Source organism: Streptomyces sp. UC4497 (genome assembly GCF_054871485.1).
Genome location: NZ_JBTYHB010000028.1, coordinates 55,567 through 113,237, shown reverse-complemented (window position 1 = coordinate 113,237; position 57,671 = coordinate 55,567). Strand labels below are relative to the sequence as shown.

45 protein-coding genes and 2 pseudogenes (2 of these 47 only partly in view) are annotated in these 57,671 nt (G+C 71.1%); 17 read left to right on the top strand and 30 right to left on the bottom strand.

The features are described 5' to 3' along the window. From ACYSUO_RS30765 to ACYSUO_RS30670, 20 genes are all read right to left on the bottom strand, one after another. A protein-coding gene (locus ACYSUO_RS30765) for an alkaline phosphatase family protein (RefSeq protein ID WP_461779481.1) crosses the window boundary here: on the bottom strand, positions 1-88 show its start. The gene continues 1,364 nt to the left of window position 1, outside the view; only the first 88 of its 1,452 coding nucleotides appear in the window; the start codon lies at positions 86-88; its stop codon lies beyond the left edge, outside the window. After that, positions 85-1,263, bottom strand: coding sequence for a metabolite traffic protein EboE (gene eboE / locus ACYSUO_RS30760; protein WP_461779480.1), 1,179 nt, complete (start codon positions 1,261-1,263; stop codon positions 85-87). The genes ACYSUO_RS30765 and eboE overlap by 4 nt, the downstream gene beginning before the upstream one ends. A 3-nt stretch (positions 1,264-1,266) precedes the next feature. Beyond that, on the bottom strand, positions 1,267-2,118 hold the full coding sequence (locus ACYSUO_RS30755; protein ID WP_461779479.1) for a TatD family hydrolase: 852 nt from the start codon (positions 2,116-2,118) through the stop codon (positions 1,267-1,269). Beyond that, positions 2,118-2,819 (bottom strand): EboA domain-containing protein, encoded by a 702-nt coding sequence (locus ACYSUO_RS30750; protein WP_461779478.1) that lies wholly within the window; start codon positions 2,817-2,819, stop codon positions 2,118-2,120. Before ACYSUO_RS30750 ends, ACYSUO_RS30755 begins: the two co-directional genes overlap by 1 nt. Then, positions 2,816-3,703 (bottom strand): sugar phosphate isomerase/epimerase family protein, encoded by an 888-nt coding sequence (locus ACYSUO_RS30745; protein ID WP_461779477.1) that lies wholly within the window; start codon positions 3,701-3,703, stop codon positions 2,816-2,818. The genes ACYSUO_RS30750 and ACYSUO_RS30745 overlap by 4 nt, the downstream gene beginning before the upstream one ends. After that, entirely contained in the window at positions 3,700-4,680 is a 981-nt protein-coding gene (locus ACYSUO_RS30740) for an SCO3242 family prenyltransferase (protein WP_461779486.1), read from the bottom strand. The genes ACYSUO_RS30745 and ACYSUO_RS30740 overlap by 4 nt, the downstream gene beginning before the upstream one ends. 26 nt (positions 4,681-4,706) lie before the next feature. Then, positions 4,707-5,858 (bottom strand): inositol-3-phosphate synthase, encoded by a 1,152-nt coding sequence (locus tag ACYSUO_RS30735; RefSeq protein WP_461779476.1) that lies wholly within the window; start codon positions 5,856-5,858, stop codon positions 4,707-4,709. Between the two features lie 187 nt (positions 5,859-6,045). Then, positions 6,046-7,422: a ThuA domain-containing protein gene (locus tag ACYSUO_RS30730; protein WP_461779475.1), complete on the bottom strand. Its 1,377-nt coding sequence runs from the start codon at positions 7,420-7,422 to the stop codon at positions 6,046-6,048. Between the two features lie 15 nt (positions 7,423-7,437). After that, a complete protein-coding gene (locus ACYSUO_RS30725; RefSeq protein WP_461779474.1) occupies positions 7,438-9,891 on the bottom strand; it encodes a PQQ-dependent sugar dehydrogenase in 2,454 nt (817 codons plus the stop codon). 255 nt (positions 9,892-10,146) lie between these two features. Further along, a complete protein-coding gene (locus ACYSUO_RS30720) occupies positions 10,147-11,145 on the bottom strand; it encodes a sugar phosphate isomerase/epimerase family protein (RefSeq protein ID WP_461779473.1) in 999 nt (332 codons plus the stop codon). 27 nt (positions 11,146-11,172) lie between these two features. After that, entirely contained in the window at positions 11,173-12,378 is a 1,206-nt protein-coding gene (locus tag ACYSUO_RS30715; RefSeq protein ID WP_461779472.1) for a Gfo/Idh/MocA family protein, read from the bottom strand. A 55-nt stretch (positions 12,379-12,433) separates the two neighbouring features. Continuing rightward, a complete protein-coding gene (locus ACYSUO_RS30710) occupies positions 12,434-13,483 on the bottom strand; it encodes a substrate-binding domain-containing protein (protein ID WP_461779471.1) in 1,050 nt (349 codons plus the stop codon). A gap of 20 nt (positions 13,484-13,503) precedes the next feature. Then, positions 13,504-14,514, bottom strand: a complete 1,011-nt coding sequence (locus tag ACYSUO_RS30705) for an ABC transporter permease (RefSeq protein WP_461779470.1) — start codon at positions 14,512-14,514, stop codon at positions 13,504-13,506. Positions 14,515-14,579: 65 nt separating this feature from the next. Next, positions 14,580-16,064, bottom strand: coding sequence for a sugar ABC transporter ATP-binding protein (locus ACYSUO_RS30700; RefSeq protein ID WP_461779485.1), 1,485 nt, complete (start codon positions 16,062-16,064; stop codon positions 14,580-14,582). A 176-nt stretch (positions 16,065-16,240) separates the two neighbouring features. Then, on the bottom strand, positions 16,241-17,422 hold the full coding sequence (locus ACYSUO_RS30695; RefSeq protein WP_461779469.1) for an ROK family transcriptional regulator: 1,182 nt from the start codon (positions 17,420-17,422) through the stop codon (positions 16,241-16,243). A 201-nt stretch (positions 17,423-17,623) separates the two neighbouring features. Then, a complete protein-coding gene (locus ACYSUO_RS30690; RefSeq protein ID WP_461779468.1) occupies positions 17,624-19,357 on the bottom strand; it encodes a serine/threonine-protein kinase in 1,734 nt (577 codons plus the stop codon). A gap of 158 nt (positions 19,358-19,515) precedes the next feature. Further along, entirely contained in the window at positions 19,516-20,193 is a 678-nt protein-coding gene (locus tag ACYSUO_RS30685; protein ID WP_461779467.1) for a GntR family transcriptional regulator, read from the bottom strand. A 149-nt stretch (positions 20,194-20,342) separates the two neighbouring features. Continuing rightward, the gene (locus ACYSUO_RS30680; RefSeq protein WP_461779466.1) at positions 20,343-21,290 is read right to left on the bottom strand and encodes a beta-ketoacyl-ACP synthase III; all 948 of its coding nucleotides are present in this window, start codon (positions 21,288-21,290) and stop codon (positions 20,343-20,345) included. A 153-nt stretch (positions 21,291-21,443) separates the two neighbouring features. Next, complete coding sequence (locus ACYSUO_RS30675) at positions 21,444-21,590, bottom strand: MFS transporter small subunit (RefSeq protein WP_327660694.1); 147 nt, start codon at positions 21,588-21,590, stop codon at positions 21,444-21,446. Then, positions 21,547-22,899, bottom strand: a complete 1,353-nt coding sequence (locus ACYSUO_RS30670) for an OFA family MFS transporter (protein ID WP_461779465.1) — start codon at positions 22,897-22,899, stop codon at positions 21,547-21,549. Before ACYSUO_RS30670 ends, ACYSUO_RS30675 begins: the two co-directional genes overlap by 44 nt. Positions 22,900-23,070: 171 nt before the next feature. On the opposite strand from ACYSUO_RS30670, the gene fdhD reads away from it, so the two are divergent. The 3 genes and pseudogenes from fdhD to ACYSUO_RS30655 all read left to right on the top strand — a co-directional run bounded on the left by fdhD (position 23,071) and on the right by ACYSUO_RS30655 (position 26,279). Continuing rightward, on the top strand, positions 23,071-23,919 hold the full coding sequence (gene fdhD, locus ACYSUO_RS30665) for a formate dehydrogenase accessory sulfurtransferase FdhD (protein ID WP_461779464.1): 849 nt from the start codon (positions 23,071-23,073) through the stop codon (positions 23,917-23,919). Between the two features lie 115 nt (positions 23,920-24,034). After that, positions 24,035-24,334 (top strand): annotated as a pseudogene (locus tag ACYSUO_RS30660) (zinc-binding dehydrogenase); the annotation flags it as partial. Between the two features lie 122 nt (positions 24,335-24,456). Then, a pseudogene (locus ACYSUO_RS30655) lies at positions 24,457-26,279 on the top strand (exo-alpha-sialidase). A 2-nt stretch (positions 26,280-26,281) separates the two neighbouring features. On the opposite strand, the gene ACYSUO_RS30650 reads toward ACYSUO_RS30655, so the two are convergent. Next, positions 26,282-27,202 (bottom strand): LysR family transcriptional regulator, encoded by a 921-nt coding sequence (locus ACYSUO_RS30650; RefSeq protein ID WP_426899089.1) that lies wholly within the window; start codon positions 27,200-27,202, stop codon positions 26,282-26,284. 84 nt (positions 27,203-27,286) lie between these two features. Between ACYSUO_RS30650 and ACYSUO_RS30645 the strand changes: the two genes are divergently transcribed. The 3 genes from ACYSUO_RS30645 to ACYSUO_RS30635 all read left to right on the top strand — a co-directional run bounded on the left by ACYSUO_RS30645 (position 27,287) and on the right by ACYSUO_RS30635 (position 31,686). After that, entirely contained in the window at positions 27,287-28,774 is a 1,488-nt protein-coding gene (locus ACYSUO_RS30645; protein WP_461779463.1) for an aminotransferase class I/II-fold pyridoxal phosphate-dependent enzyme, read from the top strand. Between the two features lie 44 nt (positions 28,775-28,818). Then, complete coding sequence (locus ACYSUO_RS30640) at positions 28,819-30,306, top strand: APC family permease (protein ID WP_461779462.1); 1,488 nt, start codon at positions 28,819-28,821, stop codon at positions 30,304-30,306. 186 nt (positions 30,307-30,492) lie between these two features. Next, the gene (locus ACYSUO_RS30635; protein WP_461779461.1) at positions 30,493-31,686 is read left to right on the top strand and encodes a DUF4185 domain-containing protein; all 1,194 of its coding nucleotides are present in this window, start codon (positions 30,493-30,495) and stop codon (positions 31,684-31,686) included. Here ACYSUO_RS30635 and ACYSUO_RS30630 read toward each other — a convergent pair. Continuing rightward, positions 31,619-32,680 (bottom strand): bile acid:sodium symporter family protein, encoded by a 1,062-nt coding sequence (locus tag ACYSUO_RS30630; protein WP_461779460.1) that lies wholly within the window; start codon positions 32,678-32,680, stop codon positions 31,619-31,621. The genes ACYSUO_RS30635 and ACYSUO_RS30630 overlap by 68 nt on opposite strands. Before the next feature lie 125 nt (positions 32,681-32,805). Here ACYSUO_RS30630 and ACYSUO_RS30625 point away from each other — a divergent pair, with 125 nt between their 5' ends. From ACYSUO_RS30625 to ACYSUO_RS30600, 6 genes are all read left to right on the top strand, one after another. Then, the gene (locus tag ACYSUO_RS30625; RefSeq protein WP_461779459.1) at positions 32,806-33,669 is read left to right on the top strand and encodes a LysR substrate-binding domain-containing protein; all 864 of its coding nucleotides are present in this window, start codon (positions 32,806-32,808) and stop codon (positions 33,667-33,669) included. Positions 33,670-33,962: 293 nt separating this feature from the next. Next, on the top strand, positions 33,963-35,792 hold the full coding sequence (locus ACYSUO_RS30620) for an AMP-dependent synthetase/ligase (protein WP_461779458.1): 1,830 nt from the start codon (positions 33,963-33,965) through the stop codon (positions 35,790-35,792). A gap of 161 nt (positions 35,793-35,953) precedes the next feature. Next, positions 35,954-37,216: an ABC transporter substrate-binding protein gene (locus tag ACYSUO_RS30615; RefSeq protein WP_461779457.1), complete on the top strand. Its 1,263-nt coding sequence runs from the start codon at positions 35,954-35,956 to the stop codon at positions 37,214-37,216. 41 nt (positions 37,217-37,257) lie between these two features. After that, positions 37,258-39,927, top strand: coding sequence for an ABC transporter permease subunit (locus ACYSUO_RS30610; RefSeq protein WP_461779456.1), 2,670 nt, complete (start codon positions 37,258-37,260; stop codon positions 39,925-39,927). Further along, on the top strand, positions 39,924-40,679 hold the full coding sequence (locus ACYSUO_RS30605; protein WP_461779455.1) for an ABC transporter ATP-binding protein: 756 nt from the start codon (positions 39,924-39,926) through the stop codon (positions 40,677-40,679). The genes ACYSUO_RS30610 and ACYSUO_RS30605 overlap by 4 nt, the downstream gene beginning before the upstream one ends. A 154-nt stretch (positions 40,680-40,833) precedes the next feature. After that, positions 40,834-41,625, top strand: a complete 792-nt coding sequence (locus ACYSUO_RS30600; protein WP_461779484.1) for an aldo/keto reductase — start codon at positions 40,834-40,836, stop codon at positions 41,623-41,625. Positions 41,626-41,679: 54 nt separating this feature from the next. On the opposite strand, the gene ACYSUO_RS30595 is transcribed toward ACYSUO_RS30600, so the two are convergent. From ACYSUO_RS30595 to ACYSUO_RS30585, 3 genes are all read right to left on the bottom strand, one after another. Continuing rightward, on the bottom strand, positions 41,680-42,609 hold the full coding sequence (locus ACYSUO_RS30595) for a class I SAM-dependent methyltransferase (RefSeq protein ID WP_461779454.1): 930 nt from the start codon (positions 42,607-42,609) through the stop codon (positions 41,680-41,682). Positions 42,610-42,728: 119 nt separating this feature from the next. Further along, on the bottom strand, positions 42,729-44,471 hold the full coding sequence (locus ACYSUO_RS30590; RefSeq protein WP_461779453.1) for a glycoside hydrolase family 6 protein: 1,743 nt from the start codon (positions 44,469-44,471) through the stop codon (positions 42,729-42,731). A 17-nt stretch (positions 44,472-44,488) separates the two neighbouring features. Continuing rightward, entirely contained in the window at positions 44,489-45,967 is a 1,479-nt protein-coding gene (locus ACYSUO_RS30585; protein WP_461779452.1) for a cellulose binding domain-containing protein, read from the bottom strand. A gap of 273 nt (positions 45,968-46,240) precedes the next feature. Between ACYSUO_RS30585 and ACYSUO_RS30580 the strand changes: the two genes are divergently transcribed. The 3 genes from ACYSUO_RS30580 (at position 46,241) to ACYSUO_RS30570 (ending at position 52,255) form a co-directional block, all read left to right on the top strand. Next, positions 46,241-49,153, top strand: a complete 2,913-nt coding sequence (locus ACYSUO_RS30580) for a glycoside hydrolase family 48 protein (protein ID WP_461779451.1) — start codon at positions 46,241-46,243, stop codon at positions 49,151-49,153. Between the two features lie 107 nt (positions 49,154-49,260). Further along, the gene (locus ACYSUO_RS30575) at positions 49,261-51,900 is read left to right on the top strand and encodes a cellulose binding domain-containing protein (RefSeq protein WP_461779450.1); all 2,640 of its coding nucleotides are present in this window, start codon (positions 49,261-49,263) and stop codon (positions 51,898-51,900) included. Between the two features lie 184 nt (positions 51,901-52,084). After that, positions 52,085-52,255: a DUF2568 domain-containing protein gene (locus tag ACYSUO_RS30570; protein ID WP_461779449.1), complete on the top strand. Its 171-nt coding sequence runs from the start codon at positions 52,085-52,087 to the stop codon at positions 52,253-52,255. A gap of 31 nt (positions 52,256-52,286) precedes the next feature. Here the strand turns inward: ACYSUO_RS30570 and ACYSUO_RS30565 are convergent, their stop codons facing one another. The 4 genes from ACYSUO_RS30565 to ACYSUO_RS30550 form a co-directional block, all read right to left on the bottom strand. Then, positions 52,287-54,161, bottom strand: a complete 1,875-nt coding sequence (locus tag ACYSUO_RS30565; RefSeq protein WP_461779448.1) for a rhamnogalacturonan lyase — start codon at positions 54,159-54,161, stop codon at positions 52,287-52,289. Between the two features lie 78 nt (positions 54,162-54,239). Then, positions 54,240-54,779 carry a hypothetical protein gene (locus ACYSUO_RS30560; protein WP_461779447.1) on the bottom strand — a complete coding sequence of 180 codons (540 nt, stop codon included), beginning with the start codon at positions 54,777-54,779 and terminating at the stop codon, positions 54,240-54,242. Between the two features lie 137 nt (positions 54,780-54,916). After that, positions 54,917-55,627 carry a class I SAM-dependent methyltransferase gene (locus tag ACYSUO_RS30555; protein WP_461779446.1) on the bottom strand — a complete coding sequence of 237 codons (711 nt, stop codon included), beginning with the start codon at positions 55,625-55,627 and terminating at the stop codon, positions 54,917-54,919. A 116-nt stretch (positions 55,628-55,743) separates the two neighbouring features. Then, entirely contained in the window at positions 55,744-56,043 is a 300-nt protein-coding gene (locus ACYSUO_RS30550; protein WP_461779445.1) for a 4a-hydroxytetrahydrobiopterin dehydratase, read from the bottom strand. Between the two features lie 38 nt (positions 56,044-56,081). On the opposite strand from ACYSUO_RS30550, the gene ACYSUO_RS30545 reads away from it, so the two are divergent. Further along, positions 56,082-56,894 carry a helix-turn-helix domain-containing protein gene (locus ACYSUO_RS30545; RefSeq protein WP_461779444.1) on the top strand — a complete coding sequence of 271 codons (813 nt, stop codon included), beginning with the start codon at positions 56,082-56,084 and terminating at the stop codon, positions 56,892-56,894. Here ACYSUO_RS30545 and ACYSUO_RS30540 read toward each other — a convergent pair. Beyond that, complete coding sequence (locus tag ACYSUO_RS30540; protein WP_461779443.1) at positions 56,876-57,295, bottom strand: hypothetical protein; 420 nt, start codon at positions 57,293-57,295, stop codon at positions 56,876-56,878. The two genes, ACYSUO_RS30545 and ACYSUO_RS30540, sit on opposite strands and share 19 nt — an antisense overlap. A gap of 181 nt (positions 57,296-57,476) precedes the next feature. Between ACYSUO_RS30540 and ACYSUO_RS30535 the strand changes: the two genes are divergently transcribed. Further along, positions 57,477-57,671, top strand: partial view of a nitrate reductase subunit alpha gene (locus ACYSUO_RS30535; protein WP_461779442.1) — the beginning only. Its footprint extends 3,492 nt past the window's final position; 195 of the gene's 3,687 nt are visible here — the first part of the coding sequence; the start codon lies at positions 57,477-57,479; its stop codon lies off the right edge, out of view.

Genomic DNA, 57,671 nt, shown 5'->3' with positions numbered 1-57,671 from the left:
GCGGCATGTGGTCGAGCAGGCGGGGGGTGAGGCCGACGATGTCGAGGACGAGGAGGGGGGTGGGGCCGGTGGTGGGCGTGCCGGTCATGGCAGCTCCTTGAGGCCGAGGTCGGTCAGCAGGTCGCGTGCCAGGGCCAGTTCAGCGGCGATCCCGTCGGCGAGCTGCTGGCGCCCGCGCGGTCGCAGGGCCGGCGGCAGTGCCTGCCACGTGTAGGTCTCGACCTCCAGGTGGCGGGTGAGCGGACGCGCGCCGCCGACGAGACGGGTCAGCGTGTCCTTGAGGACATCGAGCGTGGAGGTGAGGGGCGCGGCGGGGGCCGCGTGCAGCGGGACGTGGAAGTGGGCACGCCAGGGCACACCCTGCGGCAGCCCCTGGCCGTCGGCCGCCAGCGCTTCGCCGAGGTCGTCGACGCCGTGCAGGGCGCCGTCGGCGCGGGCGCGGGTCTGGTGCAGGAAGCGGGGTTCGTCGAACGCGGCGAGCGCGGCCCGGACTTCGGGCAGATGGGGGTGTTCGGCATGGAGGGCGGCGGAGAGCTGTGCCTTCACGACGGGGATGCGGGCGGCGGCGAGGGCGTCGAGCGCGGCGTCGGGCGGTTCGAAGGAGGTGGCGAGGTGGCAGGTGTCCAGGCACAGGCCGATGCGGTCGGTGCGGGCGACGTCGGTGAGCGGGCCGATGGCGTCGCCGGTGGTCTCGACGATGCACCCGGGTTCGGGTTCCAGGCCGATGCGGATGGAGCGGCCGGTGAGTTCCTCGATGGTGTCGAGGCGGTCGGCGAGGGTGCGCAGGGCGGCGCGGGCCTGTTCGGCGCGCTGCGGGTCGTGGGCGGTGCGCCAGGCCAGCGGCAGGGTGGAGACGGTGCCCTCGACGGCGTCGGCCGGCAGCAGGGTGCCGAGCAGCCGGGCCAGGTCGACGGTGTGGGTGAGGCGCTCCTCGTCTGCCCAGTCCGGTTTGTAGACGCGGTACTTGACCTCCGCGGCGCCGAAGCCCTCGTAGGGGAAGCCGTTGAGGGTGACGACCTCCAGGCCGCGCCGGTCGAGTTCGGTGCGCAGCCCGCGCAGCGCGACGGGGTCGGTGATCAGGGCGCGGGCGGCGTCCTTCGCGAGCCACAGGCCGATGCCGAGGCGGTCCCTGCCGAGGCGTTTGCGTACGGGTTCGCAGTGGTCGCGCAGTTGGGCGAGGACGCCGTCGAGGGTTTCGGCGGGGTGCACGTTGGTGCAGTACGCGAGGTGGACGGTGGAGCCGTCGGGGTGCCGGAAGCGCATGGGTCACTCACCGCCGCGCAGGATCGAGTTGCCTTCGTGGGTGGCGGGTTCCGTCGCCGGGACGTCGAGTCGCAGGCGGTCGCTGAGTCCGTAGAAGGCGACCGGGTTGCGCCACAGCACACGGTCGACGTCGTCGTCGGAGAAGCCGGCGGCGAGCATGGCGTCGGCGACCTTGCGGGTCTTGAGCGGGTCGCTGTTGCCCCAGTCGGCCGCGGAGTTGACGAGGACCTTCTCCGGCCCGTGGACGCGCAGGATCTCCACCATCCGCTCCTCGTCCATCTTGGTGTCCGGGTAGACGGAGAAGCCGAGCCAGGCGCCGGAGTCCTTGGCCTCCTTGACGGTGGTCTCGTTGAGGTGGTCGATCAGGACGCGCTCGACGGGCAGCGCGGACTCGCGGACGACGTCGAGGGTGCGGCGCAGACCGGCGAGCTTGTCGCGGTGCGGGGTGTGCACGAGGGCGGGCAGGCCGTGGTCGGCGGCGAGTTGCAGCTGGGCGGCGAGCGCGGTGTCCTCGGCCGGAGTCATGGAGTCGTAGCCGATCTCGCCGACGGCGACGACGTTGTCCTTCACGAGGTAGCGGGGCAGCGCGTCGAGGACGGGGGTGCAGCGCGGGTCGTTCGCCTCCTTGGGGTTGAGGGCGATCGTGCAGTGGTGCGCGATCCCGTACTGGGCGGCGCGGAAGGGTTCCCAGCCCAGGAGGGAGTCGAAGTAGTCGTAGAAGGAGGCGGGCGAGGTTCGGGGCTGGCCGAGCCAGAAGGCGGGCTCCACCAGGGCCCGCACCCCGGCGGCGTGCATCGCCTTGTAGTCGTCGGTGGTGCGCGAGGTCATGTGGATGTGGGGGTCGAAGAGGCGCATCAGGACTCCTTGCCGTGGGGATCGGCCCGGCCGTTCGTCGGGGGCTCGGGCGCGGTGAGGGCCAGGACGCGGTGCAGGTCGTCGGGGACGGGGCGCCCCGCGGCGGTGCGTTCGTCGGCGAAGTCGCCGAGCATGCGGGCGAGTTCGCCGTCGCCGCGGGCGCGGTCGGCCAGGTGCGCCACGGCGTCCACCGGCACCCCGGTGAACAGGCACTTGAGGACGGCGTGCCGCCAGGCGTGGGCGGGCAGGTGGGCGGCGGCGTACGGCCCGACGGCGGCTGCCACCAGGCGGGTGTCGTTGGCGCGCAGGGCATCCTCGATCAGGGGGAGGGCGTCCGGGCCTTCCACCAGGTGGGGCAGGGCGAGCAGTACGGCGCGGCGTTCGGCGGCGGTGCCTTGGCTGTACAGCGCGGTGAGGGTGGGGGTGTCGGCGCGGGCGGCGTGCAGCAGGAGGAGCCGGGCGGTGTCGGCGTGCTCGTCTCCGGTGCGGCGGCCGACTTCGGCGAACCTCAACTGCCATGCAGCCAGGCCGTGTTCGGGTATGTCGGGGGCGGCGGGGCGCGCGGCGGCGTCGGCGTCGGCGAGCGCTGCGTGCAGCCAGGCGCGGGCGGTGACGTCCAGCGCGGCGTCCAGCCGCTCGCGGATGGTGTCGGGGGCGGGGAGGGTTCCGGCGCCTGCGCCAGTGCCAGTGCCGTGCGTCATGGTGTGCCTCCTCGCGGCGCTTTCGGGGCCACGGCTCGGAGGAAGTCGATTGAGCGGGCAGCCAGTTGGGGGCCCGCGTGGGAGTGGCGGGGCAGTTCGACGACGGTCAGGCCCCGGTAGCCGGTGGCGGCGAGGGCGTCGAGCACGGGCGGGAAGTCGATCTCCCCTTCCCCGAACGGCAGATGTTCGTGGACGCCTCGGCGCATGTCCTCGATCTGCATGTGCCGCAGCCAGGGCGCCGCCGCGCGGACGCAGTCGGCGGGAGGCAGCGGTTCCAGGCACTGGCAGTGCCCGATGTCGAGGGTCAGGCCGAGCCCTTCGGGGCTGCCCAGGTCGCGGCGCAGCCGGTGGAAGTCGGCGAGCGTGGCGAGGAGATGACCGGGCTCGGGCTCGATGGCAAGCGGGACACCGGCGGCATCGGCGGCCTCCAGTACGGGGGTGAGCGCCGCGGCGAGTCGCTTCCACGCGGCGTCCGGGTCGGTGCCGTCGGGGGTGACGCCGCTGAAGCAGTGCACCGCGTGGGCGCCCAGGTCGGCGGCGACCTGGACGGCACGGATGAGCAGGCGGATACGTGCGTCCCGGGCGTCGGGGTCCCGGTCGAGGAGGGAGGGGCCGTGTTTGCGGCGTGGGTCGAGAACGTAGCGGGCGCCGGTCTCCACGGTGACCGTGAGCCGGTGCCGGTCGAGGGCCCGGGCCACCTCGCGGGTGCGCGCGGTCAGGTCCGGGGCGAGGGGGTCGAGGTGCATGTGGTCGAGGGTGAGCCCGACACCGTCGTAGCCGAGGTCGGCGAGCAGCCCGAGGGCGTCGTCGAGGCGAAGGTCGGTGAGGCCGTTGGTGCCGTATCCCCAGCGGGGTGGAGCCGGTTCGATTCCGCTCGCGGTCATGTGACGCTCACCTTCTTCGCGAAGTGGCGGGCGAGCGGGGCGAGGGCGAGGGTGGCGCCGGCGGTCACCGGGGCGCCGGAGCGGGCGGACAGCGCGGACTGGAGGGGGACGAGTGCGCGGATGCCGGCGCCGACGGCGCGTTGGGTGAGCGGGGGTGAGGGGTTGAGGGCGGCGTGGAAGAGGGGGCGGAGGGCGGTGGTGGCATACGCGGTGGCCGGAAGGGTGGTGAAGGTCGGGGCGCGGCCGCGTGTGGTGACGAGCGCCGCCGCGATGGCCGCTCCCGTGGCCAGGGCCGTCAAGGGGCCGGTGACGGAGCCTCCCTGGGTTTCGTTGCGGGAGACGGTGGTGACCGCGGTCGTGTGGGCGGCCAGGGTGGCGGCCGCGGTGAGTGCCTGGGGCAGGGTTCCGGGCACCGCCGTCGGGCGCGTCGCCGCCGCACCCATCAGCAGGTCCAGGCCGCGGGCCGCGCCCATTGCCGCCGGGCCCGCCGCGGTGCCCTTCAGGCGCAGGTCGTACGCCCACACCGTGGCCGCGAGTGCCGTGGCCACCGCGCCGGTCGTCCGGCCCGCCCGGCAGGCCAGGGTGAGGCCGGTCCCGGTCAACGCGCCCGCCGCCACCAGGGCGTGGGCCGGGCGGATGCGGCCGGAGGGGAGTGGGCGGTGGGGGCGGTCGCGGGCGTCCTCGTCCCGGTCGGCCCAGTCGTTGAGCGCCATGCCCGCCGCGTACAGGCTGACGGAGGCGCCGACGGCGAGGAGCGTGCCGCGGGTGGGGCGGGAGCACGTCACCGCCGCCCCGGCCAGCGCGTCACCGGGCACGGTGAACAGGGCGGGGAGCCGCAGGAGTTCGACCCAGGCACGGACTCGGACACGTGCACGCGAGGGCCGGGCCCCGTCTTGGCCCCGCCTCCCCGTTCCCGTACCCGATCCCGTTCCCGGCGCGACGTCCTGCTCCCCCGCCACCGACCGTCCCACCACCACCGGCCCGGCGCCGGCAGCCGCCCCGCTCACGCCGCACCGCCGCGCAGGCGGTCCGCGAAGGCGAGGAGGGAGTCGTACTGGTGGTCCAGGTCGGAGGAGGCTCCGGGGTCGGGGTCCTTGAAGTAGAAGCCCAACTCCGGGCGGGGGCCGGTCAGTCCGGACTCATCGGCGCGCAGCAGCAGGCGTGCGAGGTCGAGGACGAGGGGTGCGGCGAGGGCCGAGTCGCAGCCTTGCCACGTGGTCTGCAGGGTCATCCGCGCGCCGAGGAAGCCGTCGAAGGCGATGTGGTCCCAGGCCGTCTTCCAGTCGCCGAGCGCCGGGACGTCGTCGATGTGGACCTCGCCCTGCGGGACGGCGCCGAGGGTGTCGGCGAGGACACGTTCCTTGCCGGCGTTCTTCGCGGCGGCCGCGGCCGGGTCGGCGAGGGCCGCGCCGTCACCGCCGCCGAGGAGGTTGGTGCCGGACCAGGCGCGCACGTCGAGGGCGCGCCTGCGGAACATCGGGCCGAGCACGGACCGCAGCAGGGTCTGCCCGGTCTTGCCGTCGCGGCCCGCGAAGGGGACGACCGCGGTGTGGGTCGCGTGCTGAAGAGAGGGGTGGTGGAGTCCCGTGGAGGGGGTGAAGTTGATGTACGGACAGCCGGCGCGCAGGGCCGCCGCCGCGTACAGGGAGCTGGCCGGGAGCTCGTCGCCGGTCGGTGGCGCCTCGGTGGAGGCGACGTTCACGACGACGGCCCCTGCCAGGGCGTGGCGTCGTACGAAGGACTGGATGTCGGCGGTGAAGGCGGCGATCAGCTCGTCCTGGGTGCGGCCGTCGCCGGGAAGCGGTCCGCCGGGCCTGATCTCCCGGTCGGCGGCGGCCAGTTCGCCGTGCACCGCGCCGGGCAGGCCGTGCGGCAGCACTCCCCCGGCGGCGAGCTGTTCGGCGCGTTTGGGCAGCGGGCAGTCGAGGGTGTCGTGGCCGCCGAAGACGAGCGAGGTGAGGGGCGCCAGGCCCGCCGCGGTGAACGGCTCGGTCTCCGTGACCATCCCGGAGGGCGGATGCAGCCCGGCGCCGATGGCGGCGCAGCCCGCGACCGCCGTGGTGGCGACGGAGCCGCGCGCCCCGATCAGCCACACACCGAATCGTCGGTTCGAGGAGGACGGAGAGGACGGAGCGGGGAAGGATCCGGCGGACATGGGAAACCTCCTGGTCGAACGTGACGTCACACGCAATGCCGAAGCCGTGTCCGGCGCCGATCGCGGCCTCGCGCGCCGAGCCGACGGGCCCGGGCCCCGCGTCGGGCACGGCCCCGACGCACACCCCGCCGCTCCCGGCAGGGCAAGGCGGCGGGCGGGGGTCCGGCGTCCCTCGCCCGCCGCCGTCCTAGTCGCCCGTGCCGGGCAGTGCGCCCGCGTCGGACGTGGGGTTGAGCTCCTTCAGGCGGATCTTGCGGAAGGACACGTGGTCGGAGTCGCCGTGGTTCTGCAGACCGATGTAGCCGTCGGTCAGGCTCCGCTCGGGGTCCTTGTTGGTGAAGTCGTTGACCTCGACTCCGTTGAGGAACACCTGGAGGCGCTCGCCGCGCACCTTGATCTCGTACGAGTTCCACTGCCCCGGCGGCTTCAGGGCCTTGTCGCGGGCCGCGAGGTCGGCGGACTGGAAGGAGTAGATCGCGCCGGTGGTGCGGTCGGGTGCGTCGGTGGCGTCGATCTGGATCTCGTAGCCCTTGTTCACGGCGGACCAGGGGTCGTCGGAGGCCGGGAAGCCCACGAAGACACCGGAGTTGTCGTCGCCGGTCATCTTCCAGTCGAGCTTCAGCGAGTACGACTTCAGCTGCTTGGCCTGGTACCAGAGCAGGCCCATGCCGCCTTGGGAGTCGAGGGTCCCGTCGGAGGGATTCACGGTGAAGCCGCCGGGCCCCGCCTGTTTCCAGCCGTCGAGCGTCTCGCCGTTGAAGATGTTCCGGTAGCCGGTGTTCGGGCGGCAGTTGGCCGCGACCTTCCCGGTGGCGTACTGCAGGCCGCCGCGCAGATGGTCGCGGAACGCGGGGTCGGCGTAGGACTCCTTGGTGTGTCCGCCGCCGGTGTAGAAGGCGCGGCCGCCGCCGTAGTTCTGGCACCAGGCGATCGGATGGTCGCCCTTCATGGTGCCGCCGGAGTACGTCGTCTCGTCGAGCGAGGCGAGGACGTGCACCTTGTCGCGCGGGTTGGAGCGGTAGTTGTACCACTCGTCGGTGCGCTGCCAGGCGTCCGGCAGGCCGCGGGTCGCCGGATGGTGGTGGTCCTCGACGCGGACCGTGGCCGGCTGGATCGCCGGATGTCCCTGGAACCAGGCGCCGACGAGGCCGCCGTAGTAGCTCCAGTCGTACTCGGTGTCTGCGGCGGCGTGCACGCCGAGGTAGCCGCCGCCCTTGGCGACGTAGCCCTCGAACGCCTTCTGCTGGGTGGCGTCGAGCACGTCGCCGGTGGTGGAGAGGAAGACGACGGCCTTGTACCGGGCGAGGTTGGCCGGGGTGAAGGCGGTCGCGTCCTCGGTGGTGTCGACGGTGAGGCGGTCGGCGGCGCCGAGTTCCTTCAGGGCGGCGATGCCCTCGGGGATGGAGTCGTGCCGGAAGCCGGCGGTCTTGGAGAACACCAGGACCCGGTCCCGGGCCCCGGCCACCTCGGCGCCCTGGGGCGCCGAGGTGGCCGGGGCCGTGAGCCCGCCGATGAGCAGGGCGGCAGCGGCCGTCGCGAGGCCGATGCGTACGGAGGTGCGCATGCTGTCCTGCTCCTCTCAGCTCGTGGTGAAGGTGAAGTCGTCGATCTCGAACAGGGAGCTGCCCGAGCCCTTGAAGACGAGGTAGAGCGTGGTGCTCTTGGTCGGCGGATAGCTGATGGCCGTGGTGACGTCGGTGTACGTCTCCGCGGAGCCGGTCGGTGCGACCTTGGCCTTGCCGATGACCTTGCCGGTCGCCGAGCCGGTGCGGATCTCGAGGGTGCCGCCGGGCCCGGCGGAGGCGACGCGCGCCTTCAGGGACTTGGCGTTCCCGATCGCGTACGGCTTGAAGGAGATCCAGTCGCCGTTGTCGATGGTGCCGACGGCCTTGCCGCCATTGGCCGTGTCGTGGCTGACGACGGTCACGCCCTTGGAGTCGCCGTAGTGCTCGGCCTGGCGGTGCTTCTGCTGGGTGACGTGCTGGTCGTGCGTGGTCAGGGCCGGCTGACCGTTGGCGCCCTTGTCGGTGTACTCGGCGTCGAAGACACCGAAGACGTTGGCGTTCGGGTCGTGCTCGCTGTCGGCGCTGGTCTGGATGGTGCCGGAGCAGCCGGTGGCCGAGGTGATCGGGTGGCCGTGGCTGTCATGGCCGAGGATGTGGGTGACCTTGACCTTGGAGCAGTCGATGGCCCCGTCCTCCGGGTCGGTGACCTTCACCTTGAAGGGGACCTTGTCGCCGAAGGTGAACAGCGCTCCGTCGGCGGGCAGTTCCAGGGTCACCTTGGGCGCGGTGTTGCCGACGACGAGGTGCACGTCGGCGCTGCCGGTGCGGCCGGTGGAGTCCTTGGCGGTCACGGTCGCGGTGTAGGTGCCGTTCTTCTTGTACGTGTGGCTGGGAGCGGCGCCGGTGCCGGTGGTGCCGTCGCCGAAGTTCCAGGAGTACGTGAGCGTGCCACCGTCGGCGTCGGACGCCGTGGAGCTGAACCGCACCTTCAGGGGTGCCTGCCCGGACGTCTTGTCGGCCTTGGCGTCGATGGTCGGCGAGTGGCCGTCGGTGGCGTTCTCGATGCGGTACAGGGCGGAGTGCTCGTCGCCGCCGAACCAGGAGAGGCCGTAGTCGAGGACGTACAGCGCCCCGTCGGGGCCGAACGCCATGTCCATCACCTGGGTGCCGGTCCACGGGAACGGGTTGATCGAGGTGACCTTGCCGTCGCCGTCCTGCTCGATCCGCTTGATCCACTGCCGGCCGAACTCGCCGGCGAAGAAGTCGCCGTCGTACGCCTCGGGGAACTTCACCGGGGAGGTGTTCGCGGAGTCGTACCGGTAGATCGGGCCGCCCATCGGGGACTCGGAGCCGGAGCCGAGCTCGGGGACGGAGCCGCCGTCGTAGGGGATCCATGCGGCCTGCGCGGGCGGCAGGTCGGTGATGCCCGTGTTGTGCGGCGAGGTGTTCTTCGGCGCGGCGCAGTCGAACTTCTCGCCGGAGGTGCCCGTGGCGAAGTCGTAGTCGACGTAGGCGTCGTTGTTGCCGGTGCAGAACGGCCAGCCGAAGTTGCCGGGCTTCGTCACGCGGGCGAACTCGACCTGGCCCGCGGGTCCGCGGTTCGGGTCTGCGGTGCCCGCGTCGGGCCCGTAGTCACCGACGTAGATGATGCCGGTGGGCTTGTCGATGTTCATCCGGAACGGGTTGCGGAAGCCCATCGCGTAGATCTCGGGCCGCGTCTTGTCGGTGCCCGGCGCGAACAGGTTGCCGTCGGGGACGGTGTACGAGCCGTCCGCGGCGACCTTGACGCGCAGGATCTTGCCGCGCAGGTCGTTGGAGTTGCCGGACGAACGCCGGGCGTCGTAGGCCGGGTTGCGGTTGCTGCGCTCGTCGATGGGCGTGTAGCCGTCGGAGGCGAACGGGTTGGAGTCGTCGCCGGTCGACAGGTACAGGTTGCCGTCCTTGTCGAAGTCGATGTCGCCGCCGACGTGGCAGCAGATGCCGCGGGTCGCCGGGACGTCGAGGACCTTCTTCTCGGACTCCTTGTTCAGCGTGCCGTCCGTGTTGAGGGTGAAGCGCGAGAGGCGGTTCACGCCGTCGAAGGGGGCGAAGTCGGCGGCGGTGCCCTCGTTGGGGGCGTCGCCGGCCGGGGTGTTCAGCGGGGGCGCGTAGTACAGGTAGATCGCGCGGTTCTCGCTGAAGTTCGGGTCGACGCCGACGCCCTGGAGGCCCTCCTCGTCGTGGCTGTAGACGTCGAGTTTGCCGGCGACCTTGGTGGTGCCGTTCTCGTCGGTCAGGCGCAGCACGCCGTCGCGCGAGGTGTGCAGGACCTTGCGGTCCGGCAGGACGGCCAGCGACATCGGTTCGCCGACCTCCTCCGCGCCCTTGGCGAGGGTGACCTGCTGGAAGTCCTCGGCCGCGATCTTCTCGTCGGCGGGCGCGGGTGCCGCGGCCGCCGAGAAGGTGAGCGAGGCCGCGGCGAGCAGGGTGCCGGTGAGCAGGGCAAGGGCGTTGCGGGCTTTGCGGGTTCTCAGGCGTTTCCTGTGCACGGGTTCCTCCGGACAGAGGGGCGGGTCGTGCGATACGCCGGGGCGCGCCGTCGCCCCGGAGGGATCTGTGCCGTGAGTGCCATGTGTGTGCCGTGCGTACGTTCGAGGGAGGACGCTAGCCGCGTTTGTCCCGCCCGAACAGACCTTGTACGTCTAAGAGTTGAGCTTTTTCCTACTTCAGGACAAAGCCGGTTTCGGGCATGGCCGACCGGCCGCGCGACCATCGGGTCGGGTCGCGCGGCCGCGGCCGGCGTCTCAGCTGTTGAACGCGGCGTCGAAGGACGCCGTGGGCGGCTCGTAGTCGAAGGCCTTCAGGCGGGTCAGCGCCTCGGGGGCGCCCTGGAGGCGGTCCATGCCCGCGTCCTCCCACTCCACCGAGATCGGCCCGGAGTAGTCGATGGAGCGGAGCATGCGGAACACGTCCTCCCAGGGGACGTCCCCGTGCCCGGCGGACACGAAGTCCCAGCCGCGGCGAGGGTCACCCCACGGGAGGTGGGAGCCGAGGCGGCCGTTGCGGCCGTCGAGGCGCTTGCGGGCCTCCTTGCAGTCGACGTGGAGGATGCGGTCGCGGAAGTCGTAGAGGAAGCCGACCGGGTCGAGGTCCTGCCACACGAAGTGGGAGGGGTCGAAGTTCAGGCCGAAGGCCGACCGGTGGTCAACTGCCTCCAGCGCCTTGTGCGTTGTCCAGTAGTCGTACGCGATCTCGCTCGGGTGGACCTCGTGGGCGAAGCGGACGCCCTCGGCGTCGAACACGTCGAGGATCGGGTTCCAGCGTTCGGCGAAGTCCTCGTAGCCGCGCTCGATCATCGACTCGGGCGCGGGCGGGAACATGGCGACGAGGTGCCAGATGGCCGACCCCGTGAAGCCGATGACGGTGTCGACGCCGAAGGCGGCTGCCGCGCGGGCGGTGTCCTTCATCTCGGCGGCGGCCCGCTGGCGGACGCCCTCGGCCTCGCCGTGCCCCCAGATGCGGGAGGGCAGGATCGCCTCGTGGCGTTCGTCGATGATGGCGTCGCAGACGGCCTGGCCGACCAGGTGGTTGGAGATGGCCCAGCACTTGAGGCCGTACTTGTCGAGCAGGGCGTGGCGTCCCTTGATGTAGCCGGGGTCGTCGAGCGCCTTGTCGACCTCGAAGTGGTCGCCCCAGCAGGCGAGTTCGAGGCCGTCGTAGCCGGCGTCGCGGGCGATGCGGCACACGTCTTCGAGCGGCAGGTCGGCCCACTGACCGGTGAAGAGGGTGAACGGGCGGGGCATGGATGTGCTCCTCTCGGGTCGGGGCTCTCAGGCCGGGATCGGGGTGTAGACGGAGTTCTTGGCCGCGCTCTCCTCGACCGCCGCGAGGACGCGCTGCACCTGGAGCCCGTCGGCGAACGACGGCCGGGGCTGGGCCCCTTCGGCGATGGCGGTGACGAGGTCGCGGGCCTGGTGGGTGAACGTGTGCTCGTAGCCGAGGCCGTGGCCCGGCGGCCACCAGGCCTCCAGGTAGGGGTGTCCCGGCTCGGTGGCGAGGATCCTCCGGAAGCCGGCCAGCTCGGCGGGTTCGGTGTGGTCGTGGAAGGACAGCTCGTTGAGGCGTTCCAGGTCGAACGCCAACGAGCCGTGGGAGCCATTGAGTTCGATGGTCAGCGCGTTCTTGCGGCCGCTCGCGAACCGGGTGGCCTCGAAGGAGGCGAGGGCCCCGGAGGCGAACCGGCCGGTGAACAGGGCCGCGTCGTCGACGGTGACGGGCCCGGTGCCGGTGTCGCCGCCCCCGGCTCCGGAGAGGCCGGAGGACGCCCCGTCCAGGAGCGGGCGCTCGCGGACGAAGGTCTCGGTGAGCGCGGAGACACCGGTCACGAGCTCGCCCGCGAGGTACTGGGCGAGGTCCACTGCGTGCGCGCCGAGGTCGCCGAGCGCGCCGGAGCCCGCGTGTGGTTTCTGCAGCCGCCAGGTGAGCGGGAACGCCGGGTCGGCGAGCCAGTCCTGGAGGTAGTGGGCGCGGACGTGACGCAGGGTGCCGATGCGCCCGTCGGCGACCATGCGACGGGCGAGCGCGATGGCCGGGACGCGCCGATAATTGAAGCCGACCATCGCCAACTGGCCGTTGGCGGAGGCGCGTTCGGCGGCTGCCACCATCGCCTCCGCCTCCTCCACCGAGTTGGCGAGCGGCTTCTCGCACAGCACGTGCTTGCCGGCCTCCAGGGCGGCGACGGCGATCTCGGCGTGACTGTCGCCCGGGGTGCAGATGTCGACCAGGTCGACGTCGTCCCGGGCGATCAGCGCCCGCCAGTCGGTCTCCGCGGCGGCCCAGCCGAGCCGGTCGGCCGCGGCGCGCACTCCCGAGGCGTCGCGGCCGCAGATCGCGGCGAGTCCGGGTGTGAGCGGCAGGTCGAAGACGTGGCCCACGGTGCGCCAGCCCTGTGAGTGGGCGGCGCCCATGAACGCGTACCCGACCATGCCGACACCCAGGACGGGCCTCGTCCCGTCGTATCCGTTGCTGCCTGCCATGCAGAAGTCCTCCTCGTCCGCGCGGTGTTGGGGGGATACGCCGTACGGGCGGGGCTCACTTGAAGCCGGTGGGCATGTACTGGTCGACGTTCTTCTTGTCGACGACGGCCGAGTACAGGGTCAGGTGGGCGGGGATCTCGAACTCGGCCATGCCGCTGATGCCCTTGCCCTGGCCGAGCGCGCGGGCCAGGTCGATCGCGGAGGCGGCCATGGTCGGCGGGTACAGGACGGTGGCCTTCAGCACGCCCCGGTCCTGCTTGATCTCCTCGAACGCGGAGAGCGCGCCGGCGCCGCCGACCATCAGGAAGTCGTCGCGTCCTGCCTGCTTGATGGCGCGCAGGGCGCCGACACCCTGGTCGTCGTCGTGGTTCCACAGGGCGTCGAAGTTCTTCTGCGCCTGGAGGAGTTGGGACATCTTGGCCTGCCCCGACTCGACCGTGAACTCGGCGGCCTGCCGGGCCACCTTCTTGATGTTGGGGTAGTTCTTCAGGGCGGCGTCGAAGCCCTCGGTGCGCTGTTTGGTGAGTTCGAGGTTGTCGAGGCCGGCGAGCTCGACGACCTTCGCGTTCTTCTTGTCCTTGAGCTGCTCGCCGATGTAGTGACCGGCGCTCAGGCCCATGCCGTAGTTGTCGCCGCCGATCCAACACCGGTACGCCTGCGGGGTGTTGAAGATGCGGTCCAGGTTCACGACGGGGATGCCGGCGCGCATCGCCTTCAGGCCCACCTGGGTCAGCGCCTTGCCGTCGGCGGGGAGCACGACGAGGACGTCGACCTTCTTGTTGATGAGGGTCTCGACCTGGCCGATCTGCGCGGCCGTGTCGTTGGAGCCCTCGGTGGTCTCCAGGGTGACGTCCGCGTACTTCTTGGCGCGTTCCTTGGCGTTGTCGTTGATGGCGTTGAGCCAGCCGTGGTCGGCCTGCGGGCCCGCGAAGCCGATGGTGACCTGCTTGCCCTTCTTGTTGTCGGCGACCGGCTGGTCGTCGGTCTGCTTGTCGTCGCTCTTGTCGCTCGGCTCGTTGCTGGTGCAGGCGGTGAGCAGTCCGCCCGCGGTGACGGCCGCGGCCGCGCCGAAGATCAGTCCCCGGCGGCTCGTTGTCTCTGGCATGGCGTGTCCCTTTCCGCGTTTCAATGGGAAGTGCTGGCCGTGCGCCGCTGCACCAGGACCGCCACGACGATGATGGCGCCCTTGGCGATCTGCTGGACGTCGCTCTGCAGGTTGTTCAGCGCGAAGATGTTCTGGATCGTGGTGAAGATCAGGACGCCGAGGACGGAGCCGACGATGGTGCCGCGTCCGCCGGTGAGCAGGGTGCCGCCGATGATGGCGGCGGCGATGGCGTCGAGTTCGTAGAGGTTGCCGTTGGTGTTCTGGCCGGAGCCGGAGAGCACGATCAGCAGGAAGGCCGCGATGCCGCAGCACAGGCCGGAGAGCAGATACAGATAGAGGCGCTGGCGTCGCACGTCGATGCCGGCGAGGCGGGCCGCCTCCGCGTTGCCGCCGACGGCGACGGTGCGGCGGCCGAAGGTGGTCCGGTTGAGGACCAGCCAGCCGATCACGGTGACCGCGACGAAGACCAGCACGAGCGGCGGGATCCCGAGGACGTACGAGTCGCGCTCACCGAGCTTCAACACCCCTGGCACGGTGACCATTTGGGTCTTGCCGTCGGTGATCTGGAGGGCGAGTCCGCGGCCCGAGGCGAGCATCGCGAGCGTGGCGATGAACGGGACCATGCCGCCGTACGCGATCAGCACCCCGTTGACGAGGCCGCAGCCGACGCCGACGAGGATCGCCGTGAACAGGACACCGGCGAAGCCGTACTCCTGGGTGGCCACGGTGGTGGCCCAGACACCGGCGAGGGCGACGATCGCGCCGACGGAGAGGTCGATCCCGCCGGAGATGATCACAAAGGTCATGCCGACGGTGACGACGCCGATGACGGAGGCCTGGGTGAGGACGAGTTGGAGGTTGTCCGTGTCCAGGAAGGAGTCCGGCTGGGTGATGCCGCCGATCACGACCAGGGCGGCGAGGACGCCGAGGAGCGAGAGCGTACGGACGTCCAGGCGCAGGACGCGGGGGTGTTTCGCGGCGGGGTCCGACTTGGGGGCCGCTGGACTTGTGGTGGATGCGGGCTGGGACACGGCACCCTCTCCCTTCGACAGTGCCGGCAGTGCGGGCGGGGTGGGCCGCGTGGGCCCGGCGGGGCTCATCGCGCGCCCTCGATGACCAGGTCGAGGACCGCGTGTTCGTCCAGGTCGGTGGCCGGGGACTCGTGGATCACCCGGCCCTCCCTGAGGACCAGGACGCGGTCGGCGAGGCCGAGCACCTCGGGGACCTCGCTGGAGACGAGGAGCACGGCGAGCCCCTCGTCGGCGAGGCGGCGGATCACGGCGTACAGCTCGGCGCGGGCGCCGACGTCGACGCCGCGGGTCGGTTCGTCGAGCAGGAGCACCCGGCAGCCGCGCAGCAGCCAGCGGGCGAGCACGGCCTTCTGCTGGTTGCCGCCGGAGAGCGTGCGCACCAGCACGGAGGGGTCGGCGGGGCTCAGGGAGAGCTCGCGGGTGGCGCTGCGGGCGGCCTCGCGTTCCCGGCCGCGGTCCATCCAACCTCCGTACGAGAAGCGGGACATGGAGGAGACGGAGACGTTGCGGGTGACCGATTCGAGCATCAGCAGGGCCTGCGCCTTGCGTTCCTCGGGGGCGAGCCCGAGCCCCGCCCGGACGGCGGCGCGGACACTTCCGGTGCGCAACTGCCGTCCGTCGATGTGGATCTGACCGGCCGTCGGTTTACGGGCTCCGTAGATCGTCTCCAGGATCTCGGAGCGTCCGGAGCCCACGAGTCCGGCGAGGCCGACGATCTCGCCGGGTCGGATGTCGAGGTCGAACGGCTCGAACTCCCCTTCACGGGTGAGGCCTTGGACCTTCAGGACCGGATCCGTGTGCGGCCCGGAGTTGGGCCGGTCCGGGAAGACGTACTCGACGTTGCGGCCCGTCATCAGGGAGATGATGTCGCGGGTCGGGGTCTGCTCGGCGGGCAGTCCCACGGCCACGGCGCGGCCGTCCTTGAGGACGGTGACGCGGTCGCCGATGCGGCGGATTTCCTCCAGCCGATGGGAGATGTAGACGACGGCGACGCCCTCGGCGGTCAGGTCACCGACGATCCGGAAGAGGTTCTCGACCTCGTCGGGGTCGAGCGCCGCGGACGGCTCGTCCATGACCATGAGCCGTACGTCGTGGGAGAGCGCGCGGGCCATGGAGACGATCTGCTGGTGGGCGGCGGACAGGTCACCGACGAGCCGTTCGGGGTCGATCTCCGGGTGGCCGAGCCGCCGGAGCAGCGCGGCCGTCTCGGTGCGGGCCGCGCGTCCGCGCACGACGAATCCGCCGGCGGTCGGCTCGTGCCCGAGGAACACGTTCTCGGCCACGGACAGGGCCTCCACCAGGTCGAGTTCCTGGTAGATGGTGGCGATGCCGAGCCGCATCGCGGCGATCGGCGAGCGCAGCGCGACCTGGTCGCCGTGCCAGGTGATGACGCCGTCGTCGGGCTGGTGCGCGCCGGCGAGGACCTTGATGAGCGTCGATTTCCCGGCGCCGTTCTGGCCGAGCAGACAGTGCACCTCCCCGGCCTGGACCTCCAGGTCGACGCCGTCCAGGGCGCGCACGCCGGGGAACGACTTGGTGATGCCGGACATGGTGAGCAGCGGTGGTGCGGAGGCCGTATCGGGTCCCATGACGGTTCCCCTCGGGGCGGGTGCGGACCGGTTTCGGGGCAAAACAGGCAGAGCGGAGCTGAGCGCCGTGCTGGGTGTGCGTCGTACAGGGTGTGTGCCGTACAAGGTGTGCATGGAGCAGCGTGGAGCGGCTGGGCTTACGCGGGTGAGAACAGGTGATCGCTGATCAGTCGGGCGCCGCCGGTCACTCCGGCGGTGGGCCCCAACTCCCCGAGAACAATGGGGAGGCTGCCGGTCGCCAGGGGGAGCGACTGACGGTAGACCTGGGTGCGCACGGCGGCCAGCAAGGTGTGGCCGAGCCCGGTGACACCGCCGCCGATGACGACGAGCCCCGGGTTGAAGAAGCTGACGAGGGACGCGATGACCTGACCGGTGCGGTTGCCGCCCTCACGGATCAGGTCGAGACAGGTGGCGTCACCGGCCGCGGCGGCCGCCGCGACATCGGCGGCGTCGAGCCGGCCCGCGCTCTCCAGGCGTGCGGCGAGTTCCGGGGAGCGCCCTTCGCGGGCGGCGGCCTCCGCGTCACGCGCGAGCGCGGCGCCGCTGAAGTGTGCTTCCAGGCAGCCCTTGTTGCCGCAGGCGCACTGCCGGCCGTCCTGCTCGACGCGGATGTGCCCGATGTCGCCGGCCGACCCGGTGGTGCCTCGGTGGACCTCGCCGCCGACGACGATGCCGCAGCCGATGCCGGTGCCGATCTTGACGCAAAGGAAGTCGCGGGCCTGCCGGGCGACGCCCGCGTGCTGCTCCCCCATCGCCATCAGGTTCACGTCGTTGTCGACCATGACGGGGCAGCCCAGGTCCTGGCTGAGCGCCTCGCGGACCGGGAAGCCGTCCCAGCCGGGCATGATCGGCGGTGCGACGGGGACACCCTCGGGGAACCGCACGGGACCCGGCACCCCGATACCCGCGCCGTCGAAGCCTTCGGCGAGTCCGGAGGCCTTCAACTTGGCCGCCATGGCGAGGACTTGCTCGAATACGGCGACCGGCCCCTCGCGTACGTCCATGGGCTGCGCGATGTGGCCGAGGATCTCCAGCTCGGCGTTGGTGACGGCGACGTCGACCGAGGTCGCGCCGATGTCCACGCCGAGGAAGCGGAGCGAAGGGGCGAGCCGGACGTTGTGGGAGCGGCGGCCGCCGCGCGAGGCGGCGAGTCCGTCGGCGACCACGAGTCCGGTCTCCAGGAGCCGGTCCACCTCGACGGCGAGCCGCGACCGGGACAGTTCCACCTGATCGCCCAGCTGGGCGCGGGAGTTGGGACCTGCGTCGCGCAGCAGTCGCAGCAGTCGCGCCTGGTGCGCGTTGGCGGGTCGAGCCGTCATGCGTCTCACGTGCCCCTCCCCGCCGCTTCGGGCCTCTTCGGGTGGTGGTGCCGTGCGCTCGCGTTCGTCTTTCGATGGGGAACGTAGCAGCGCCCACCCGGCACGGGAAGAAGTTGCGCGGGAATTGCCCATGACTTTCTCCGGTCACAGGACAAAGCCCGCTGAGCCACCCGGTTACACCCTCGGCACCTCGGTGCCCGGTTACGCCTTCGACGCCCGCCACAGCGTGACGTCGGCGGTGAGGAAGCTGATGCCCGGCTTGTCCCACAGGGCGGTCGACTTCGTCTGCACGACGAGCAGAGCGATGTCACCGGCGGAGTTCCTGACGCAGATCTCGCTGCCGCCCGCGGCCGCGGCCAGCGGCAGTCGGTGGCTCTTCTGGCCGGTGACGGCGAGGCTGCAGGTGTCGTGGTCGGCGCCCGGCTTGTCGTAGAGGAGGGTGAAGACGCTGGTGTCGCTCTCCAGGGCGCAGCCGACCTGCTTGCAGACGAAGCGGATGTCGCCCTTGCCGCCGGTCTTGCGCTCGTCCGGGTCCCGGGTGCTGAGCGAGTACTTCTCGTCCAGCCAACGTTGGGGGTAGGCCTCGGCCCTCGGTGTCCCGTCGGTGTCTTCCGATGGTTTCGCGGTCCCGTCCCCCGCCGCCTTCTGCTCATCGGCGCCGATGCCCTGCGCGGACTCCACCGCGGCGGACGCGGACGGGCGGCCGGCCCCCTCGGCCGATCCCCCGCCCGATGCGGCCGACGCGGTCACTCCCGCGCCCGAGGCGTCCCGGTCCCGGGTCCCACCCACGCCGTCGGCGACGACCCACGCGAGGCCTGTCGCCAGGACCACGCCCGCGGTCACCGCGGCGGTGACGAGCGCGGTCCTGCGCCGCCGGGTGCGCCGCTCCTGTGGTGTCACGGGCCGCTCGGGCGGCGGGGCGAACACCTGCGCGGAGTGCGGCAGCGTAGGGGCGCCCGGCTCCGCCACGGCCGCCGGAACGGTGACGGCGTCGGCCGCCCGGACAGTGGCAGCGTCCGCCAGCGGCTCCGGCACAGTGGCGAGCGGCGGCGCCGGAACCGGGGCGTCCGACCCGGCGAACTCCCGCCACACCGCGGGACTCGCGCCGCCGCCCAGGCTCCGCCGGCACCACGCGACGAGCTCCTCCGGCGTGGCCCGGTCCTCGGGCCGCGCCTGGAGGCACCGGTCGAGGATCGGCCGCAACTCCTCGGGCAGCACGGAGAGATCGGGTCTCTCGTGCACGATCCGGTAGAGCACGCCGACCGACTGGCCCTCCCCGTACAGCGGCGCGCCGAGAGCCGCGAACGCCGCGGTCTGCCCCAGTGCGAACACGTCGGTCGCCGGGCCCACTTGTCCCGCAACGGCCTGCTCCGGCGCCATGAACTGGGGCGTGCCGACGGCGGATCCGGTGACCGTGCTCGACGTCAGGTCGGCGGCGACGGAGATGCCGAAGTCGATGACCCGCGGCCCGTCCGCGGCGAGCAGGACGTTCGACGGCTTGAGGTCCCGGTGCACGATGCCCACACCGTGGATGGCCTGCAACGCCTCGGCCACCGCGGCCATCAGCCACAGCACCGCGGGCACCGGGAGCGGTCCGTGCCGGGCCACCGCCGCCGCGAGGGACGGGCCGGGCACGTAGAGCGTGGCCAGCCAGGGCGGTGCCGCCTCGGCGTCGGCGTCGATCAGCTCGGCGGTGTAGGCGCCCCGCACCCGCCGGGCCGCCTTGATCTCCCGGGCGAACCGCCGCCGGAACGCGGGGTCGTCCGCCAGTTCCGGGCGCACCACCTTCAGGGCGACCGGCCGGCCTCCCCTGGTGTGCGACAGATAGACCCGGCCCATGCCGCCCGCGCCGAGCCGGGCCGCCAGGCGGTATCCGCCCACCGTCTTCGGATCGTCCGCCCGCAGCGGCTGGAACACCTCGTGCACGCCGTCCACCGGTACTGGCCCCCACGCCTTCACCCCATGCCGACGGCCCCCTGACCGCCGGTCCCCGCGAGCAGCCTAGACGCAGGTGGGTTCGGGCCGGATCACCGGGAACGGCGAACTGCCGCCGGGGTCAGGCCTCGTCGCGGTGACGATACGTCTCCAGGGAGTCAGGCCTCGTCGCGGTGGTGGTACGTCTCGCGGGTGTGCTCGGTGTGGGTCCGCATCACCGCCGTGGCCTTCGCCTCGTCGCGCGCGGAGATCGCCGCGATCAACTGGCGGTGCTCGATCCAGGACTGCTTTCCGCGCTGGCGGGCGACGGGCTGGTAGTACCAGCGCACGCGGCGGTCGACCTGGCCCGCGAGTTCGCCGAGGACCACATTGCCCGCGAGTTCCATGACCTTGGCGTGGAACTCCGCGTTGGTGGCGACGACCAGATCCACGTCCCCGTCGGCGACGGCCTGCTCCCCCTTGGCGCAGAGCGCCTCGAGCTCGCCGATGCCGGCCTTGCCCGCGTTGGCCGCCGCGAGCCGGGCGGCCTCGGCCTCCAACAGCGTACGGACACTGAGGAGTTGGTCGGCCTCCTCCTCGGTCGGCTCGTGCACGAACGCGCCCTGCGCGGGGCGCAGGTCCACCCAGCCCTCGGTGTTCAGCCGCTGCAGCGCCTCGCGCACCGGCTGGCGGGAGACCCCGAGGTGACCGGCGAGTTCGCTCTCGACCAGGTGCTGGCCGGGCTGCAGGGCCCGCGTCGTGATCAGTTCGAGCAGCGCCTCGTAGACCCGCTCGCGCAGCGGTCCGGGGCGCTCCAGCTTGGGCACCGCCCCCTGCGGCAGTCCTGTGGACAACATCGCGGTCCCCCTCCTGGGCTTCGAACATCCGGCAGGCCGGCTCCGACGATTGCCGGATTGGCTTTGGAATACAGTTTACCGAGCGCAATCGCCACGGCTAGAGCGAGTTGACCTCGTCACACTATGTAGGCCGGATGTACGCGACCGGGTCACGGGCAGCGGATCACCTGACCCGCGTACGAGAGGTTGCCGCCGAAGCCGAAGAGCAACGCGGGCGCCCCGCTGACCAGTTCGCCGCGCTCGACGAGCTTCGACAGGGCGATCGGCACGCTCGCGGCCGAGGTGTTGCCGGAGTCGACGACGTCCCGCGCGATCACAGCGTTCACCGCGCCGATCTTCTCCGCGAGGGGTTCGATGATGCGCAGGTTGGCCTGGTGGAGGACGACCGCGGCGAGATCCGCCGGGTCGAGTCCCGCCTTCGCGCAGGCCTCGCGGGCCAGCGGCGGCAGCGAGCGGGTGGCCCAGCGGTAGACCGACTGGCCCTCCTGGGCGAAGCGGGCCGGCTCGCCCTCGATGCGTACGGCGTCGCCCATCTCGGGGACCGAGCCCCACAGGACCGGACCGATCCCCGGCTCCTCGCCCTCGGCGCAGGGCTCGACGACCACGGCGCCCGCCCCGTCCCCGACCAGGACGCACGTCGAGCGGTCCGTCCAGTCGGTGACGGCGGACATCTTGTCGGCGCCGATGACCAGGGCGCGCGTCGCGGCCCCGGCGCGCAGTGTGTGGTCGGCGGTGGCGAGGGCGTGCGTGAAGCCCGCGCACACCACGTTCAGGTCGAGCGCGGCAGGGGACGGGACGCCCAGTCGGTGGGCGACGCGGGCCGCCATGTTCGGCGAGCGGTCCACGGCCGTGGAGGTCGCGACGACGACCAGGTCGATGTCGTCGGCGGCCAGGCCCGCAGCGGCCAGCGCCTTGGCGGCGGCGTGCGCGGCGAGCTCGTCGACCGGCTCGTCGGGGCCCGCGATGTGCCGGGTGCGGATGCCGACGCGACTGCGGATCCACTCGTCATTGGTGTCGACCACGCCCGCCAGTTCCTCGTTGGTGAGGATCCTGGCGGGCTGGTGGTGCCCGATGCCGACAATGCGCGAACCGACCATGGAGGCCCCCTCGTGAGCTGCGGATCCTCCAGTCTGGTCAGCGACTCACGAGTAACCGGATGCGGCCAGTGACAGGAAAGTGCCGTTTCACTTGGAGAGTTCTGCTGGAGTCGCGGAGAGTTCCGATGGAGCCGTCGGGCCGGTCACGGAGATTCACCCGGTGAACAGCTGTGTGGCCTTTTGCACCAGTTCGTACACTCCGTACGCGAGCGGCAGCCCGACCCACAGCCAGGCAAAGGCGATCAGGCCGCGCCGCTCAGGCGCGCTCCTTGCGGTCTCCGGCGGCGGTGTCGATGTCATCTGCGGGCTCCCTGGGGGCGGGGACTACGTGGTGGCGGGCGTGCACGGGACGTACCAGTTCATTGGCGACGAAGCCGACGACCAGCAGGCCGATCATGATCATGAGCGAGAGGCCGTACAGATTGGCGCCGTCCTTGCCCGCGCTCTCCTGGCTGTCGGCGACCCGGTTGACGATGAGCGGGCCGAGGACGCCCGCCGTGGACCAGGCGGTGAGCAGCCGGCCGTGGATGGCGCCGACCTGGTACGTGCCGAAGAGGTCCTTCAGATACGCGGGGATCGTCGCGAATCCGCCCCCGTAGAAGGAGAGGATCACGAGGGCGCACAGCACGAAGAGAGGCTTCGAGGAGTCGCCCCACAGGACGATGAACAGGTACATCAGGGCGCCCACGCCGAGGTAGACGCGGTAGATGTTCTTGCGGCCGATGAGGTCGGAGGTGGAGGACCAGCCGATGCGGCCCGCCATGTTCGCCGCGGAGAGCAGCGCCACGAAGCCGGCGGCCGCGGAGACGGACACCGGGGTGCTGGTGCCGGCGAAGAAGTCCGTGATCATCGGCGCGGCCTTCTCCAGGATGCCGATGCCCGCGGTCACGTTCATGGTCAGGACGACCCACAGGCACCAGAACTGGGGCGTGCGGATCGCCTGCTTCGCGGACACCTGCGGGCCGCCGACGGCGGCCTCCTCGGTGCGCTCACCCTGCTGGGCCTGTGGCCGAGGTACCCGGATGAGCAGCACGCCGAGCGTCATGAACACCGCGTACGCGAGCCCGTGCACCAGGAACGCGAACGCGATGCCGTCGTTGTCCGCGCCGAAGGACTCCAGCATCTGGGCGCTCCACGGGGACGCGATGAGCGCGCCGCCCCCGAAGCCCATGATCGCGATGCCGGTGGCCATGCCGGGCCGGTCGGGGAACCACTTGATCAGCGTGGAGACGGGCGAGATGTAGCCGATGCCGAGGCCGATGCCGCCGACGAAGCCGTAGCCGAACACGATCAGCCAGTACTGCTCGGTGGCAGCGCCCAGCGAGGAGAGCAGGAAGCCGGAGGAGAAGCAGACGAGCGCGACGGTCATCGCCCAGCGCGGCCCGTTGCGCTCGACGAGCGTGCCGCCGAAGGCGGCCGACAGGCCGAGCATCACGATGCCGAGCTGGAACGGCAGCGCGCTCTGCGTGCCGCTCAGCCCCAGCGCCGACTCCAAGGGAGGTTTGAAGACGCTCCAGGCGTAGGCCTGGCCGATGGAGAGATGGACGGAGAGCGCGGCGGGGGGAACGAGCCAGCGGCTCCAGCCGGCCGGCGCGACGGGGGGCCTCATGATCCCGAACGTAAGGGAGTGACACGGGAGTTGGGAAGCCCTTTCTGCCTCCCCCTTGTCGACGACCCCGGCCGCTTCCATACTGTAGGCAATATCCCGTCGCGAAGGCGCCGAACACGGACACGGAGGTCGGCCACGGCCGCGTGCCACCGGTGCGGGAGAATGGGTGCCATGGGACGAGTCACGGAACGACGCAAGGTGATCCGGATACGGGACGGGCACGTCTCCACGCGGCCCGACACCCTGGTCGCCGAGGAACCGCTGGAGATCCGGCTGAACGGCAAGCCGCTCGCCATCACCATGCGCACTCCGGGCGACGACTTCCCGCTCGCGGCCGGCTTCCTGGTCAGCGAGGGCGTCCTGGGCACCGCCGACGACCTGCAGAACATCGTGTACTGCGCGGGCGCCACGGAGGACGGCAGCAACACCTACAACGTGGTCGATGTACGCACCACGCCGGGCGTCGAACTGCCCGACATCACTCTCGAACGCAACGTCTACACGACCTCGTCATGCGGCCTGTGCGGCAAGGCGAGCCTCGACGCGGTGCGCACCACGGCCCGTTTCCCCATCGCCGACAATCCTCCGCTCAGGATCGAGCCCGAACTGCTCGCCTCACTCCCCGACCGGCTGCGCGAGGCCCAGCGCGTCTTCGACCGGACCGGAGGGCTGCACGCGGCGGCGCTCTTCGACGAAGAGGGCCGCCTCGTCGACATCCGGGAGGACGTGGGACGGCACAACGCGGTCGACAAGCTCGTCGGCCGGGCCCTGCAGAACGGGGAGCTTCCGCTGTCCCGCTCCATCCTGATGGTCTCGGGCCGCGCCTCGTTCGAGCTGGCGCAGAAGGCCGTGATGGCGGGCATCCCCATGCTCGCGGCGGTGTCGGCACCCTCGTCCCTGGCAGTGGACCTCGCGGCCGAGACGGGCCTGACCCTGGTCGGCTTCCTGCGGGGCAGCTCCATGAACGTGTACGCGGGTGAGGAGCGGATCGCCCTGGAGACGGCGGCCGCACACAACTGACGCGGCCCCTGCTCAGCGGCCCGCGTTTCTGTCCTCCGCGGCGGGCACGCCCGACACCCGCCGCAGCATGTCCATGAACCGCTCCCGCTCCTGTGCCGAAAGCGGTGCGAGGAAGCCCGCCGTGGCCGCGCTCGCGCCGCACGGCCGGCTCGTCGCGTACAGCTCGGGCGGCGGGACCGTGGAGGCGTACGACCTGCTGGTGGGGGCGAAGTCGGTGATCGGCTTCCAGATGGGGCTCATCGCGCGCGAGCAGCCGCGGACGTACGAACGGTGGCGCGCGGAGCTGTGGGAGCTGTTCCTGACGGGTGATCTGAAACCCTCGGTCCACCGGGAGTTCGCCCTGGAGGACGCCGTGCAGGCGCACGCCGTGATCGAGGGTCGGGCCAACCTCGGGAAGGTCGTGCTCATCCCCTGACACGCAGCCGTCGCGGTTCTTGTGAGGCACCGGGACGCCCCCGTAGCGTCTGTGGCCCGCACGCAGGACGTAGGACGTCGGATGTCGGCTGTCCGGACGACCCCGAAAGGGTGGGCCGCGCCATGCACAGAAGATCCCGTACCGGTCCGAGATCCCTGGTGGTGGCCGCGCTCGCGGTCGCCGCCGCGCTCCCCGTACAAGCCTCGGCGGCACCGAAGCCTCAACCTCCTTTTGAACAGCAGGTGTTGTTCAAGCCGGGACAGGATCCCGGGTACGCCTGCTATCGGATCCCGTCCGTCGTGAAGACGGTGCGCGGCACCCTTCTCGCCTTCGCCGAAGGGCGGAAGAACGACTGCACCGACGCGGGCGACATAGACATCGTCGTCAAGCGGTCCGAGGACGGCGGCCGCACCTGGTCGCCGCTCCAGGTCGTCAACGAGGGCGCGGGCGACACCCACGGCAATCCCTCGCCCATCGTGGACCGCAGGACGGGCCGCATCCTGCTGGCGGAGACGTACAACACGGGCCGCACGGACGGCAAGAACTGCGACGTGCCGTGCGACCGCACCCCACACATGCAGCACAGCGACGACGACGGCCGCACCTGGTCGACGCCGCGCGATCTGAGCGACGAGCTGCTGCCCGACGACTTCAACTCCTGGTACGCGACCGGCCCCTCGCACGGCATCCAGCTGACGCGGGGACGCCACCCCGGCCGCCTCGTCTTCGCCGTCAACGCCGAGACGTGGAACGGCAGTCGAGTGTCCGCGAACCACGCCGCCCTCATGGTCAGCGACGACGGCGGCGACCACTGGCGTATCGGGGCAAAGGACTCCTGGCCGGTCGCCGAAGACGGCACGTTCCGGCAGAAGCCCTCCGAGATGGCACTCGCCGAGCTGCCCGACGGCACGGTCCACGTCAGCGGGCGCGAGCAGGACGGCACCGACCTCGGCCACCGCACGCAGGCCGTCAGCCGGGACGGCGGCGACTCCTTCGCCCACCCGTTCGCGGCGCTCCCGGACCTCTACGCGCCGCAGGTCCAGGCCTCGACCCTGCCCGTGGGCAAGGACGGCGACCGGCTGCTGCTCGCCTGCCCCGGCGACCCCGACCGGCGGCGGACCATGATGATCCGCTCCTCGTACGACGGCGGCCGCACCTGGGAGAGCTACGACCGGGGCACCGTCGTGACCACGGACTGGTCGGGCTACTCGGACCTGGTGCAGGCCGACCGCGACCATGTGGGCTGCTGTACGAGGGCGGGGCCGTGGACGCCCGCGACGAGATCCGCTTCGCCCGGTTCACGCTCGACTGGCTGAAGGACCGGCGCGGCCCCGACCCGACGACGGACGACCGGGCACCAGGGGCGCGCGACGCGGCCGTACTCGGCGGGGCCTCCGAAACCGGCGGGCCGGTCGGCCGGGCGCTCTCCTTCGACGGCACGGATGATGCCGTACGCCTTCCCTACAGCGACCGACTTCGCTTGGGAGCACGGGAGTTCAGCGTTTCCCTGTGGTTCCGCTACAGCGCGGCGAGCGGTGAGCAGCCACTGCTCTCACTGGGCGGCACCGGGGCCTCGCAGCCCCAGGTGACCCTGCGCGCCGAGCCCGCCGCCGACCGGATCACCGGGCTGATCACCGTACGGGACGGGGCCGCGGCCCCCAGGACGGTGACGGTGCAGTCCGCGTCCGCGTACAACGACGGGAACTGGCACCGGCTCCAACTCCGGCGTGGGGACGGCCGGTTGACCCTCACTATCGACGGCAAGGAGGTCGCCGGCGCCGACGACGCCCCCGGGTCGGTGAGCCGGAACTCGCCGTTCGGTGTGCACATCGGACAACGCATGGACAGCCGGGCGTACTTCACCGGAGCCATCGACGACGTCCGCGTCACCTCCGGCGGGGACGACGTGCTGTGGCTGCCGCTCGACCGGGTCCGGGGCGGCTGACCTCAGGCCGCCTCCCGCCAGTCCGCCGCGATCCGGTCCGCCTGCGTGCGCACGGCCGCCACCAGGTCGTGCGCTCCGCGCCTGCGGGGCGGGCCGACGGTCGCGGCGGAGATGCGGCGGGCCAGGCGCGCGCCGTCGACGGGGCGTACGACGATGTCGGCGCGCGGCGAGTTCAGGGCGAGCCGGGGCACCAGGGCGACGCCCGCACCCGCGGCGACATGGCCCTGGATGACGCCGTAGTCGTCGGAGCGCAGCGCGGTCAGCGGCCGGTAGCCCGCCTCCCCGCAGGCCCGGTCGAGCTGCCGGTCGCACGGGTCCCAGGCGGTGGTGCCGACGATCCACGGCTCCTCGCGCAGCGCCTTCAGCGGGACCCGGTCGAGGCGCGCGCAGGGGTGCTCCGGCGGCAGCACGAGGTCGAGCGGGTCGTCGAGGACGGGTTGCAGCGTGATGCCGTCGTCCAGGGTCAGCGGGTCGTCGGGCTGGGTGAAGACGAGCGCGACGTGCAGTTCGTCGCGGCGCAACAGGTCGAGCAGCGCCGGGAGTTCCCCCTCCGTCAGATCGAAGGTGACGCCCTGCTCGGCGATCTGGCGCACCGCGCGCGGCAGCAGCAGCGCGCTCGCCGTGGGGAACGCGCCGACCCGCAGCACCGTCTCCGCGCCACCGAGCAGCGCCCGCACCTCGTCCTCGGCCCGCCCTAGCCTGCGCACCACCGCCTCGGCATGCGGCAGCAGGGCGCGGCCGACCTCGCTGAGCGTGGCACCACGCGGCCCGCGCTCGACGAGCCGGGCCCCGAAGTGCCCCTCCAGCGTGGCCAGATGGTGGGTGACGGTGGGCTGGCTGTAGTGCAGCGAGCGCGCGGCCCCGGCGAGCGATCCTTCTCTGGCGATCGCACGCAGGACGTAGAGGTGACGAAGATCCAACACCGCCACAGGTTATTGATGAAATCTGCCCCCTTACAAGAAATTCTTCTGTTCTCTTGATCGTTCCCGACTGCCAGGGTCGGCGGCGTGACACGAGAACTGGCTTACGACCCTGACGACCACGGCCGGGCGCCCTACGCCACCGCCGTCCGCGAGAGCGCGGCCGACGACTGGCTGCGGCTGAACGTGCCGGGCCACTCCGCACAGCCCGACCGCTTCCCGCAGCTCGCCGACACCTTCGGCGCGGACGTGTTGCGGATGGACTTCCCGCCACTCCTCGAAGGACTCGACCTCGGCGCCGCGCCGACCCCCATGGACGAGGCGCTCGCCCTGGCCGCCGACGCCTGGGGCGCCGCGCGGACCTGGTTCCTCACGGGCGGCGCCTCCCAGGGCAACCGGATCGCGGGGCTCGTGGCGCGCGCCCTCGGCGAGACGCTGGTGGTGCAGCGCAGCGTCCACTCCAGCGTCGTCGACTCACTCGTCCTGTCGGGGATGCGGGCGCACTTCGTGCAGCCATCGGTCGACCACGGCCTGGGCATCGCGCACGGGGTGACCGCGGCGGACCTGGAGCGGGCGCTCGCCGAGGCGCCGGATGCGGCCGCCGCGTACGTGGTGACGCCCAGCTACTTCGGCGCCGGCGCCGATGTGCGGGCGCTCTCCGACGTCGCGCACGCGGCCGGGGTGCCGCTGATCGTCGACGAGGCGTGGGGCAGCCACTTCGGCTTCCACCCGTCCGTACCGGCGAACGCGCTGTCGCTCGGCGCCGACCTGGTGGTGTCCAGCACGCACAAGCTGGCCGGCAGCCTGACCCAGGCGGCGATGCTGCACCTCGGCGAAGGACCGTTCCGCGCGGTCCTCGAACCACTGGTGCAGCGGGTGTTCCACCTGACGCAGTCCACCAGCGCATCGGCCCTGCTGCTCGCCTCGCTCGACCTGGCCCGGCAGTCCCTCGCGGCCGATCCGGGCCGGGTCCTGGAGTCCGTGGAGTGCGCCGACAAGATCCGTGACCGGATCCGCGCGGAGGGCCGATTCCCGGTCGTGAGCGACGAGTTCACCGGGGCGTTCCCCGATGTCGTCGGCGTGGATCCGCTGCGGGTCGCCATCGGGACGCGGGCCGGGGGCATCGCGGGGCACGAGGCACGTCGACGGCTGCTGCGTGAGCACCGCGTCCACGTCGAGGTCGCCACCGCCTCCGCGATCGTCGCGGTCGTCGGCGCGGGCAGTACGCCGGACGCGGAACGGTTCGTGGAGGCGTTGCATGCGTTGCCTCAACTAGGCGATTCCGCAAGGAAGTTGACTGCCCTGCGCCTCCCCGACCCCGACCCCGGCCCCGTCCGCGCCACCGTGCGCGAGGCGTTCCTCGGGCCGAGCCGCCTCGTGCCCGCCTCCGAGGCGGTCGGACGTGTCTCGGCCGACACCCTGGCCGCGTATCCGCCGGGCATCCCGAACGTGCTGCCCGGCGAGGTGCTCACCGCCGAGCACGTCGCCTTCTTCCAGGAGACCGCGCGGGCCCCCGGCGGCCATGTGCGCGGGGCGCCGGACCCGGACGTGACCAGTCTGCGCGTCACCGACTGACCCACCCCCCCCCTGTCCGTTCCACCGAGCCCAAGGATGTGCCCGTGGCCCCAGACCGACCAGCCCTGCTCTCCGTCGCACTGCGCAAGAAGCCGGTCGCGGACCTGCTCGCCGAGAGCGGCGAAAGCGCCACCGACACCGGGGGCGGAGCCCAACTGCACCGCTCCATCGGCCTGTGGCAGCTGGCCGCACTCGGCATCAGCTGCACCGTCGGTACCGGCATCTTCTTCGTGCTCACCACCTCGGTGCCGCAGGCAGGCCCCGCCGTGCTGCTCTCGTTCGTGGTCGTCGCGATCGCCGCGGGCCTCACGGCGCTCTGCTACTGCGAGTTGGCGTCCGCGATCCCGGTCTCGGGATCCTCGTACTCCTACGCGTACGCCACGCTCGGCGAGGGCGTCGCCTTCGCGGTCGGCGCGTGTCTGCTCCTGGAGTACGGGGTCGCGGCCTCGGCGACCGCCGTCAGCTGGGGCGAGTACCTGAACCTGTTCACGGACCTGCTGTTCGGGGTCCGCCTTCCGCACGCCCTGTCGGCGGCGCCCGGCAGCGGCGGACTGATCAATCTGCCGGCCGTGGTCCTGGTCGGCCTGTGCTGTCTGCTCCTGGTGCGCGGGGCGCGCGAGTCGGCGGCCGTGAACGCGGTGATGGTGGCCGTGAAGGTGCTCGTCCTGCTGCTGTTCGTGGCGGTGGCGCTGACCGGGTTCGAGGCGGACCGGCTGCACCCGTTCCTGCCGCTGGGGATCGCCGGGGTCGGCACGGCGGCGTCCGGGATCTTCTTCTCGTTCATCGGACTCGACGCGATCTCCACGGCCGGCGAGGAGGTGCGCGATCCGCGGCGCACGGTGCCGCTGGCCCTCCTGCTCTCGCTCGGCGTGGTCACCGCGCTGTACCTGGCGGTCGCGCTGACCGCGCTGGGCGCCCAGCCGTGGCGCTCGTTCAGCGGGCAGGAGGCCGGGCTCGCGCAGATCCTGGAACATGTCACGGGCGCGCACTGGCCGGCGCTCGTCTTCGCGGGCGGCGCCGTCGTCTCGATCTTCAGTGTCACGCTCGTGTCGATCTACGGGCAGACCCGCATCCTGTACTCGATGGGCCGCGACGGGCTGCTCCCGCCGCTGTTCGCGAAGGTGTCGCCGCGCACCAGGACGCCCGTGCGCAACACGGTCGTGGTGTGCGCGGGCATCACCGCGCTCGCCGCGTTCGTCCCGCTCGACGTGCTGGCCGATCTCACCAGCATGGGCACGCTCGTGGCGTTCGCCGTCGTGTCGGTGGGCGTGATGGTGCTGCGCCGCACGCAGCCGGCGCTGCCGCGGGGGTTCCGGGTGCCGGGGTATCCGGTGACGCCGTTGCTGAGCCTCGGGGCGTGTGCGTATCTGTTGTACGGGCTGCATCTGTCGACGTATGTGTTGTTCGCGGTGTGGTTGGCGGGGGCCGCGGTGCTGTACCTCCGGTATGGGCGGCATCATTCGCGGCTCGGTGGGGCGGCGCGGCCGGCCGCCTCGGAAGCGGTCGACGTGGCGTCGCGGACGGGCTCGTGAATCGGCTCCGCGGGGTTGACGCCGCGGGGCTCCGCCCCGGACCCCGCGCCTCAAACGCCGGCGGGGCTGGATTTGCCCACCCGTCGCTGGGGCCCCGGTAGACCAACAACGCCGAGGGCGTTAACGTCGGCCCGCGTGCGGGGTCAGCGGGAATCACGGACGGCGAGGCGCGGCCGACGAGGGCCGTTGCTCGCCCTGCTCGCCGCCCTCGTCCTCGTACTGATCACGCTCGTCGCCCGCCCCGACCGGGAGGGCGACGAGCGTTGCGCGCCCCGTGGCGTCGCCTCGTGGTCCGCGGACACCCGGCTCACCGGCGAGTTCGCCCGCTACGGTGACGATGCCGAGCGGGTCGACGACTGGACCGGCGGCGACGGCACGCACTCCGTGCGGTTGCCGGACGGGCGGCTGCTGTGGCTGTTCTCCGACACGTATCTGGGCGCCGTGAACCGCCCCCCGAACCCGGCAGGGCAGTCACATCCCTGGCGGACCGCCGATGCACCCTTCGTCCGCAACTCCGCGGTGGTGACGGACGGTTCGGGACGTCTCGACCGGACGATCGCGGCGCCGCTGTTCCCGGACACGGCCGCCGGTGAGTGGCGCTGGCCGGTCGCGGCGCGCGTCGAGGAGAGCGGTGGCAAGAAGGTCGTACGGGTGTTGCTGTGGACGCGGGCGAAGGGCGCGGGACCGTACGTCTACGGGGTGCCGAACGCGACCGAGGTGGCCACCCTGTCGCTGCCCGACCTCCGGCTCGAAGGCATCACCCAGGTCCTCGACCAGCGGCAGATAGGGGATCCGGCGCGGCGCGTCCTGTACGGGACGACGGCCGTGGACCACCAGGGCTGGACCTATGTCTTCGGCGCCGACGACGGCGAGAAGGCCGTGCATCGCGCATACGTGGCGCGGGTGCCGGTCGGCCGCCTCGGCTCCCCCGAGGCGTGGCGGTACTGGGACGGCGAGCGGTGGGGCACGCGAGCCGCGCCGATCCTCGGCGACGACAAGCGGCGCGGCGTGGGCACCGCCTTCACGGTGGTGCGGGACGCGGACACGTACGTCCTGTTCACGACGGCGGCGGGCGCGGAGGGGCTGACGAAGGTCACCTCGTACTGGGCCTGTTCGCCCACCGGGCCCTGGCACGGTCCCGCGAAGGCCTTCACGCCGCCGCTCCCCCGCGACGCCCGCGACGGTGCGACGCCCTCGCGCACGGCGGCGTACAACCCGCAGGCGCACCCGGCGCTGAGCGGCGGCGGCCGGCTCGTCCTGAGCTATGACGTGAACTGGCTGGACGCCGCGCCCGCCGCCGCGCAGGCCGAACTCAACCGGAACGTGTCGCTGTACCGACCGCGGTTCGTGTCTCTTCGGCTCGGCCCTCTGAAGAACTGACCGACTGCTCCTGCCCGGTGGTCTCCTCCGGGTCCTTCGAGCGGCGCTTCGCGATCACCGCGCACACCATCAGCTGCATCTGGTGGAAGAGCATCAGCGGCAGCACGGCGAGCGAGGCGTGCGCGCCGAACAGCACGCTCGCCATGGGGAGTCCCGAGGCGAGGGACTTCTTCGAGCCCGCGAACTGGATGGCGACACGGTCCGCGCGGTTGAAGCCGAGGGCCTTCGCGCCGTACCAGGTGACCAGCAGCATGATCGCGAGCAGCACCGCCTCCACGACCAGGAGTCCGGCAAGGCGGACCGCGCTGACCTGGTGCCAGATGCCCTGCACCATGCCCTCGCTGAACGCGGTGTAGACGACGAGCAGGATCGAGCCGCGGTCGACGTAGCCGAGGATCTTCTTGTGGCGGGTGATGAAGCCGCCGACCCAGCGGCGCAGCAACTGGCCCGCGAGGAACGGCACGAGCAGCTGCAGCACGATCTTGAGGAGCGAGTCGGCGGAGAAGCCGCCGCCGCTGCTGCCGAGCAGCGCCGCCGCGAGCAGCGGGGTGAGGACGATGCCGGCGAGCGACGAGAAGGAGCCCGCGCAGATCGCCGCCGGGACGTTGCCGCGCGCGATCGAGGTGAACGCGATCGACGACTGGATCGTCGACGGGACGAGGGTGAGGAAGAGCAGGCCCTCGAAGAGGTTCTGCGGCAGCAGTACCGGGACCAGGCCGCGGGCCGCGAGGCCGAGCAGCGGGAACAGCACGAACGTACAGGCGAGGACGGTGACGTGGAGCCGCCAGTGGCGCAGTCCGTCCATCGCCTCACGGGTCGACAGGCGCGCCCCGTAGAGGAAGAAGAGGAAGGCGACGGCTGCCGTGGAGGCGCCGGACGCGACGTCGGCGGCGGCCCCTCGGGCCGGGAGCAGTGCGGCGAGGCCCACTGTCGCGATCAACGCCAGGATGTACGGGTCGATCGGCATCCAGCTCGGCCAGGTCAGGCGTTTCATTGGTTCCTTGCTCTCGGTTCAGGTCGTGCCCTCTCCATCGTCCACCTCCGGGCCGTGATCGGGAATCCTGCATACCGCTCTGACTGTGATCGCGTCGCGTGATGAGCGGGGGTACGGTTCGTGGCATGTACGACCCCGGACAGCTCAGGACCCTGCTCGCCGTCGCGCAGACGCTGAGCTTCACTCAGGCCGCGCGCCGCCTCGGCCTGCGGCAATCGACGGTGAGCCAGCATGTGCGGCGCCTGGAGGACGCGACCGGGCGCACCCTGTTCACGCGGGACACGCACTCCGTGGAGCTGACGGAGGACGGCGAGGCGATGCTCGGATTCGCCCGGCGGATTCTGGAGGTGCACGAGCAGGCGGCGTCGTTCTTCACGGGGACGCGGCTGCGCGGCCGGCTCAGGTTCGGCGCCTCGGAGGACTTCGTGGTGACCCGGCTTCCCGAGATCCTGGAGTCGTTCCGGGCCGAACACCCCGAGGTGGATCTGGAGTTGACGGTCGAGCTGTCGGGGACGCTGCACGCGCAGCTGGACGCGGGGAAGCTGGATCTGGTGCTCGCGAAGCGGCGCCCCGAGGATCCGCGCGGCGAGTCGGTGTGGCACGACCAACTGGTGTGGATCGGCTCGGAGCGGCTCCGTATCGACCAGGACCGGCCCGTCCCGCTGATCGTCTACCCGCCGCCGGGGATCTCGCGCGCCCTGGCCCTCGAGGCGCTGGAGCGGCACGGGCGGGCGTGGCGGATCGCCTGCACGAGCGGCTCACTGAACGGCCTCGTCGCGGCGGCGCGGGCCGGGCTCGGCGTGATGGCCCACTCGCGCGGCCTCATTCCGCCGGGCCTCGTGCGGGTGCCGGACCGGGTGGGCCTTCCGGAGCTGGGCGAGGTCGACTTCGTGGTGCGCAGCGCGACCCGGGACGAGAGCGAGCCCGCGCGGGCGCTCGCGCAGGCGATCCTGGCGGGCGGGGACCGGCTGCATCGCAGTGCGCGTTAACACGGCAGTGGTACCGTCCACCGGAACCGACTACTCCGTCTAAAAACACGGATGCCGGTCGACGGTGACCTCTTTGCACAGATCCAATGGAGGCCCGTGAAGAGGGCCGGGAGATTACGCTCCCGAAACTTACTGTCGCGTAAGTATTCTGCCCAGCTCCACCCGTTGTGGCCCGTTATAAACGTCTGACCTGTGCAAATTCCGCGCACCTTCTGCTCGTTGCAGGCACTCCCGCCGGAGCCCCAGGTCGGGTACCGTCACCGACGCTGTGCGGAGCGCCACAAGGAGCAACTTTGCGTGAGTTCACCAACCCCCCTGTGGCGTCGGCGCCGCTGGTCGGCGGCCTGGCCGACGCCGTGTTCGACCATGCCCTGGACACACCGGGACATATAGCCCTGGCCCGTAAGGACCGGCACGACAAGTGGCAGGACGTCACCGCTGCCCAGTTCTGTGACGAGGTGATGGCCCTCTCCAAGGGGCTGCTCGCGCAGGGCATCCGGTTCGGCGACCGGGTCGCGATCATGTCGCGCACCCGTTACGAGTGGACGCTGTTCGACTTCGCGCTGTGGACCATCGGCGCCCAGGTCGTCCCCATCTACCCGACGTCCTCGGCCGAGCAGGTCTTCTGGATGCTGTACGACGCCGAGGTGTCGGCGGCGATCGTGGAGCACGAGGACCACGCGATGACCGTCGCCACGGTCATAGGGCGGCTGCCCCATCTGCACCGCCTGTGGCAGCTCGACGGCGGCGCCGTCGACGAGATCACCGCGTCCGGCACCCACATCGACGACGAGACGGTGCACCGGCACCGCCGTGCGATCACCCCCGAGTCGACGGCCACGATCATCTACACGTCCGGCACCACGGGCCGCCCCAAGGGCTGTGTGATCTCGCACGGCAACTTCATGTACGAGGCCGACACCGTTGTCGCGTACTGGGAGCCGGTGTTCTCCTCCAAGCGCGACCGCACGCCGGCCACCCTGCTCTTCCTGCCGCTCGCCCACGTCTTCGGGCGCATGGTGGAGGTCGCGGCGATACGCGGCGGCGTGAAGCTGGCCCACCAGCCGGAACTGCGGGCGTCCGCGCTCATGCCCGACCTTCAGTCGTTCAAGCCGACCTTCATCCTCGCCGTGCCGTACATCTTCGAGAAGGTGTTCAACGCGGCCCGCAGGAAGGCCGAGAACGACGGCAAGTCCGGTCCGTTCGAGAAGGCCATCGAGTGCGCCGTGAAGTACGCGGACGCGCAGGAGGCGAAAGCATTCGGCACGGGCCCGGGCCCCTCCGCCTCGCTGCGCATGCAGCACTCCGTCTTCGACAAGCTCGTCTACTCCAAGGTGCGCGCGGCGATGGGCGGCCGGGTGCGGCACGCGTTCTCCGGCGGCTCCGGCATGGACCGCAAGCTCGGTCTGTTCTTCGAGGGCGCGGGCGTCTCCATCTTCGAGGGGTACGGCCTCACCGAGTCGACGGCAGCCGCGACCGCGAACCCGCCCGAGCAGACCCGCTACGGCACGGTCGGCCAGGCGATCCCCGGCTCCAGCGTGCACATCGCCGACGACGGCGAGGTGTGGATCTACGGCGGCAACATCTTCCAGGGCTACCTCAACGACCCGAAGTCCACCGACTCCTCCCTGTACGACGGCTGGCTCGCCACCGGTGACCTGGGCTCCCTCGACGAGGACGGCTATCTCACCATCACGGGCCGCAAGAAGGAGATCCTCGTGACCTCCGGCGGCAAGAGCGTCTCGCCGCAGCAGCTGGAGGAGCGGGTGCGCGACCACCCGCTGATCGCGCAGTGCCTGGTCGTCGGCAACGACCGCCCGTACATCGCGGCGCTCGTGACGCTCGACAACGAGGCCGTCGACCACTGGCTCGGCATGCGCGGCAAGCAGTCGATGTCCCCGGCGGACCTGGTGCGCGATCCGGACCTGGAGACGGAGGTGCGGCGCGCGGTGGTGGCGGCCAACACGCTGGTCTCGCAGGCCGAGTCGATCCGTACGTTCCGGATCCTCGCGCACCAGTTCACCGAGGAGCACGGGCTGCTCACGCCGTCCCTGAAGCTGAAGCGCAAGGCGATCGAGCAGGCGTATGCGGCGGAGGTCGACGCGCTGTACGGGACGCTGTGACCGCTGGTCGACCCGAATCACGCCCCGGCGGGGTTGCACTCACGGGGCTCCGCCCCGGACCCCGCGCCTCAAACGCCGGCGGGGCTGATTAGGCGTCAGTTATTGACGGTTCGTCAGGTCGGACACAGAATCACCCTCATTCCGACGGAGGGGGACCGACCGTGTCGCGACCGATCCGCGCCATCACCGCCACCGTGGCGGCACTCCTGCTCGCCACCGCCTGCAACTCCACCGCCAACAGCGGGAACAACTCCGCGGGTGGGCAAGGGAGTTCGGTCCGAGGTGTGACCGAAGACAGCATCAAGGTGGGCGGCATCGTCTCCATGACGACGTCGAGCGGCTACAGCAAGAAGGACACCGACCTCGGCGCGAAGGCCCGCTTCGACCGGGCCAACGCCGAGGGCGGCGTGAACGGCCGCACGATCGACTACCTGGGCGCGGAGGACGACGGCCAAGACCCCGCGAAGAACCTCGCCGCGGCCCGCAAACTCGTGCAGCAGGACAAGGTGTTCGCGATCTCGCCGATGAGTTCGGTGACGTTCTCCGGGGCGGACTTCCTGCAGAAGCAGAAGGTGCCGACGTTCGGCTGGGGCACGCTCCCCTCGTTCTGCGGCCCGACGTACATCTACGGCTACGGCGGCTGCATGGTGCCGATGCCGGGCGGCACCATCTCGCAGACCTGGCCGGAGGGGCTGAAGAAGGTCACGGGCGGCGCGGAGGGGAAGACCGTCGCGATCCTCGCCAACGACAACGACGCGGGCACCTTCGCCATCCGCACGTACAAGCAGTCCTTCAAGTCGGCCGGCTACAAGGTGTCGTACGCGAAGGCGACCGTGCCGGCGACCGCGGTGCCGAGCGACTGGTCGGCGTACACGAAGGAACTGCTGCGCAGCGACGGCGGGAAGGCGCCGGACGTGGTCGTCTCCGTGATGCAGACGCCGTACAACATCGGCCTGTTCACGGCGGTCAAGCGCACCGGGTACAAGGGCGTGCTCACCGACCCGACGGACTACGACCCCGGGCTTCTCGCCAAGAAGGCGACGAAGCAGGCGCTCGACGGGGTGCACGTGCTGCTGTCCTTCGAGCCGTTCGAGGCATCGACGCCCGAGATGAAGCAGTTCAAGGCCGACATCGAGAAGGCGTCCGGGGGCAAGGAGATCCCCCTCAACATGCACATGATGACGGGCTACATGAGCGCCGACCTGTTCCTCGCCATCGCGAAGAAGGCGGGCAAGAACCTGACCGCCGCGTCGTTCCAGAAGGCGGCGAACGGCTTCTCGGACACCGGGACGCTCGTCGGTGACCGGGCGCTGCCGCGCGGGCGCACCGAGTCGTTCGGCTGCGGGGCGCTCGCGCAGCTCAAGGACGGGGCGTACCGGGTGTCGTCCGCGTTCAAGTGCTATCCGCCGATCCCCTTCAAGTAGGCCACTCCCCTTCAACCTGCCGTACGGGACGGGGTGTTCACGTGACGGATCTTCTTGCCTTCGTGCTGAGCGGGCTCGTGTCGGGTGCGCTGTACGCGCTGCTCGCCACGGGGCTCGTGCTCTCCTACTCGGCCTCCGGTCTCTTCAACTTCGCGCACGGCGCCACCGCTTACCTCTGCGCGCTCGCCTTCTACGAGCTGCACTCCGGCTTCGGCTGGCCCGCCGTGCCGACGGCGCTGCTGCTCGTGCTCGTCGCGGCTCCCCTGCTGGGCTGGGGACTCGACCGGATGATGTTCAGAAAACTGGCGCGGGTCGGCGAGACCGCGCAGATCGTGGCGACGATCGGGCTGCTCGTCGCGCTGCCCGCGCTCGGCCTGTGGGTCGTCGAGTTGCTGGAGGACGCGGGCGCGCCGGTCAAGCCGGCGGAGAACCAGTTCGGGCTTCCCGGAGTCGGGCCGAGTCCGGCGAAGAACTGGCAGTTGATGGACGGCGTCGGCATCGACTCCGATCAGCTGATCACGTGGGTGACGACCGCCGTCGTCGCGCTCGGGCTCTGGATTCTCCTGCGCCACACGGCACTTGGGCTCAAGCTGCGGGCGGCCGTCGACAACCGCTCGCTCGTCGAGCTGCGCGGGATCAGCGCGGACCGGCTCTCCTCGGTGGCGTGGATGCTGTCCTCGGTGCTCGCGGGGCTCGCCGGTGTGCTGGCCACTCCCCTGCTCGGGCTCTCCTCGCACGACTTCACACTGTTCCTGTTCGTGTCGGCGACGGCCGCCGTGCTCGGCCGCTTCATGTCGATCCCGCTGGCCTTCGCGGGCGGACTCGGGCTCGGGGTGCTCCAGAACCTGGTCGCGGGGTACGCCACGTTCGCCGAGAAGATCACCGGGTTCCGTACGGCGGTGCCGTTCCTGATCCTGTTCGCCGGGCTGCTGCTGCTCACGCGGCGGCAGCGCACGGCGGGCACGGTGGCGAGCGACGCGCCGCCTGTGGACTATCTGGCGGGGCGGCCGTGGCTGCGGCGCTGGGGGCCGTGGGCGGCGGCGGCCGTGCTGATGGCGGTCGCCTTCTACACGGTGACGACGCCGTTCTGGAGCGGGATCCTCGCCCAAGGGCTCGCGATCTCCCTGGTGTTCCTGTCGTTCACCGTCGTCACCGGGCTCGGCGCGATGGTGTCGCTGGCGCAGGCCGCGTTCGTGACGGGCGCAGCGCTCGTCGCGGGCCTGCTGATGAGCCACGGGGTGCCGTTCATCTGGGCGGCGCTCGCCGGGACGTGCGCGGCCGCGCTGCTCGGCGCGCTCGTGGCACTGCCCGCGCTGCGGCTCGGCGGCCGCTCGCTCGCCCTCGCCACGCTCGCGCTCGCCTTCCTCGCGGACCAAGTCCTGTTCCAGCTCGGCTGGTTGAGGAACGGCGACACCGGCTGGGAGATCCCCCGTGCAGTCGCGGGCCCCGTCGACCTCGGCGACGACCGGGCGATGGGCGTGGCCATGGTCGTCCTGTGCACGGCGGCCGTGGCCGGGCTGAGTGCGCTGCGGAACTCGCGGGCCGGACGGGCGATGCTCGCCGTGCGCTCGGCGCCGGCCGCGGCGATGGCGTCCGGCGTCTCCGTGATCCGCACGAAGCTGCTGCTGTTCACAATCTCGGCGGGGCTCGCCGGGTTCGGCGGCGTGATGTACGCGTCGTACAACACCCGTATCACCGCGACCGACTTCACGGCGATGACCGGGCTGATCTGGCTCGCCGTGGTGGTCGCTGCGGGTGTGCGGCGGCCGCAGTTCGCGGTGATCGCGGGTCTGACGTTCGCTGTCGTCCCGCATCTCATCAGCGACTACCTGACCGAGTCGGTACAGCTCCCGGTGATCCTCTTCGGCCTCGCGGGCCTCGCGCTCGCCAATGACCCCGACGGCTACTGCGCGGCGATCCCGGCCCGCCGCCACCGCCGGAGGACCGCCACGACGCAGGTCGTCGACGAGGCTCCGGCATCGGCCCCCGACCCCGATGCCGCGCTCCAACTCGCGGGCGTACAGGCCGGATACGACGGCGCCCGCGTCCTCCAGGGCGTCGACCTCACCGTCCGCCCCGGCGAGATCGTGGCGCTCCTCGGCCCCAACGGCGCCGGAAAGTCGACGACCTGCAAGGTCGCGGCGGGCCTCATGACACCGATCCAGGGCGAGGTGTACGTCGCCGGGGACGCGGCGGGCCGCCAGAGCGCGGTCCGCCGGGCGCGGGCCGGGGTGGTGCTCGCACCGGAGGGACGCGGCATCTTCCCGTCCCTCACCGTCGACGAGAACCTCGCACTCCAACTCCCCGACCCCACAGACCGGTTGGCGGTCTACGAGCGGTTCACCGGGCTCGCCGCGCGGCGCGACGTCACCGCGGGCTCGCTCTCCGGCGGCGAACAGCAGCTCCTGGCGCTGGCCGCCCTGCTGCACCGGCCGCCCCGCGTCCTCATCGCCGACGAACCGTCGCTCGGCCTCGCGCCGCGCGTCGCCGACGAGGTGTACCGGCTGCTCGCCGAACTCCGCGACGCGGGAACGGGGTTGCTGCTCGTCGAGGAGAAGGCGTCGGAGATCCTCGGCGTCGCGGACACCGTGGCGTACCTCGCGCAGGGCCGCGTCACGTGGTGCGGGCCGCGCGAGAAGGTGGAGGCCGAGCGGCTCACGGAGGCGTACCTCGGCATCGCGGCGACCAGCACGGAGGAGGCCCGGTCATGAGCGACACCCACGTAAGCGACACCTACGTACTGGAGGCCGAGGACGTCGGCGTGCGCTTCGGCGGCGTACGGGCCCTCGACGGGGTGGACCTGCGCCTCGCGCCCGGTGAGGTGTGCGGGCTCATCGGGCCGAACGGCGCGGGCAAGACGACGCTCTTCGACGTCGTCTCCGGGATCCGCAGGCCCGACGCCGGCCGGGTGCTGCTCGACGGCGCCGACATCACCCGCCGCTCCCCCGTCTGGCGGGCGCGCCACGGGATGCGCCGCACGTTCCAGCGCCAGCAGCTGTTCGGGCAGCTCACGGTCGCGGACAATCTGCTGGTCGCGCAGGAGTGGCGGCGCGGCGGCGCCGATCCGGACCGCTCCCGCGGCCTGCTGCACGACTGCGGCCTCGACGGACTCTCCGGTACGTACGCGGGGACGCTGCCGGTCGGCCGGGCCCGGATGCTGGAGCTGGCGCGGGCCGCCGCCGACCGGCCGCGCGTGCTGCTGCTCGACGAGCCCGCGTCCGGCATGACGGCACAGGAGCGCGAGCTGCTCGCGGCGACGGTGCGGCGCCTCGCCGGGGACGGCTGCGCGGTGCTGCTCGTCGAGCACAACGTGGCCTTCGTGATGGAGCTGTGCTCACGGGTCGTGGTGCTCGACCTGGGCTCCGTGCTCGCGGAAGGGACCCCCGAGGTGATTCGGGCGGACACACGGGTACGCGAGGCGTACCTGGGGTCACAGCCCCCGGCGCAAAGCGCTCATACCTGACTGTCATGCTGGTGTCACCCACAGGAATGCGCGTACGCCCGTGATCGTTGACCATGGGGGTACCGCATTGTGCAGTGCCACCCATCACCGGACGAAAAAGGATCGACACCTCGTGAGCAAGGTTCCCCCGATCATCCTGAACAACGGCGTCGAGATGCCGCAGCTCGGCTTCGGCGTGTGGCAGGTGCCGGACGACGAGGCCGAGACGGCCGTCACGACGGCTCTGGAGGCCGGGTACCGCAGCATCGACACCGCCGCGATCTACGGCAACGAGGAGGGCACCGGCAAGGCCATCGCCGCGTCCGGCGTCCCCCGCGAGGAGCTGTTCGTCACGACGAAGCTGTGGAACGCCGACCAGGGCTACGACTCCACGCTGCGCGCCTTCGACACCTCGCTGGAGAAGCTGGGTCTCGACTACGTCGACCTGTACCTGATCCACTGGCCGCTGCCGTCCAAGGGCCTGGCCGTGGACACGTACAAGGCCTTCGAGAAGATCCAGGCCGACGGGCGCGCCAAGTCCATCGGCGTCTCGAACTTCCTGCCGGAGCACCTGGACGAGCTGACCGCCGAGACCTCCGTGATCCCGGCCGTCAACCAGATCGAGCTGCACCCGCACCTCCAGCAGCGCGCGTCCCGCGAGCGGCACGCCGAGCTGGGCATCGCGACCGAGGCCTGGTCGCCGCTCGGCCAGGGCAAGGGCCTCCTGGAGGTCCCGGCCATCATCGCGATCGCGCAGAAGCACGGCCGTACGCCCGCGCAGGTCGTGCTGCGCTGGCACGTCCAGCTGGGCAACGTGGTGATCCCGAAGTCCGTGACGCCGTCGCGGATCAAGGAGAACATCGACGTGTTCGGCTTCGAGCTCGACACCGAGGACCTCGGCGCGATCTCCGCGCTCAACGAGGACCGGCGGCTCGGCCCGGACCCGGCGACGTTCGACGTGGCGTGACACATGCCTGAAAGGGGCCCGGAGTACGCTCCGGGCCCCTTTCGCGTACGGGCGTCAGGCCTCCTTGACCGCCGTGTGCACGGTGTGCGCGGTCAGCAGGAAGAGGTCGTCGCGGCGGTACAGGCCCTGCGGGTCCTTCGGGTCCATCAGCCGCTCCATCGTGGCGATGTCTTCCGCAGGGAGCGCCTCGGCGAACACATCCAGCCGGCGCTTCCACAGGTCGATGACGGTCTCGCGGGCCTCGCCCGACAGGGGCGCGGGCAGGTCGAGCAGGAAGGTGCGGCTGACGGCGTTCGTCAGTCCCGCGTCGGTCAGCAGCTCCGTCCAGTTCTCCGTGTCCTGCTTGGCGCCGGGGAGCTTCGCGCGCATGTCGCCGAACCACTCCTCCTCGATGGCGTCGGCCCGCGCTTGCAGGCCGGGCCTGCCGAGGCCGAAGTCGCGCGGCAGGCAGCGCTGCGGCAGGCCGCCCTCGACGAGCGCGAGGGTGCCGCCGGGCGCCAGCCGCCCCGCGAGCGCGGCGACCGCGGCCCGCTGGTCGCCCACGTGGTGCAGGGAGCGGGCGGCCCAGATGAGGTCGGCGGACGGCAACTCGTCGATGTTGTCCGGGAGTTCGACGCGCAGCGTGCCCGTGCGCTCGGCGATCCCGTGCTGCGCGAACCGCTCCGTGGCGCGGGCGAGGAGCTTCTCCTCCGGGTCGGCCGCGATGACGCGGGCCTCGGGGAAGGCCTCGGCGAGGTGCAGCGAGACGGCCCCGGGGCCCGCGCCCGCGTCGACGATCAGGCCGGTGCCGGTGCCGGCGGGGCGGGAGGCGCGCAGCCAGGAGAGGGCTTGCGTGTAGAGCGGCTCGTACACGGAGGCGTTGCGCTCCAGCATGGGGATCATGTCGGCCCAGTCGATGTCCGTGTGGTCGTGGTGACCGTGCCCGCCGTGCTGCCCGTGCTGGTGCTGACCGTGCTCTTCGTGCTGGTGGTGGCCGTGTGCCATGTCGGGTGTCGCCGCCCTTCGTGCCCGTATGTCGTCCGTCGCCCTCAGGGTGCGCGGACGACATACGGGCGGGCAAGCCACGTTGCCGAGTCGGCAATTTTCCGGTTACGGCAGCCGGGCTACAGCGCCGGGTGGGCGTTCTTCATGAGCTCCTGGAACTGTGCGGAGAACCAGTGCCCGGACACCGGTGCGTTCGGCAGCGCGCCGGACAGGTTGTTGTTGTTCCGCGGGTTGCCGGTGTACGTCGGGTCGCACATGCGGTCGAAGCCCTTGCCCTCGTCGTTGTCGATGGCCTTGCTCGACCCGTCGGACTCGCCCGGCGGCTTCATCCACACGTAGGCGTCGATCCCGGTCGCCGGGTTGGCCTGCGGCCGCTCGCCGAGGCCCGCCCCACTCTGGTTGCACCAGTTGCCGAGATGGATGCGGCGGTCGTAGCGGCCACCGTCCACGTACGTGTCCACGGAGGTCTTGGCGCCGGGACCGGTCGGCCGCGCCGTGCCGCCCCAGCCGTTGCGGGAGGTGTCGATCAGCATGCCGAGCTTCTGGTCGAAGCCGAGCGAGACCAGCTTCTCGCGCATGGCCTGCGCGTACGACAGCTCGTCGGTGTACCGGTTCCAGTCCACCCACTTCGACTGGCGCACGGACGTCCCGTTGACCGAGTCGTCGATCTTGAAGTTCTCCTCCTTCAGGGCGCTGTAGTTGGCGGTGTTCACGATGAAGCCCGTGACGTCGGAGAGCTGGGCGCCGTTGCTGCTCGCGGTCGACTTGAACAGTTCGGCGGAGGCGCCGAAGTTGTCGTCCCAGCCGAGCCAGCCATGGTGGCCCGCGTCGATGTAGTTGTAGACGTTGTCGATGTCACCGAGCTTGTCGAGGGCGTAGCCGACGCCCTTCTGGTAGTTGCCGTTCGCCTTCATCACGTCACAGTTGGGCGTGGCCGTGGGGCGGCCGGAGACGTTGGTGACGAGGTTGGGCAGCGAGTCGATCTCGATCGTGGTGGCGATGCGCAGGCCCGCGTACTTCGGGTCGGCGAGGATCTTCGCGATCGGGTCGATGAAGTCCGACTTGTACTTGTCGATCTCCGTCGGGCCGAGCTCTCCGTTGGAGGCGAGCGCGGCGCAGTCGCGGCCCGGCAGGTCGTAGATGACGAGCTGGACGACCTCCTCGCCGCTGCCCTTCTGGGCGAGCGCCGCGTCGAGGTGGTCGCGCAGGCCCATGCCGTCGCCGACGCCCTCGATGGCGGCGATCCGGTCGAGCCAGACTCCGGTCGGCTGGTTGGCGATCTTGTCGCCGCCCGGCTCCGCCTTGGCCTTCGCGGACCACTCCGGGTTCACGTACACCTTGGCGCCGTCGTACGGGTTGTCGACGCGATCACCGGGCTCGGTCGGGTCGGTCGGGTCCGTGGGATCGGTCGGGTCGGTCGGGCCCGTGGTGTCCTCGTTGCAGGTGACACCGTTCAGCTTGAACGTGGCCGGCAGGGCGTTGCTGCCGCTGTACGTGGCGTTGAAGCCGAAGGAGGCGGAGCCACCGGAGGCGAGGCCGCCGTTGTACGAGACGTTCTTGGCGGTGACGGCGGAACCGGACTGGGAGATGTCGGCGTTCCAGCCGGAGCCGACCTTCTGGTTGCCGGCGTAGGACCAGGTGAGGTTCCAACTGCTCACCGCTGCACCGTTGTTGGTCACGGAGACGGCGGTGGTGAAGCCACTGCCCCAGTCGTTCTGCACCTTGTAGTCGACGGTGCAGGCGGGGGCCGCGGCGGACGCGGGCAGGGTGACGGCGGCGCCCACACAGGCGGTGCCGGTGAGGACGAGGGCGGCGAGGGCGGCGGTGCCGGCCCGCGATCCGGGTCTGAGAGTACGGCTCATGGTGTGCGATGTCCCTTTCAGTTGTTGACGGCTTTCAGGTGGTCGCGCAGGCCGACCCCGAAGTTGGTCGGCGTGCCGTCGTAGTCGCTGATCAGCGAGGGACCGGAGGAGCAGTCCCAGGTGTTCCAGGTCCAGCCGAGGTACGACTGCTTGCGGTCGTCGAACCACTTCATGACCCGGTCGATGAAGGCGTGGGAGCAGGTGTTCTCGCCGATCTCCCCCGCCACCAGCGGGACCTGCGCGGCGACGGGCGCGAGCTGCTCGTCCCAACAGGCCTCACTGGAACAGGTGTTGAAGTTGTAGACGTGCCAGGCCGCGGCGAGATTTCCGGCCGGGTCCGACGGCTTGTGGGCGAGCCACTGCCGCAGGTCGTTGGAGTACGCGAGGCCGCCCGCCAGGATCAGGTTCGGGGCGCCCGCCGCGCGCACGGCGTCCACCAGGTCCTGCATGCCGGCGACCTCGTAGCCGATGCCGGGGCAGGTGCCGCCGTCCTTCCAGCAGGCCCAGGCCTCGGTCAGGGTGGAGGTGGCGCGGTCCGGATACGGCTCGTTGAACAGGTCGAGGACGACCTCCGGCTGCGCCTTGAAGGTGCTGGCGACCGACGACCAGAAGCTGGGCGCGTACTTGGCGTCCGGCATCGGCTTCTGGCAGCTGGCGTGGACGTCGGAGCAGCCCGCCGAGTTGCCGGTGTACTGGCCGTACGACCAGTGCATCTCCAGGATCGGCGTCATGCCGTTGGCCTTGACGCGCTCGACCAACTGCTTGATGGCGGACTGGTAGTTCGCTCCTCCGTACTCGGGTTTGATGTTGTCGAGGCCGAGCCAGCACTCCTCGTTGAGCGGGATGCGGACGGCGTTGGACTTCCAGTCGGCGATCGCCTTGATCGCCGCGTCGTCGACGGGGCCGTCGAAGATTCCGTAGCCCTGTACGCACATGAACTCGGCGCCGGAGCGGTTCACACCGAGGATCCGGCGGGTGGCACCGGAGGCGTCGACGAGCTTGTTGCCGTCGGCCTTCAGGGCGGGGGCGCCGGTGTCGGGCCCGGGCGGGTCCGTGGGGTCGGTCGGATCGGTCGGATCGGTGGGATCGGTCGGGTCGGTCGGTCCCGTGGTGTCCTCGTTGCAGGTGACACCGTTCAGCTTGAACGCCGTGGGCACGGTGTTGGCGCCCGACCACGAGCCGACGAAGCCGGCGGAGACGGACGCGCCCGAGGCGAGCGCACCGTTCCATGTCTCGTTGCTCGCGGTCACGGTCTTGCCGGACTGGGCCCACTTGGCGCTCCAGCCCTGGGTGACCTTCTGGCCGTCGGCGAAGTCGAAGGACAGGCTCCAACTGTCCCTCGCCGCGCCGTTGTTGGTGACCTTGACGGCTCCCTGGAAGCCGTCGCCCCACTGCCCGGTGACGGAGTACTCGACCGTACAGGCGGGGGCGGCGGCGACCGCGGGGGCGGCGCCGGTCAGGGGGATCAGCGTGGCCGCCGAGACGGCGCACGCCATGAGTAATGCTCTGTGCGGGGGGTGTCGCATGAGCGAGTCCTTGCAGCTCGGACACGGACGGCCAAGGCCGTCGCGTCGACTGACGGATTCGCTCCCACTGGTTGCTGGGCGACTTTAGAGAAGGAACTGCCGTCAAGCAACAGACGAGTTCCGGATTTCCACTGTCGAATTTATTCGACTCCTCAACCCTCTTGACCGCCAATTACCCCTTCCGCATCCTTGGGAGCGCTCCCACTGGTTCACAGCTTGTCGAGCCGCACCAGGAGGACCCCCATGCGAAAGAGACCGGGCAAGAGACTGACCCGGCGGCGCTGCACCGTCGCCATGGCAGCCCTCGCGTTACCGATGGCCACCCTCGCTGCACTCCCAACCACCGCCCAGGCAGCGGGAGTTGAGTGCAGCGTCGACTACAGGACGAACGACTGGGGCGCCGGCTTCACGGCCGACCTGACGATCACCAACCGCGGCTCCGCGGCGATCGACGGCTGGACCCTGACCTACGCGTACACCGGTGACCAGAAGCTCTCGAACGGCTGGAACGGCGTCTGGTCGCAGTCCGGCAAGAACATCACCGTGAAGGACGCCGGGCACAACGGAAGAATTGCGGCCGGCGCCGCCACTTCCACCGGCGCGCAATTCTCCTACAGTGGCTCGAATTCAGCGCCCACCAATTTCGCGATCAACGGCACCGCGTGCGTGGGCGCCCATCAGCCGCCGATCACGGTGCTCACCAGCCCCAAGGCGGGCGCGGTCTACACGGCCGGTGACGCGGTCCCGCTCGCGGCGACCGCCGCCGCGGCCGACGGGGCGGGCGTCGAGAAGGTCGAGTTCTACGACGACACGACGCTGATCGGCACCGACACCACCGCGCCGTACGCCCTGGAGACCGACGACCTCAAGGCCGGATCGCACTCCCTGTACGCGAAGGCGACCGACAGCAAGGGCGCCACCGGCGAGTCGACCCCGGTCGGCATCACGGTCGCGGCGGGCGCCGCCGTGGTCGCGAGCCCGTCCCAACTGGGCGTCCAGCAGGGCAAGTCGGGCACGTTCGACGTGAAGCTGTCGACGCAGCCGACGTCGAACACCACCGTCGCCGTGTCCCGCACGAGCGGCAACACGGGCCTGTCGGTGTCGTCGGGCGGAAGCCTCACGTTCACGCCGTCGAACTGGAACACGGCGCAGAAGGTGACGGTGGCCGCCGACTCCTCCGGCACCGGCGCCGCCACGTTCACGGCCACCGCGGCAGGACACACCAAGGCCGAGGTCACAGTGACCCAGCTGGCCGCGTCCAAGGCGTACGACGCCCGCTTCCTCGACCTCTACGGCAAGATCACCAACCCGGCGAACGGCTACTTCTCTCCGGAGGGCATCCCGTACCACTCGGTCGAGACACTGATCGTCGAGGCGCCCGACCACGGCCACGAGACGACGTCGGAGGCGTACTCGTACCTCCTGTGGCTCCAGGCCATGTACGGGAAGGTGAGCGGCGACTGGACCAAGTTCAACGGCGCGTGGGAGATCATGGAGAAGTACATGATCCCGACGCACGCGGACCAGCCGACGAACTCCTCCTACAACGCGTCCAAGCCCGCGACGTACGCCCCCGAACACGATCTGCCCTCGCAGTACCCGGCCAAGCTGGACCCGTCGGTCTCCGTCGGCTCCGACCCGATCGCGGCCGAGCTGAAGAGCGCGTACGGCACGGACGACATCTACGGCATGCACTGGCTGCAGGACGTCGACAACGTCTACGGGTACGGCAACGAGCCCGGGAAGTGCGAGGCGGGTCCGACCGCGACAGGCCCGTCCTACATCAACACGTTCCAGCGCGGCGCGCAGGAGTCGGTGTGGGAGACGGTGCCGCAGCCGACGTGCGACGCCTTCAAGTACGGCGGAAAGAACGGGTACTTGGACCTGTTCACCGGCGACTCCTCGTACGCCAAGCAGTGGAAGTTCACCAACGCCCCGGACGCCGACGCGCGGGCCGTGCAGGCCGCGTACTGGGCGGACATCTGGGCCAAGGAGCAGGGCAAGGGCTCCGAGGTGTCCGGCACGGTCGGCAAGGCCGCGAAGATGGGCGACTACCTGCGCTATTCGATGTACGACAAGTACTTCAAGAAGGTGGGCGACTGCACCTCGACGAGCTGCCCGGCCGGTTCCGGCAAGGACTCCTCGCACTACCTGATGTCCTGGTACTACGCGTGGGGCGGCGCCGTCGACACCTCGGCGGGCTGGTCCTGGCGGATCGGCTCCAGCCACACGCACGGCGGCTACCAGAACCCGCTCGCCGCGTACGCCCTCTCCTCGCACGCCGACCTGAAGCCCAAGTCGGCGACGGGGCAAGCGGATTGGGCCAAGTCGCTCGACCGGCAGCTGGAGTTCTACCGCTGGCTGCAGTCGGACGAGGGCGCCATCGCGGGTGGCGCCACGAACAGCTGGGGCGGCAGCTACGGCACACCGCCGTCCGGCACACCCACCTTCTACGGCATGGCGTACGAAGAGGCGCCGGTCTACCACGACCCGCCGTCGAACCAGTGGTTCGGCTTCCAGGCGTGGTCGATGGAGCGGGTGGCCGAGTACTACCAGCAGACGGGTGACGCCGACGCGAAGGTGGTCCTGGACAAGTGGGTCGACTGGGCCCTGTCCGAGACGACCGTCAACCCCGACGGCTCGTTCCGCATCCCCTCCACGCTCAAGTGGTCGGGCAAGCCGGAGACCTGGAACGCCTCAAGTCCCGCCACCAACGCGGGACTTCACGTCACGGTCGCCGACTACACGAACGACGTGGGCGTGGCGGCGGCGTACGCGAAGACGCTGACGTACTACGCCGACAAGTCCGGCGACGCGGAGGCGAAGTCGACGGCGAAGGCGCTGCTCGACGGCATGTGGGAGCACAACCAGGACGCGCTCGGCGTCGCGGTGCCCGAGACGCGCGCCGACTACAGCCGCTTCAACGACTCGGTGTACGTGCCGAGCGGCTGGACGGGCACGATGCCGAACGGCGACAAGATCGACTCGTCGTCGACGTTCGCGTCGCTGCGCTCCTTCTACAAGGACGACCCCAACTGGTCCAAGATCGAGGGCTACTTGGCGGGCGGCGCGGCACCCACGTTCACGTACCACCGGTTCTGGGCCCAGGCGGACATCGCGCTCGCCATGGGTTCCTACGCGGAGCTGCTGGAATAGCGCCCCGCTGAAGGCGGCTCCGTGTCACCACCGGGCCGGGCGGTCTCCTCCTCCCCGAGGGCCGCCCGGCCCGCACCCCTGTTTCCGACCCACCCCCTGGAACCTTTATGCGAAGACCACGCACCCGGCTGCTCGCGGCGGCCGTACTCATCCTGGCAGCAGGCCTGTTGACACCTCCGGCGGCCCAGGCGGCCGAGCCGAAGGCGGCCGTCGCCGCTGACACGTACACCTGGAAGAACGCCCGGATAGACGGCGGCGGCTTCGTCCCCGGCATCGTCTTCAACCGCAGCGAGAAGAACCTCGCGTACGCCCGCACCGACATCGGCGGCGCCTACCGCTGGGAGCAAGGGACCAAGTCCTGGACACCACTGCTCGATTCGGTCGGCTGGGACGACTGGGGACACACCGGCGTCGCCTCGCTCGCCACCGACTCCGTCGACCCGGACAAGGTGTACGCGGCCGTCGGGACGTACACGAACGACTGGGATCCCGGCAACGGCGCCATCCTGCGCTCCGCCGACCGGGGCGCGACGTGGAAGAAGGCCGACCTCCCCTTCAAGCTCGGCGGCAACATGCCGGGCCGTGGCATGGGTGAGCGCCTCGCGATCGACCCGCACGACAACAAGGTGCTCTACCTGGGCGCGCCCAGCGGCAAGGGCCTGTGGCGCTCCACGGACGCGGGCGTGACGTGGTCGCAGGTCACGGCCTTCCCGAACCCCGGAAACTACGCGGCGGACCCGTCCGACACCTCCGGCTACTCGTCGGACAACCAGGGCGTGGCGTGGGTGACGTTCGACGAGTCGACGGGCACCGGGACCGGCCGTACGAAGACGCTCTACGTCGGGGTCGCCGACAAGGAGAACTCCGTCTACCGGTCGACGGACGCGGGCGCGACCTGGGAGCGGGTGGCCGGCCAGCCCACCGGATACCTCCCGCACAAGAGCGTCCTCGACGCCGAGAACGGCTACCTGTACGTGGCGTACAGCGACACCGGCGGCCCGTACGACGGCGGCAAGGGCCAGGTGTGGCGGTACGCGACGAAGACCGGCGACTGGAAGAACATCAGCCCGGCGGCGGAGGCGGACACCTTCTTCGGCTACAGCGGCCTGACGCTCGACCGGCAGCACCCCGGCACCGTCATGGTGTCCGGCTACAGCTCCTGGTGGCCGGACACCATGATCTTCCGCTCCACGGACAGCGGCGGCACCTGGACGAAGGCGTGGGACTACTCCTCGTCCCCCACCCGCGAGAACCGCTACACCATGGACGTGTCGTCCGTGCCGTGGCTGAGCTGGGGCGCGAATCCCGCCCCTCCCGAGCAGTCCCCGAAGCTGGGCTGGATGACCGAGGCGCTGGAGATCGACCCGTTCGACTCGGACCGGATGATGTACGGGACGGGCGCGACGATCTACGGAACCGAGGACCTCGGAGAGTGGGACACGGGCGGCAAGTTCTCCATAACCCCCATGGTCAGGGGACTTGAGGAGACGGCAGTCAACGACATCGCCTCCCCGCCGACCGGCGCCCCGCTCCTGAGCGCACTCGGTGACATCGGCGGCTTCCGGCACACGGACCTGACGAAGGTCCCGTCGATGATGTTCACCTCCCCCAACTTCACGTCGTCGACGAGCCTGGACTTCGCCGAGTCCAAGCCGGACGTGGTGGTGCGCGCCGGCAACGTCGACTCGGGTGCGCACGTCGCGCTCTCGAACGACAACGGCGCCAACTGGCACGCGGCGGGCGCCGATCCGTCGGGTGTCACGGGCGGCGGCACGGTGGCGGTGTCCGCGGACGGGTCCCGGTATGTGTGGAGCCCGGACGGCGCGGGCGTGCAGACAGGGACGGGGTCGTCGTGGACGGCGTCGAGCGGGGTCCCCGCGGGCGCGACGGTCGAGTCGGACCGCAAGGACCCCTCGGTCTTCTACGCCTTCAAGTCCGGTACGTTCTACGCCAGTTCGGACGGCGGAGCGACCTTCACGGCGAAGGCGTCGACCGGCCTCCCCACCGACGGCCCCGTGCGCTTCAAGGCAGTTCCCGGCACGAAGGGTGACATCTGGTTGGCCGGCGGCTCGACGAAGGGCGCGTACGGCCTGTGGCACTCGAAGGACGGCGGCGCCACGTTCACCAAGGTGTCGGGCGTCGAGCAGGCGGACACCATCGGCTTCGGCAAGGCGGCGCCCGGCGCGACGTACCAGACGCTGTACGCGAGCGCGAAGATCGGCGGCGTACGCGGCATCTTCCGCTCGACGGACGCGGGAGTGTCATGGACCCGCGTCAACGACGATGCCCACCAGTGGGGTTGGACGGGCGCGGCGATTACGGGTGACCCGCGGGTGTACGGCCGCGTGTACGTGTCGACGAACGGCCGTGGTGTCATCTACGGCGACACGGCCGGCGCCACGGGCCCCGACCCCGACCCCTCGGGCACCTGCTCGGTCACGTACAAAGTCACCAACGAGTGGTCGGGCGGCTTCCAGGCGGACGTGACACTGACGAACACGGGCACGTCGGCCTGGAACGGCTGGTCGCTCGGCTGGTCCTTCGCGGACGGCCAGAAGGTGTCCCAGGCCTGGAACGCGCAGGTCTCCCAGTCGGGCACGTCGGTGACGGTGAAGAACGTCGACTGGAACGGGAAGGTGGCGCCCGGCAGTTCGGCCGCCTTCGGCTTCACGGGCTCCCGCGACGGAACGGCGAACACCAGGCCCACGGCGTTCAAGCTGGGCGGGCAGAGCTGTGCGGTGAACTGAACGGCGTCACAGCAACGCGAGCGCACCACCGGGGCCCGTGCCACCATCGGCACGGGCCCCGTACGCTCTCGCTCGCGAGGATGAATCTCAGCGCCCCTGACGTGAGCCCCCACGCCCAGATCCCGAAGCACACCAGCACCAGCAGTTCCAGTACGAACCGCACCGCGAGCCCGGGGACACCGTCGTGGTGACCCCCGGGCCGCTGCGTCTCCTGCTGGAACTGGCCGTCTTCTTCGGCGGCGCGGCCGCCTTGTACGCGGCCGGATCACGCGCGGCGGCGATCACTCTCGCCGGCGTGCTCGTCGTCTACCACCTGCTGGCGTGGGACCGGGTGGTGTGGCTGCTGCGCCACTGAGCCACACGGCGCGCCGGCCGTCCGGCGGGAGTCACGGTGTCGTGATCGTCGGTCGCGGGGCCGGCGGCATCTTGTCGCCGATGAAGAAGCTCGGGTGCGGGGGCTGGTTGTAGGCCGTGTTCTGCCAGGCCAGGGCCGTACGGTACTGGGTGTCGTGGAGGAAGGTCGTGATGCGGGTCGACGTCTGGACCGGCGTCGAGTAGATCCGCAGCGCCGTGTTGTTGGTCGTCGGCCAGACGACCTCCTCGCGCCAGTCGCCGAGGATGTCACCGGAGAGCGCCGGGGTGGACTTCGTACCGTTGTTGGAGTGGACACCGGAGCCCGTCAGGAGGCGGGTGTCGGCGGACGTGCCGTACTTGTCGATGTGGGTGCCGTCGAGGAGTTCGCGGGTGGTGTCACCGTCCCACCAGGACAGGAAGTTGGTGGACGACGGCTTGCGGGAGTTCACGACCGTGCCCTTGGGGTCGCGGATCCCGGACTCGGCCGACGACCAGGACTCGGCGCCCGCGCTGCCGGACCAGATGTCACCCGAGACACCACGGCCGTTGTCACCGTTGACACCCGTCTTCCAGATGACACTGCCGGTCTTGGCGTCGGCCATCCAGGACGACGGCTTCGAGCTGTCCTCGTCGACCTTGAACTCCTCGAGTCCGGCCCGCGACGGATCGAGGTCGCCGACGTGCATGGCGTCGCCGTGGCCGTTCTTGGTGGTCCACAGCCCGGAGCCGTTGTCGTCGACGGCCATCGCGCCGTAGACGATCTCGTCCTTGCCGTCACCGTCGACGTCCGCGACGGACAGCTGGTGGTTGCCCTGACCGTCGTATCCCTTACCGGAGTTGGTGGAGGAGTTGGTGTCGAAGGTCCAGCGGCGCGTGAACTTTCCGTCGCGCCAGTCCCACGCCGCGATGACGCTCCGCGTGTAGTACCCGCGCGCCATGATGAGCGACGGCCGGGCGCCGTCGAGATAGGCGGTCCCGGCGAGGAAACGGTCCACGCGGTTCCCGTACGAGTCGCCCCACGACGACACCGTGCCGCGCGCGGGAACGTAGTCGACGGAGCCCATGGCGGCGCCGGTCTGGCCGTTGAACATGGTCAGGTACTCGGGCCCGGAGAGCACGTACCCGCTCGAATTCCGGTGGTCGGCCGACGAGCTGCCTATGACGGTCCCCTTGCCGTCCTTCGTGCCGTCGGACGTCTTCATGGCGACCTCGGCCTTGCCGTCGCCGTCGTAGTCGTACACCTGGAACTGGGTGTAGTGCGCGCCGGAGCGGATGTTCTTGCCGAGGTCGACGCGCCACATGCGCGTGCCGTCGAGCTTCACCGCGTCGACGATGGTGTTGCCGGTGTAGCCGGACTGGGAGTTGTCCTTGGCGTTGGTGGGCTGCCACTTGAGGACGAACTCGAGGACACCGTCGCCGTCGAGGTCACCGACGGAGGCGTCGTTGGCCTCGTAGGTGTAGGCGACGCCGTCGGGGGTCGTGCCGCCCGCGGGCGGGGTGATCGGTACGTCCGTGTAGCCGCTGCGGAGCTGGATCGCGTGCGCCGAGTCGGCCTGCTCCGTGCCGTTCACGACAGCGCGGACCGTGTAGTCGGCGGAGCTGGGCGCGCCGTCGTGGAAGAAGTTCGTGGAGCCGGTGACCGGGGCGGAGTTGACCTTCGTACCGGCGCGGTAGACGTTGAACGCCACGTTGTCCGGGTCGGTGCCGAGCCACCGCCAGCTGACCAGGTTCCCGGCGTCGGTGTGCACGCTGACCAGGCCGCGGTCCAGCTTCTCTGCCTGCCGGGCGGTGGCGGCGGACGCGTCGTCGGAGGGCAGGAGCGTGAGCCCCGTACCGGCGAGGGCGGCGGCCGTGGCGGCGGCGAGAAGCAGACGGCGGGGTCTGCGGTGGGGGCGGGGGCGGGGCATCGGCGGTCTCCTCGGTGAGGGCGTGCGGGTCAGATGTGTGCGTACATCTGTCGCCGCCGGGCCGATCGAGGTTGCCCCTCACTCCCGCACGATGTGAACGGCGACGGACGACGCCGCCCCGGCGACCGTCCAGACGGCCATGCCCCACAGGGAGAGCGCGGAGACGAGGCCCACGACGAGACGGACGGTCGTGTCCGGCCCGTCCAGGAGCCACACCGCCAAGCCCGCGACTCCGGCGGCGGTCAACAGGGCGGCAGGCACCCGCAGTCGGGGCTGCTCGAAGACCGCCGCGAGCGGCAGGAAGTGCAGCCCCACGACCACCGCGACAAGCGGCGGAATGAGCACGGCCGTGCCGGTGCGGGCGCACACCTGGGCGATGGCCAGGATCAGCAGCCACTGGACGCCGTTGATCTGGAGGAACCGTCGACGCCGGTCGGCGGGGAACGGGCCTCCCGCCGACGCGGGAAGGCGGCGCCGCGCGGTGAGCATCAGCGCGATCGCGGCGGCGCAGCCGACGACCATCGCGGCCGGCCCCGCCGAACCCCCGAATGTGCTCGTGGCCAGTAACCACCAGCCGAGACCGAACAGCGCGAGGAACCCCACCCCTGACTTGAACATGACCGACACCTTAAGCGGCGCGGTCCGGCAGGCGGGGTGGTTGCGGTGGTTGGATCTCCCTCACCCCGCGCGCAGGCGAACGACCCGTCGGCCCGCCCTCCTCGGCGGACCTGCAACTGGGCTGAGTACGGCACCCGTCAAGCCGCGAACGCCAGCAGCGTGTACGTCGGGGCGGGGCGCGGCGCCTCCGGGGCCGGCAGCGCCTCCAGGCGTGACGCCAGTTCCTCGCCGCCCTTCGCGTACATCCGCCCGGCCCGCACCTCCCGCGCGAGCCGGGCCGGGACCCGGCCCTGGCCGTGGCCGGCGAAGGTGGCGGAGCCGTGCGGGCGCAGACCGTGCTCCGCGGCGATCGACGTGATGCGCGCGCTGGCGTCGGTCGGTGGGCGGCGGCTGCCGTGGGGCGCGACGAGGGCGCAGACGTCGCTGCCGACGAGGTGTGCCGCGGCCTTGTCGACCGTGGTCACGAACACTCCGCCCGGGCGGAGTACGCGGGCCGCCTCGGCGACGACCGGCGCCGCGTCGTCCAGGAGGTGAAGCAGCCACACGGCGGTGACGGCGTCGAACGTGCCGCTCGCGAACGGCAGTTGGCGGGCGTCCGCCTGGAACGCCGCGCCGGACAGGCGGGGTGCGGCGGCCCGCAGCATGCCGGTGGCGCGGTCCACGCCGATCGGGCGCAGGCCGGGGCGGGTCAGGCGGCGGGTGACGAGGCCGGTGCCGCAGGCCAGGTCGAGGAGGGTGTGGGCGCCGGGCGGCACGAGTTCGAGTACCGCGTCGGCGGCCGCCTCGGCGCGCGGCTCACCGCCGCGGGTCGCGTCGTACCGCTGCGCTTCCTGGTCGTAGTCCAGCACGCGGGGACTCTAACCCGGGGCGTGGCGGGGGTGGGAGCGCCTGCGGCGGGCGGATCTCCCCCACCCCGCCCCTTCCCGAAACCGGGACCCCGCTGCCTCTCGTCCCAGGGCAGGGCTTAAAGATGGACGGCCGACAGCTTCTCCACCCGCTCCGCCAGCGCGAAGTCCTTCGCCGTGAGGGCGCCGCCCGCGTCGTGCGTGTTCACCGCGAGGGTCACCGTGTTGTAGCCGAGCGTCAGGTTCGAGTGGTGGTTCAGGGCCTCCTGGGTCTGCGCGATGTGCATGACGAGCGCCGCCGCCGCGAAGTGCGATTCCAGGCGGTACGTGCGCGTGAGCGCGTCGTCCTCGACGGACCAGCCCGGCAGTTCGGTGAGGCGGTCCTCGATGTCCTTCTGGGAGAGCGGTTCAGTAGGCATGCCTCCAGCGTGCCACCGGATGCGGCTACGGTCTTCCCATGACTGCCGCAGCGCGCAAGAACACGTCAGAAGTGGGCGCCCTGCTGCGCGGCTGGCGCGAGCGGCGGCGGGTCAGCCAGCTGGAGCTCGCGCTGCGGGCGGACTCCTCGGCGCGGCACCTCAGTTTCGTGGAGACGGGTCGTTCGCGGCCGAGCCAGGACCTCGTGCTGCGGCTCGCCGAGCATCTCGACGTGCCGATGCGGGAGCGCAACGCCCTTCTCCTTGCGGCGGGTTACGCGCCGCGGTTCAAGGAGACCCCGCTGGACGACCCCTCGCTCGGCGTGCTGCGCGAAGGGCTCGAAACGCTGCTGCGCGGCTACGAGCCGTATCCCGCGTTCATCGTCGACGCGACGTTCAACGTGATCGCGGCGAACGGCGGCATCGCCCTGCTGATGTCCTCGGCGCCCGCGCACCTGCTCACCGAACCGCTGAACGCGATGCGCCTCACCCTGCACCCGGAGGGCCTCGCCCCGCGGATCAGGAATCTGCGCGAGTGGCGGGGGCATCTGCTGGCACAGATGGAGCAGCAGATCGCCCTGACCGGCTCGCAGCCGCTGCGGGAGCTGTACGAGGAGGTGTCCGCGTATCCGCTGCCGCCGGGCCGCCCGGCCGGGGACGAGCCGGTCGCGCCCCTGCTGCCCTACTTCGCCCTGCCGATGGTGATCGAGCACGAGGGGCACCTGCTGTCGTTCGTGTCGTCGATCTCGACGTTCAACACGCCGCTGGACGTGACGGTCGCCGAGCTGGCCGTGGAGACCCTGCTCCCAGCCGACCCGGCGACGGCGAAATACCTTCAGGACGCGCTGGGCTGACCCCGCAGCGCGGCGTACTGGAGCCCCGCGAACGCGGCCACCACCACGGCCTGCAGCGACCCGTACACCATCCCGGCCGTGATCGGCTCCAGCCAGGCGAACAGGGCGACGAAGCTGAGCACCGTCCAGGCGAGGTTGACCTCGACCACGGTGCGCACGCCGAGCGCGGGCGGGCTGCTGCGCGCGGCGAGCACCGCGACCGCGGCGGCGTAGACGACGAGGCCGGCGCCGAGTCCGAGCAGCAGCCCCGGATCGATGCCGAGGAAGCGGCCGATCGGCCCGGAGGCGGCGACGTAGGCGAGGCCGTTGAGGCCGGTGCCCAGCGCGTCGGCGCCGAGCAGGCGGCGCAGCCAGGTGCGGCGGGCCTGGACCGGGGTCGTGGTGAGCGTGGTGGCGGACATCGGGATCACCCTCCGTCATCGGGTCGGTGGCACCACCCTGCCCGTGCCCGGGTGGCGGGGCGATTACGTCCGGGGTAATGGCCGACGGCCGCCCGCGCCCGCCTCGTACGGCCCCGGCCGAAGTGTGCCCCCGACGAGCGGCCATTAGCGTGCCCAGAACGGGACATCGAGGGAGCAAACGGTGACGGATACGACACGCACCCCGACCGAGCCGGACGCCGCGCTGCTGCGCGCCGGACGGTTCTTCCGGAGGGGGACGGCCTCCGAGGACCTGCACAGCGTGCAGATCAAGGGCGGCCGGGACGGGGACGTCTTCTATCGGGACCGCTGGAGCCACGACAAGGTCGTGAACTCCACGCACGGCGTGAACTGCACC

Excerpts from the sequence above, each read along its gene's own strand:
- eboE (WP_461779480.1), bottom strand. The coding sequence starts at position 1,263 with ATGCGCTTCCGGCACCCCGACGGCTCCACCGTCCACCTCGCGTACTGC.
- ACYSUO_RS30755 (WP_461779479.1), bottom strand. The coding sequence starts at position 2,118 with ATGCGCCTCTTCGACCCCCACATCCACATGACCTCGCGCACCACCGAC.
- ACYSUO_RS30750 (WP_461779478.1), bottom strand. The coding sequence starts at position 2,819 with ATGACGCACGGCACTGGCACTGGCGCAGGCGCCGGAACCCTCCCCGCC.
- ACYSUO_RS30745 (WP_461779477.1), bottom strand. The coding sequence starts at position 3,703 with ATGACCGCGAGCGGAATCGAACCGGCTCCACCCCGCTGGGGATACGGC.
- ACYSUO_RS30735 (WP_461779476.1), bottom strand. The coding sequence starts at position 5,858 with ATGTCCGCCGGATCCTTCCCCGCTCCGTCCTCTCCGTCCTCCTCGAAC.
- ACYSUO_RS30730 (WP_461779475.1), bottom strand. The coding sequence starts at position 7,422 with ATGCGCACCTCCGTACGCATCGGCCTCGCGACGGCCGCTGCCGCCCTG.
- ACYSUO_RS30720 (WP_461779473.1), bottom strand. The coding sequence starts at position 11,145 with ATGCCCCGCCCGTTCACCCTCTTCACCGGTCAGTGGGCCGACCTGCCG.
- ACYSUO_RS30715 (WP_461779472.1), bottom strand. The coding sequence starts at position 12,378 with ATGGCAGGCAGCAACGGATACGACGGGACGAGGCCCGTCCTGGGTGTC.
- ACYSUO_RS30710 (WP_461779471.1), bottom strand. The coding sequence starts at position 13,483 with ATGCCAGAGACAACGAGCCGCCGGGGACTGATCTTCGGCGCGGCCGCG.
- ACYSUO_RS30700 (WP_461779485.1), bottom strand. The coding sequence starts at position 16,064 with ATGTCCGGCATCACCAAGTCGTTCCCCGGCGTGCGCGCCCTGGACGGC.
- ACYSUO_RS30695 (WP_461779469.1), bottom strand. The coding sequence starts at position 17,422 with ATGACGGCTCGACCCGCCAACGCGCACCAGGCGCGACTGCTGCGACTG.
- ACYSUO_RS30685 (WP_461779467.1), bottom strand. The coding sequence starts at position 20,193 with ATGTTGTCCACAGGACTGCCGCAGGGGGCGGTGCCCAAGCTGGAGCGC.
- ACYSUO_RS30680 (WP_461779466.1), bottom strand. The coding sequence starts at position 21,290 with ATGGTCGGTTCGCGCATTGTCGGCATCGGGCACCACCAGCCCGCCAGG.
- ACYSUO_RS30675 (WP_327660694.1), bottom strand. The coding sequence starts at position 21,590 with ATGACATCGACACCGCCGCCGGAGACCGCAAGGAGCGCGCCTGAGCGG.
- ACYSUO_RS30670 (WP_461779465.1), bottom strand. The coding sequence starts at position 22,899 with ATGAGGCCCCCCGTCGCGCCGGCCGGCTGGAGCCGCTGGCTCGTTCCC.
- fdhD (WP_461779464.1), top strand. The coding sequence starts at position 23,071 with ATGGGACGAGTCACGGAACGACGCAAGGTGATCCGGATACGGGACGGG.
- ACYSUO_RS30630 (WP_461779460.1), bottom strand. The coding sequence starts at position 32,680 with ATGAAACGCCTGACCTGGCCGAGCTGGATGCCGATCGACCCGTACATC.
- ACYSUO_RS30625 (WP_461779459.1), top strand. The coding sequence starts at position 32,806 with ATGTACGACCCCGGACAGCTCAGGACCCTGCTCGCCGTCGCGCAGACG.
- ACYSUO_RS30605 (WP_461779455.1), top strand. The coding sequence starts at position 39,924 with ATGAGCGACACCCACGTAAGCGACACCTACGTACTGGAGGCCGAGGAC.
- ACYSUO_RS30600 (WP_461779484.1), top strand. The coding sequence starts at position 40,834 with ATGCCGCAGCTCGGCTTCGGCGTGTGGCAGGTGCCGGACGACGAGGCC.
- ACYSUO_RS30595 (WP_461779454.1), bottom strand. The coding sequence starts at position 42,609 with ATGGCACACGGCCACCACCAGCACGAAGAGCACGGTCAGCACCAGCAC.
- ACYSUO_RS30590 (WP_461779453.1), bottom strand. The coding sequence starts at position 44,471 with ATGAGCCGTACTCTCAGACCCGGATCGCGGGCCGGCACCGCCGCCCTC.
- ACYSUO_RS30585 (WP_461779452.1), bottom strand. The coding sequence starts at position 45,967 with ATGGCGTGCGCCGTCTCGGCGGCCACGCTGATCCCCCTGACCGGCGCC.
- ACYSUO_RS30580 (WP_461779451.1), top strand. The coding sequence starts at position 46,241 with ATGCGAAAGAGACCGGGCAAGAGACTGACCCGGCGGCGCTGCACCGTC.
- ACYSUO_RS30575 (WP_461779450.1), top strand. The coding sequence starts at position 49,261 with ATGCGAAGACCACGCACCCGGCTGCTCGCGGCGGCCGTACTCATCCTG.
- ACYSUO_RS30565 (WP_461779448.1), bottom strand. The coding sequence starts at position 54,161 with ATGCCCCGCCCCCGCCCCCACCGCAGACCCCGCCGTCTGCTTCTCGCC.
- ACYSUO_RS30560 (WP_461779447.1), bottom strand. The coding sequence starts at position 54,779 with ATGTTCAAGTCAGGGGTGGGGTTCCTCGCGCTGTTCGGTCTCGGCTGG.
- ACYSUO_RS30550 (WP_461779445.1), bottom strand. The coding sequence starts at position 56,043 with ATGCCTACTGAACCGCTCTCCCAGAAGGACATCGAGGACCGCCTCACC.
- ACYSUO_RS30545 (WP_461779444.1), top strand. The coding sequence starts at position 56,082 with ATGACTGCCGCAGCGCGCAAGAACACGTCAGAAGTGGGCGCCCTGCTG.
- ACYSUO_RS30540 (WP_461779443.1), bottom strand. The coding sequence starts at position 57,295 with ATGTCCGCCACCACGCTCACCACGACCCCGGTCCAGGCCCGCCGCACC.